38 protein-coding genes and 1 pseudogene (1 of these 39 cut by a window edge) are annotated in these 49,818 nt (G+C 62.6%); 24 read left to right on the plus strand and 15 right to left on the minus strand.

Features of this window, described 5'->3' with window-relative positions:
• On the minus strand, positions 1-473 hold the 5' end (the start) of the coding sequence (locus ASG86_RS12975; RefSeq protein WP_235565172.1) for a hypothetical protein. It extends 1,039 nt beyond the left edge of the window; 473 of the gene's 1,512 nt are visible here — the first part of the coding sequence; the start codon lies at positions 471-473; its stop codon lies beyond the left edge, outside the window.
• Positions 474-652: 179 nt separating this feature from the next.
• On the opposite strand from ASG86_RS12975, the gene mtrA reads away from it, so the two are divergent.
• From mtrA to secA, 7 genes are all read left to right on the plus strand, one after another.
• Positions 653-1,327, plus strand: a complete 675-nt coding sequence (gene mtrA, locus ASG86_RS12980; protein ID WP_056334824.1) for an MtrAB system response regulator MtrA — start codon at positions 653-655, stop codon at positions 1,325-1,327.
• 127 nt (positions 1,328-1,454) lie between these two features.
• Positions 1,455-3,227, plus strand: a complete 1,773-nt coding sequence (mtrB, locus tag ASG86_RS12985) for an MtrAB system histidine kinase MtrB (protein WP_442854305.1) — start codon at positions 1,455-1,457, stop codon at positions 3,225-3,227.
• The gene (locus ASG86_RS12990; RefSeq protein ID WP_056334830.1) at positions 3,224-4,939 is read left to right on the plus strand and encodes an LpqB family beta-propeller domain-containing protein; all 1,716 of its coding nucleotides are present in this window, start codon (positions 3,224-3,226) and stop codon (positions 4,937-4,939) included. The genes mtrB and ASG86_RS12990 overlap by 4 nt, the downstream gene beginning before the upstream one ends.
• Before the next feature lie 113 nt (positions 4,940-5,052).
• The gene (locus ASG86_RS12995) at positions 5,053-6,021 is read left to right on the plus strand and encodes a ComF family protein (protein ID WP_056334833.1); all 969 of its coding nucleotides are present in this window, start codon (positions 5,053-5,055) and stop codon (positions 6,019-6,021) included.
• A gap of 144 nt (positions 6,022-6,165) precedes the next feature.
• Positions 6,166-6,891 (plus strand): ribosome hibernation-promoting factor, HPF/YfiA family, encoded by a 726-nt coding sequence (gene hpf / locus ASG86_RS13000; RefSeq protein WP_026265659.1) that lies wholly within the window; start codon positions 6,166-6,168, stop codon positions 6,889-6,891.
• Positions 6,892-6,923: 32 nt separating this feature from the next.
• A complete protein-coding gene (locus ASG86_RS13005; protein WP_056334835.1) occupies positions 6,924-8,135 on the plus strand; it encodes a winged helix-turn-helix domain-containing protein in 1,212 nt (403 codons plus the stop codon).
• A 100-nt stretch (positions 8,136-8,235) separates the two neighbouring features.
• Complete coding sequence (gene secA, locus ASG86_RS13010; protein WP_056334838.1) at positions 8,236-10,977, plus strand: preprotein translocase subunit SecA; 2,742 nt, start codon at positions 8,236-8,238, stop codon at positions 10,975-10,977.
• A gap of 156 nt (positions 10,978-11,133) precedes the next feature.
• On the opposite strand, the gene ASG86_RS21020 is transcribed toward secA, so the two are convergent.
• Positions 11,134-11,637, minus strand: a complete 504-nt coding sequence (locus ASG86_RS21020; RefSeq protein WP_235565174.1) for an Rv3235 family protein — start codon at positions 11,635-11,637, stop codon at positions 11,134-11,136.
• 207 nt (positions 11,638-11,844) lie between these two features.
• Positions 11,845-12,753 carry a LysM peptidoglycan-binding domain-containing protein gene (locus ASG86_RS20550; protein ID WP_156386182.1) on the minus strand — a complete coding sequence of 303 codons (909 nt, stop codon included), beginning with the start codon at positions 12,751-12,753 and terminating at the stop codon, positions 11,845-11,847.
• Between the two features lie 138 nt (positions 12,754-12,891).
• Here ASG86_RS20550 and ASG86_RS13025 point away from each other — a divergent pair, with 138 nt between their 5' ends.
• Complete coding sequence (locus ASG86_RS13025; protein WP_056335518.1) at positions 12,892-13,470, plus strand: hypothetical protein; 579 nt, start codon at positions 12,892-12,894, stop codon at positions 13,468-13,470.
• On the opposite strand, the gene ASG86_RS13030 is transcribed toward ASG86_RS13025, so the two are convergent.
• Complete coding sequence (locus tag ASG86_RS13030) at positions 13,467-13,682, minus strand: helix-turn-helix domain-containing protein (protein ID WP_018768505.1); 216 nt, start codon at positions 13,680-13,682, stop codon at positions 13,467-13,469. The two genes, ASG86_RS13025 and ASG86_RS13030, sit on opposite strands and share 4 nt — an antisense overlap.
• A 153-nt stretch (positions 13,683-13,835) precedes the next feature.
• On the opposite strand from ASG86_RS13030, the gene ASG86_RS13035 reads away from it, so the two are divergent.
• From ASG86_RS13035 to ASG86_RS13050, 4 genes are read left to right on the plus strand one after another with little or no spacing between them, the layout of a single operon-like run.
• Positions 13,836-14,477 carry a hypothetical protein gene (locus ASG86_RS13035; protein WP_056334846.1) on the plus strand — a complete coding sequence of 214 codons (642 nt, stop codon included), beginning with the start codon at positions 13,836-13,838 and terminating at the stop codon, positions 14,475-14,477.
• Positions 14,474-15,778, plus strand: a complete 1,305-nt coding sequence (locus ASG86_RS13040; RefSeq protein WP_056334848.1) for an AAA family ATPase — start codon at positions 14,474-14,476, stop codon at positions 15,776-15,778. Before ASG86_RS13035 ends, ASG86_RS13040 begins: the two co-directional genes overlap by 4 nt.
• A gap of 55 nt (positions 15,779-15,833) precedes the next feature.
• The gene (locus ASG86_RS13045) at positions 15,834-20,687 is read left to right on the plus strand and encodes an NAD-glutamate dehydrogenase (RefSeq protein ID WP_056334853.1); all 4,854 of its coding nucleotides are present in this window, start codon (positions 15,834-15,836) and stop codon (positions 20,685-20,687) included.
• Positions 20,688-20,714: 27 nt separating this feature from the next.
• Positions 20,715-22,181 carry a sensor histidine kinase gene (locus ASG86_RS13050; protein ID WP_056334857.1) on the plus strand — a complete coding sequence of 489 codons (1,467 nt, stop codon included), beginning with the start codon at positions 20,715-20,717 and terminating at the stop codon, positions 22,179-22,181.
• A gap of 146 nt (positions 22,182-22,327) precedes the next feature.
• Here ASG86_RS13050 and ASG86_RS13055 read toward each other — a convergent pair whose 3' ends face one another.
• Entirely contained in the window at positions 22,328-22,576 is a 249-nt protein-coding gene (locus ASG86_RS13055; RefSeq protein ID WP_015937605.1) for a WhiB family transcriptional regulator, read from the minus strand.
• 230 nt (positions 22,577-22,806) lie between these two features.
• Between ASG86_RS13055 and ASG86_RS13060 the strand changes: the two genes are divergently transcribed.
• A complete protein-coding gene (locus ASG86_RS13060; protein WP_056334860.1) occupies positions 22,807-23,298 on the plus strand; it encodes a hypothetical protein in 492 nt (163 codons plus the stop codon).
• Between the two features lie 55 nt (positions 23,299-23,353).
• Here the strand turns inward: ASG86_RS13060 and ASG86_RS13065 are convergent, their stop codons facing one another.
• A complete protein-coding gene (locus ASG86_RS13065; protein WP_056334862.1) occupies positions 23,354-27,439 on the minus strand; it encodes an FtsK/SpoIIIE domain-containing protein in 4,086 nt (1,361 codons plus the stop codon).
• Positions 27,440-27,656: 217 nt separating this feature from the next.
• Here ASG86_RS13065 and glf point away from each other — a divergent pair, with 217 nt between their 5' ends.
• From glf to ASG86_RS13095, 6 genes are read left to right on the plus strand one after another with little or no spacing between them, the layout of a single operon-like run.
• Positions 27,657-28,844, plus strand: a complete 1,188-nt coding sequence (gene glf / locus ASG86_RS13070; protein ID WP_056334865.1) for a UDP-galactopyranose mutase — start codon at positions 27,657-27,659, stop codon at positions 28,842-28,844.
• The gene (locus ASG86_RS13075; protein WP_056334867.1) at positions 28,841-30,832 is read left to right on the plus strand and encodes a glycosyltransferase; all 1,992 of its coding nucleotides are present in this window, start codon (positions 28,841-28,843) and stop codon (positions 30,830-30,832) included. The genes glf and ASG86_RS13075 overlap by 4 nt, the downstream gene beginning before the upstream one ends.
• Complete coding sequence (locus tag ASG86_RS13080; protein ID WP_056334871.1) at positions 30,833-31,702, plus strand: ABC transporter permease; 870 nt, start codon at positions 30,833-30,835, stop codon at positions 31,700-31,702. It abuts the gene before it with no gap.
• 1 nt (position 31,703) lies between these two features.
• On the plus strand, positions 31,704-32,456 hold the full coding sequence (locus ASG86_RS13085) for an ABC transporter ATP-binding protein (protein ID WP_056334874.1): 753 nt from the start codon (positions 31,704-31,706) through the stop codon (positions 32,454-32,456).
• A gap of 25 nt (positions 32,457-32,481) precedes the next feature.
• Positions 32,482-34,521, plus strand: a complete 2,040-nt coding sequence (locus ASG86_RS13090; protein WP_056334876.1) for a DUF6541 family protein — start codon at positions 32,482-32,484, stop codon at positions 34,519-34,521.
• Positions 34,522-34,525: 4 nt separating this feature from the next.
• The gene (locus tag ASG86_RS13095; RefSeq protein WP_156386184.1) at positions 34,526-36,430 is read left to right on the plus strand and encodes a DUF6541 family protein; all 1,905 of its coding nucleotides are present in this window, start codon (positions 34,526-34,528) and stop codon (positions 36,428-36,430) included.
• Between the two features lie 268 nt (positions 36,431-36,698).
• Here the strand turns inward: ASG86_RS13095 and ASG86_RS13100 are convergent, their stop codons facing one another.
• Positions 36,699-37,727 (minus strand): hypothetical protein, encoded by a 1,029-nt coding sequence (locus ASG86_RS13100; protein ID WP_156386185.1) that lies wholly within the window; start codon positions 37,725-37,727, stop codon positions 36,699-36,701.
• 320 nt (positions 37,728-38,047) lie between these two features.
• Between ASG86_RS13100 and ASG86_RS13105 the strand changes: the two genes are divergently transcribed.
• On the plus strand, positions 38,048-38,974 hold the full coding sequence (locus tag ASG86_RS13105) for a glycosyltransferase family 2 protein (RefSeq protein ID WP_056334882.1): 927 nt from the start codon (positions 38,048-38,050) through the stop codon (positions 38,972-38,974).
• Positions 38,975-39,105: 131 nt separating this feature from the next.
• On the opposite strand, the gene ASG86_RS13110 is transcribed toward ASG86_RS13105, so the two are convergent.
• Positions 39,106-40,026 (minus strand): glycosyltransferase, encoded by a 921-nt coding sequence (locus ASG86_RS13110; RefSeq protein ID WP_056334885.1) that lies wholly within the window; start codon positions 40,024-40,026, stop codon positions 39,106-39,108.
• A 128-nt stretch (positions 40,027-40,154) separates the two neighbouring features.
• Between ASG86_RS13110 and ASG86_RS13115 the strand changes: the two genes are divergently transcribed.
• On the plus strand, positions 40,155-41,039 hold the full coding sequence (locus tag ASG86_RS13115; protein ID WP_056334887.1) for a glycosyltransferase family 2 protein: 885 nt from the start codon (positions 40,155-40,157) through the stop codon (positions 41,037-41,039).
• Between the two features lie 229 nt (positions 41,040-41,268).
• Here ASG86_RS13115 and ASG86_RS13120 read toward each other — a convergent pair whose 3' ends face one another.
• On the minus strand, positions 41,269-42,012 hold the full coding sequence (locus tag ASG86_RS13120; RefSeq protein WP_440151316.1) for a glycosyltransferase: 744 nt from the start codon (positions 42,010-42,012) through the stop codon (positions 41,269-41,271).
• Between the two features lie 110 nt (positions 42,013-42,122).
• Here ASG86_RS13120 and galE point away from each other — a divergent pair, with 110 nt between their 5' ends.
• Entirely contained in the window at positions 42,123-43,145 is a 1,023-nt protein-coding gene (gene galE, locus ASG86_RS13125) for a UDP-glucose 4-epimerase GalE (RefSeq protein ID WP_056334893.1), read from the plus strand.
• 164 nt (positions 43,146-43,309) lie between these two features.
• Here the strand turns inward: galE and ASG86_RS13130 are convergent, their stop codons facing one another.
• From ASG86_RS13130 to rfbB, 4 genes are read right to left on the minus strand one after another with little or no spacing between them, the layout of a single operon-like run.
• On the minus strand, positions 43,310-43,723 hold the full coding sequence (locus ASG86_RS13130; protein WP_056334896.1) for a DUF2304 domain-containing protein: 414 nt from the start codon (positions 43,721-43,723) through the stop codon (positions 43,310-43,312).
• 12 nt (positions 43,724-43,735) lie between these two features.
• A complete protein-coding gene (locus tag ASG86_RS13135) occupies positions 43,736-44,401 on the minus strand; it encodes a glycosyltransferase family 2 protein (protein ID WP_235565175.1) in 666 nt (221 codons plus the stop codon).
• A 43-nt stretch (positions 44,402-44,444) separates the two neighbouring features.
• Entirely contained in the window at positions 44,445-45,872 is a 1,428-nt protein-coding gene (locus ASG86_RS13140; RefSeq protein WP_056334899.1) for a sugar nucleotide-binding protein, read from the minus strand.
• 3 nt (positions 45,873-45,875) lie between these two features.
• Complete coding sequence (gene rfbB, locus ASG86_RS13145; RefSeq protein WP_056334904.1) at positions 45,876-46,874, minus strand: dTDP-glucose 4,6-dehydratase; 999 nt, start codon at positions 46,872-46,874, stop codon at positions 45,876-45,878.
• Between the two features lie 210 nt (positions 46,875-47,084).
• On the opposite strand from rfbB, the gene ASG86_RS13150 reads away from it, so the two are divergent.
• Positions 47,085-48,377: a hypothetical protein gene (locus tag ASG86_RS13150; protein ID WP_056334906.1), complete on the plus strand. Its 1,293-nt coding sequence runs from the start codon at positions 47,085-47,087 to the stop codon at positions 48,375-48,377.
• A gap of 2 nt (positions 48,378-48,379) precedes the next feature.
• Positions 48,380-49,249: a glucose-1-phosphate thymidylyltransferase RfbA gene (rfbA, locus tag ASG86_RS13155; protein ID WP_056334909.1), complete on the plus strand. Its 870-nt coding sequence runs from the start codon at positions 48,380-48,382 to the stop codon at positions 49,247-49,249.
• 77 nt (positions 49,250-49,326) lie between these two features.
• On the opposite strand, the gene ASG86_RS21025 is transcribed toward rfbA, so the two are convergent.
• Both ASG86_RS21025 and ASG86_RS21030 read right to left on the minus strand, forming a co-directional pair.
• Positions 49,327-49,551: LGFP repeat-containing protein (locus ASG86_RS21025; RefSeq protein WP_442854302.1), on the minus strand; the 225-nt coding region annotated here is incomplete at its 5' end.
• Position 49,552: 1 nt separating this feature from the next.
• Positions 49,553-49,803, minus strand: a pseudogene (locus tag ASG86_RS21030) (LGFP repeat-containing protein); the annotation flags it as partial.
• Positions 49,804-49,818 lie beyond the last annotated feature (15 nt).

A 49,818-nucleotide genomic window follows, 5' to 3' on the forward strand; every position in this document is an offset into this window, starting at 1 on the left:
GGCGGAGCTGAATACCGGGGCCGCTGGGATGGCCAGGCTCCGTAGGAACCGCCGGGATACGGGGAGCCGTTGTAGCGCGGCCCGTCATAGGGGGACCCGCCGTTGGGCTGGCCGCTGTATCCCGGGCTGCCATGGTACTGAAGGCCGGAGGGGGCACCACCGTAATACTGGCCGCCATCAGCTTGCCCGCCGGCCGCCTGCCCGCCGTAGGGGGATGAGCCGGGGTACGGGTTTCCCGGGTATGGACCACTCACATTTGGGTGCTGTCCGGACTGCTGCCACCCGGGTGGTTGCTGCCTGGCCTGTGGTTCCTGCCCCGGGATTGCCTGCCGCCCTGCGGGCGGCACCCACGGCTGTTCCCGGGCGGACGGTGCCGGCGGCGGGCCGCCCGCAGCGGCCGGCCCGCCGTCGTCGTTTCCAGTTCCTGCCGGTTCCTGCCCCGGCTCCTGGGGCTGCGACTCCTGTGGTGACACTGATTCCTCCCCCAATACCAGTCCGCCTGCCCGTGCCTGGCCGGCGGCCCCAAAGGGGCGCACCGGCCACTCGGAGCATGACCCCAAGACTATAGTTCCGGCGTCGGACGGCCTAGTGTCCCGCCATGCCGGAAGCCGCTCAACAGGACAAACCCATCCCGATAAGGGAATATATAGCTATGAAGGCACGCATTCTGGTGGTAGATGATGACGAAGCGCTGGCCGAGATGATTGGAATTGTCCTCCGTAATGACGGCTTCGAGCCGGTCTTTTGCGCTGACGGCGCCCAGGCACTGGACGTCTTCCGGTCCTCGCGGCCGGACCTGGTCCTGCTCGACCTCATGCTTCCCGGTATGGATGGCATCGAGGTCTGCCGCCAGATCCGCGCTGAGTCGGACGTGCCCATCGTCATGCTGACCGCCAAGTCCGATACCTCCGACGTCGTCCGCGGACTGGAATCCGGTGCCGATGACTACGTGCCAAAACCCTTCAAGCCCGCCGAGTTGGTGGCACGCGTGCGGGCACGCCTTCGCCCGGGGGACCAGAAGGCCCCCGAAACGCTTCGCATCGCGGACATCACCATCGACGTTGCCGGGCACACCGTCAGCCGGGGCAATGAGCGGATCTCCCTGACGCCGCTGGAGTTCGACCTCCTGGTGGCGCTGGCCCGCAAGCCCTGGCAGGTGTTCACCCGCGAACTGCTGCTGGAGCAGGTCTGGGGCTACCGCCACGCCGCCGACACCCGCTTGGTCAACGTCCATGTCCAGCGCCTGCGGTCCAAGATCGAGCAGGACCCGGAAGCCCCGGAAGTCGTATTGACGGTGCGTGGTGTCGGCTACAAAGCAGGGGTCTGACCCCGCCGCGCAGGACGGGCAACCGGATCAGCGCGCAACCCCGGAGTCCCCGGATGCCGTGCAGCAGGACGGTGCCGCCCAGGGCGCGCCGGAAGCCGCTGAGGCTGCTGCCCCCGGACTCCGGCATGTGGCCTTCCGGGCAAGGATCTGGCAGCGGCGCGCCCTCATCGTGGCGCTGCGGGTGGCGAGGCTCGTCCGGACGGGAGTCCGTCGCTTCCTCCCCGGGCTGAGGTACCTTGGGCGGGCCCTGCAGCGGCGCTGGCGCCGTTCACTGCAGTTCCGCACGGTCCTCACCACACTGATGCTGGCCGTGCTTTCCTTCGCCGTGGTGGGCGCCTATCTGTCCAACCAGATCGCCAACAACCTGTTCCAGGAGCGGCTGACGCAGGCGGAGTCCGAGACACGTTACAACGTCAAGCAGGTCCAGGAGACGTTCGACGGCGCCCAGGTCACCGACCAGTCCAGCGTCATCACCCTGGTCTACGACACCCTGAACGCGGTGGAAGGCCGGGGCTCCGTAATCCAGCGCCGGTATGTATTTGAGGCGATGCCGGAGCAGACCAAGCCCCGGAACCGTTGGGTTGAGTCGCGGGCTTCGGACCAATTGACGGTCAGCGTGATTCCGCCGGAGCTGCGCAAGGCCGTCCAGCAGTCGGGGAAGGACCAGTACTGGGCTTCCACTGTCATCCCCGTGGGCACCGAGGACCGGCCGGGGATTGCAGTGGGAAACAAGGTGACCTTTAACGGCACCGTTTACGAGCTTTACCTGATTTACGACCTGAACACAGCGCAGCAGACGCTCAACGAAATCCAAAGCGTCCTCTGGGCCGGCGGCGCGGTACTGGTCCTCCTGATCGGCGCCGTCGCCTGGTACGTCACCCGGAATGTGGTGAGCCCTGTCAGCCATGCCGCCATGGTGTCGGAGAAGCTTGCGGCCGGGCAGCTGCAGGAGCGCATGGTGGTCAGGGGCGAGGACGAGGTGGCCCGTCTTGGCGCCTCCTTCAACCACATGGCCGCCAGCCTCCAGGAGCAGATCACCCAGCTGGCAACGCTCTCGCAGATGCAGCAGCGTTTTGTGTCTGATGTTTCACACGAGCTGCGGACGCCGCTGACCACTGTCCGCATGGCGGCAGAGGTCCTGTATGACGCCCGTGACGACTTCGACCCCATCAACAAGCGGTCCGCCGAGCTGCTGTACAACCAGGTGGAGCGTTTCCAGTCCCTCCTCTCCGACCTCCTGGAAATCAGCCGCTTCGACGCCGGCGTGGCCGTTCTGGATGCTGAACCTGAAGACCTCCTCCAGGTCATTGCGCACGTCATTGAAGGCGCTGCACCGGTGGCGGCGGAATACGGGTCTGAGATCATCTACTCCGCTCCGGGGGACGCCGTGATTGTGGAAATGGACGCCCGGCGGATCGACAGGATTTTGCGCAACCTGATCCTGAACGCAGTAGAGCACGGTGAGGGCAAACCGGTGACCGTCACCGTCGCGGTGAACGAAACGGCCGTGGGCGTCGCGGTAAGGGACCACGGCATCGGAATGGACCCGGCACAGGCTGCGCGGGTTTTCGACAGGTTCTGGCGCGCCGATCCTGCCCGGGCACGCACCACAGGAGGAAGCGGGTTGGGTTTGTCCATCGCCATGGAGGACACGAAGCTGCACCACGGCTGGCTGCAGGCCTGGGGAAGGAAGGGCGACGGCGCCAACTTCCGCCTGACCCTTCCCCTGCGGCAGGACGAAGTCGTCACCGAGTCGCCACTGCAGCTGGAACCAAAGGACGTCACCAATCCGGGTGCGCCGGGAAGCGTTCCCGTGGAACAGGGCCACAAGAACATGCTGGTGCTGCAGGCGGGAGCGGCCCGGCCCGCTCCCTCGCCGGCACCTGAGGAGGCACCATGAGGTCCAGCGGACGCCAGGCGAAGTACCCGGCGGCACTGCTTGCCCTGCTCATCGTCCTCCTGTCAGGATGTGCACGGATCCCCACCTCCGGTCCAGTGGGAAAAAGCAGCGAAAGCAGCGCCGGCAACGTCAGCGCCCCCGTGTTCCTTCCGGCAGCGCCCCAGCCGGGCGCGTCGCCGGAGACCATCATCGACTATTTCTACCGGGCCGGCAGCGGCTACGAGGACGACTATGCGGTGGCCCGCCAGTACCTGACCCAGGCGTCGGCCGTGTCCTGGAAACCGGACAAACGCGCGCTGGTATACCGGGAGGCGCGCGTTGTCCCCACCGGGACTGAAAACGTCTTCAACTATGAACTTGATGTCTCCTACACGGTGGACGCCGACGGCATCGCCACCCAATCTCCGCCGGGAACCGTGGAACGCATCCCGGTGACGGTGACCCAGGTGGACGGAGAATGGCGGATCTCTGGCATTCCGGACGGGACTGCCATTGCCGAAGAAACGTTCAAGGTGATCTACGGCGCCTACCCCATCTACTTCTACGACCCCACCTTCACCTACGCCATTCCCGACGTCCGCTGGTTCCTGAAGAACAAGACCGTCAAAGCCATGACCAGCGCACTGCTGGCCGGGCCCGCTCCATACCTCCGCGGCGCCGTCGCCAGTGCCTTCCCCTCAGGGATCAAGCTGGCCCGCGAATCGGTGCCGGTGGTGTCCGGGGCGGCCCAGGTGGACCTGACGGCGAAGGAACTGACGGAAACCTCCGCGGAGGACCGCCTTCGCATGCAGATGCAGCTGACCCTGACATTCCGCAGCCAGCCCGACGTTGTCAACGTTGAGCTGCGGGCTAACCAGGACCTGGTGCGCGTCGAGGACAACGGGTCCGTTCTTCCACCGGTGCTGGACAAGACCGTGCCGTCACGCCAGATCGCCATCAGCGGCAACGAACTGGTGCGGTACGAAAACAACCGCGTCTCGCCGCTGCCCGACATGCAGCCGGTGTCCGCGCTCAACCCCCGCTATCCCGCGGAATCCCCGGTGTCTCAGACGGCCGCCTTCCTCAATGACGGCCGCACCACGCTGTACAGCATCAGCCCGGGCCAGCCCGCCCGAGCCCTGACCACCCGGAGTACTCTCAGCCGGCCGACCTTCAGTATCAACGACTGGGTGTGGACGGCTGGACCCGGTGCCACAGGAGCCACGGAAGTCGTGGCTTTCCATCCCGCCGGCGTCGCAGAGGGTGCCGCCGTCCCGACCGTGACGCTGGCACCTTCCTGGCTTGCCGGCCGGACAGTCAAGGAATTCCGCGTCTCGCGCGACGGCGTACGCGCCCTGGTCATCTCCGAACAAAACGGGAAGTCCAAGGTGCAGGTAACGGGTGTAATCCGCGCCGTCGACGGCACGCCGCGGGAACTGACCGCCCCCATAACCCTGGTAGCCGCCACCGACCCCGACCAAGGGGTCTGGGTCAATGGCACTACCGTTGCCGTCATGAAGGGGGCTGCCGGCTCCAATGTCACCCCTGAGCTGTTGTCGCTCACGTCCGGACAGCCGCAACAGCTTGCTCCGTGGCCAGGGCTGGTAGCCATCAGCGCGGGAAATGGCGTCGACGACATTTACGTCCAGTCAGGGGAGGGGATTTTCCAGCGCCTGGGAAATGGCTGGTCCCCGCAAATCAAGGGCCCCACCGACCCGGCGTTCCCTGGCTGACGCTCTGCCTAGGCTGCGGCGGACGGTGCTTCCGCTGTCTGCGTGGCCCCGCTTTATCCACATAGCCGCGCCCTGGCCTCCTCCTGGGACCGGTACGGGACGACAGTGGGACAGTGAATAATCTATTCGGCAGGACCGGCGAAGCCGCTTCCGGGCATCAGGAGACCCGGGGGACGGATCCGGACCTTGAACCACCCCCGCCCTGGGCAGCGCTGCACCGGGGTGAACACGAGGCCCGCCTCCTGCGCCTCAACGATTGGCTGGCGGTCGCCCTGGTGGACCTGCTCGCTTTGGCTGTCCCGGTGGACTGTGTGTGTTGCGGGGCCGAGGACAGCACCTTGTGCCCACCCTGTGCCGGCCGCATCCGCCGGCTGACCAGGCAGCCGTTCCGGGCGGAAAGCGGAGCTCCCGCCCTCATGGATGTCGCCGGGACCATTATGCTTCCCGTTGTGGCAGCGGGCGTGTATCGGGACGAGCTGGCGCAGGGACTTCTGTCGTTCAAGCGGCACGGCCAGAAGCAGCTTGGCAGGAGCCTTGGCCGGGCGCTCGCGGGGGGAGTCAGGGCGGCAGTCCCGGATGGCAATGGCTTCCTGCTGATCCCCGTCCCCACCAGCACGGCGGCCTACGTCAAGCGGGGGTTCAGCCCGGTCCACCTGCTCCTGAAAGAGGCGGTTCGGCAGCTTCCAGGCGTCGGCGTCGCGGACGTGCTGGCCAAAACAGCCGCGCCGGGCCCCTTGCTGCCGGGCAGTCATGGATCGGGCGGCAGGAATGGTGCTTCCGGCCAAAAGGGATTGGGGAGGGGAGCCCGCTCGCAGCGCGTCCGGGGGTCGATGCGGGTCAAGCGCGGGGCGCGCGCACGGGTCGCAGGGCGCGCGTGCATCATCGTCGACGACGTCCTGACAACCGGTGCCACGGTCGGTGAAGCAGCCCGGGCACTGCACTTTGCCGGCGCCAAGGTGAGGGGCGCCGTCGTGCTGGCCGCGACACGCCCACCGGACACCAAGGACCCGGGCGCCATGGCCGCCGGCCCGCCCGGGAGCCACCATGACTTAGAAAAAAATAAACCGGGAAAGGATGAATAACAGGTGGCTATGAACTAACGTCGGTGGTGGGTACCAAGAACAGAATGTACCTTTCGATGGCGGCTCGGAGAGGGGCTCGACTGTCAGACAGCCCGGCCCAGGGAAGCGCCGCCGTCGTGTCACCGAAGTCATTTGGAGGGCACCATGGAGTTTATGATCAGCGGACGAAATCTGACAGTTTCAGACCGGTTCCGCGAATATGCCGGGGAAAAGATCGCGAAAATCGAGTCGCTGGGTGACAAGGTCCAGCGGGTCGACGCGAAAGTCTCCAAGGAGACCAATGCCCGGCAGACCGGCGACCAGCTGACAGTTGAAGTGACAGTCCTGGGCCGCGGACCCGTAATCCGTGCCGAAGCGAGCGCCGCAGACAAGTTTGCCGCCTTTGACCTCGCGTACAACAAACTGCTTGAGCGGCTCCGGCGGGCCAAGGACCGCAAGAAGGTCCACCATGGCCGCCACACTCCCAAGGCCGTCCGCGAGGCCACCGCCTCACTTGAGCCCGCCAGCGCCCATGAACCGCTGTATCTTGAGGCCAACCACCGGAATGAAGCGGTGGCAGCCCCGGAAGACAAATCCCCGTACGATGTCGACAACGACATCCCGGCTGGAAACTCGCCGGTACTGATCCGGCGCAAGGTCTTTCCCGCTGCGTCCCTCTCACTTGACGATGCAGTAGACAACATGGAGCTTGTCGGCCACGACTTCTACCTCTTCGTGGACAAGGCGACCAACACGCCCTCCGTCGTATACCGCCGGCGCGGCTGGACCTATGGGGTCATCACGCTGGACCATGAATGCGAGCCGGGAGACACCGTGGTGGAGGAAAAGATCCTCGCCTACCGTTCGGATGACGCCGCCGCCAACGCCTAGGATGGATAAAACCAACATCAGAGAGGACTGAATTGTCGGCAACGCTGAGCCTTGACCAGGCACGGCGGATCGCACTGGCAGCGCAGGGACTCCATAAAGGACGGCCCACCGGCCCCGTGACAGCACGGGCGGTGGGCCGTACTTTTGCCCGCCTCCAACTCGTCCAGATCGATTCCGTGAACGTCCTGGTCCGCAGCCACTTCCTGCCCTTCTACTCCCGCCTTGGCAATTACGACCGGGACATATTGCAGCGCATGTCCGCCAAACATCCCCGGCGCATGCTGGAGTACTGGGCACACGAGGCGAGCTACATCCGGCCGGAGCATTACCCGGACCTGCTTTTATGGCAGAAGCGGTCCTGGGTGGGCGCCTCGCGGCTGGACCCGGGGCTCCGCAACGACGTCGCAGCCCGGATCCTTGCAGTCCTGGCCAGGTCCCGACCCATGACGGCCTCCGAATTGACCGCCCATATCGGCCATGTCGAGGAAAAACAGACCACCAACTGGGGGTGGAACTGGAACGCAGTGAAACGGGTCCTGGAACACCTCTTCGAAGAGGGGCTGGTATCGGCTGCCTCCAGGACCGGGCAATTCGAGCGCAGGTACACGCTGACCTCCAAAGTCCTCCCTTATCCAGCCCCGTCGGCGGGGGAAGCGGATCCAACAACTGCGCTGCAGCGGCTGACTGAAGCGGCTGCCCGGGCGCACGGAATCGGAAGCATCCGGTGCTTCGCCGACTACTTCCGAACTCCCGTCAAGGCAACGGCGCTGGCCGTGGCTCACCTCGTTGAGCAAGGCACGCTGGAACCGGTCAACGTCGCGGGCTGGAAGCGGGAGGTCTACCGGCATGCGGAGGCAGCCCTGCCCCGGCGGGCCACCGGCCGCGCGCTGCTGAGCCCGTTCGATTCCCTGGTCTTTGAACGCCGGCGCCTCCTGGAACTGTTCGGCTTCCATTACCGGATCGAGATCTACACCCCGGAGCCGAAACGGCGGTTCGGCTACTACGTCCTGCCTTTCCTGCTGCGCGACCGGATCGTGGCCCGGGTTGACTTGAAAGCGGACCGCGCGGGCGGCCGGCTGCTCGTGAGATCCGCCTTTGCCGAGCCGGACGCACCGGCGGACACCGCCGTCGAACTCGCTGCCGAACTGAAGCTGATGGGCCAGTGGCTTGGCCTGCCTGACGTGGAAGTGGGACCGGAGGGAGACCTCGCTGCCCGGCTGGCACAGGAACTGGCGCGCCCGTAAGGAGTATCCGCTCTCAGGGAAAAGGGGGCACCGGCCGCGCGTCTCTCCCGTAGACTGAACACGCCAGAATTCGGCGGCATCAGACTGGGAGCATCTTCACGTGGCATCACTTATCGAAAAAATTCTCCGCACGGGTGACAAGAAAACACTCCGGCAGCTGAGGAACTATGCCGATTCCATCAACGCCCTCGAAGACTCGTTCAAGACCTTTACAGACGCCGAGCTGCGCGAGGAGACTGACCGTCTCCGCGAACGCCACCGGGATGGGGAAAAACTCGACGACCTGCTTCCGGAGGCGTTTGCCGCTGTACGGGAAGCCTCTTCCCGGACACTGGGGATGCGTCACTTCGATGTTCAGCTGATGGGTGGCGCTGCCCTGCATCTGGGGAACATCGCTGAAATGAAGACCGGTGAAGGCAAGACCCTGGTGGCGACCGCTCCCGCCTACCTGAACGCCCTCACCGGCAAGGGCGTCCACGTGGTCACCGTCAACGATTACCTGGCCGAATACCAGTCCGAACTCATGGGCCGCGTGTACCGCTTCCTCGGCCTGACCAGCGGCGTCATCCTCGCCAACCAGGACCCCGCAGTGCGCCGCCAGCAGTACGCAGCCGACATCACGTATGGAACCAACAACGAGTTCGGGTTCGATTACCTGCGCGACAACATGGCGTGGGACCGGAACGAACTGGTCCAGCGCGGCCACAACTTCGCCATCGTCGACGAAGTGGACTCCATCCTGATCGATGAGGCGCGTACGCCGCTGATCATCTCCGGCCCTGCCCAGGGCGACACCAACCGCTGGTACAGCGAATTCGCCAAAGTGGTGCTCAGGCTGCAGCCCGAGAAGGACTACGAAGTCGACGAAAAGAAGCGCACCGTTGGCGTACTGGAGAGCGGAATCGAAAAGGTCGAGGACTACCTCGGCATCTCCAACCTGTACGAATCCGCAAACACCCCGCTGATCGGGTTCCTGAACAACGCCATCAAGGCCAAGGAGCTGTTCAAGCGGGACAAGGACTACGTCATCCTGGACGGCGAAGTCCTGATCGTTGACGAGCACACCGGCCGCATCCTTGCCGGGCGCCGCTACAACGAAGGCATGCACCAGGCGATCGAGGCCAAGGAAGGCGTCGAGATCAAGGCGGAAAACCAGACCCTGGCCACCGTCACCCTGCAGAACTACTTCCGCATGTACGACAAGCTTTCCGGCATGACCGGCACCGCCGAGACTGAGGCAGCCGAGTTCATGAGCACCTACAAGCTGGGCGTGGTGGCCATCCCCACCAACCGTGATATGCAGCGGATCGACCAGCCGGACCTTGTGTTCAAGAACGAGGTTGTAAAGTTCGACGCCGTGGTGCGGGACATCGCCGAACGGCATGAAAAGGGCCAGCCCGTCCTGGTGGGTACCACCAGCGTGGAGAAGAGCGAGTACCTGTCCAAGCTGCTGGCCAAGGAAGGCATCCGGCACGAGGTCCTGAACGCCAAGAACCACGCCCGGGAAGCTGCGATTGTTGCCCAGGCCGGCCGGAAGGGCGCAGTCACCGTGGCCACCAACATGGCCGGCCGCGGCACGGACATCATGTTGGGTGGCAACGCCGAGTTCACCGCAGTCGCCGAGCTCGCCAGGCGTGGGCTGGACCCTGAGGAGAACTCGGAAGAATACGAGGCAGCCTGGCCTGCGGCGTTTGAAGCTGCCAAGCAGTCCGTAAAGGATGAACACGAGGAAGTTCTGGACCTCGGAGGCCTCTATGTCCTGGGCACGGAACGGCACGAATCACGCCGTATCGACAACCAGCTCCGCGGGCGTTCCGGCCGACAGGGCGACCCCGGCGAGTCCCGGTTCTACCTCTCGCTCACCGATGACCTCATGCGGCTCTTCAACTCGGGGGCTGCCGAACGGCTGATGAACAGCTCGGTTCCCGATGACGTCGCACTGGAATCCAAACTTGTCTCCCGTGCCATTGCCTCCGCACAGGGACAGGTGGAAGGCCGGAACGCCGAGCAGCGCAAGAACGTGCTGAAGTACGACGACGTCCTCAACCGCCAGCGCGAAGCGATCTACAGCGACCGCCGTCGCATCCTGGAGGGTGACGACCTGCACGAGAAGGTGCAGTTCTTCATCGAAGACACCATAACGGCACTGATCGACGCTGCAACCGTGGAAGGCAACGGCGATGACTGGGACTTCCACCAGCTGTGGACGAACCTCAAGACCCTCTACCCGGTCAGCGTCACGCCGGAAGACATCATCGAGGAAGCCGGCGGCAAGTCCAGGGTCACGGTTGAGCTGCTGAAGGAAGAGATTCTCTCTGACGCGCGCCTGGTGTACGAGGCCCGCGAGGAGGTCATCGGTTCCGAGAGCATGCGGGAGCTCGAGCGCAGGGTGGTCCTTTCCGTCATTGGCCGCAAATGGCAGGAACACCTTTACGAAATGGACTACCTGAAGGAAGGCATCGGCCTGCGCGCCATGGCACAGCGCGATCCGCTGGTGGAGTACCAGCGCGAGGGTTTCGCCATGTTCCAGAGCATGATGGAAGCCATCCGTGAGGAAAGCGTAGGGTTCCTCTACAACCTCGAGGTGGAAGTCACCCCTGCACAGGATGTCGTAGTACAGGATGCTGCGGGCGGACACACCGAGCACGTTGACCCTCAGGTCCACGCCGCGGGCCTTGAAGCCCCGGAGAAGCCGGCGCAGCTGCAGTACACGGCTCCCAGTGAAAGCGGCGGAACCCAGACCCGGGTGGAAACCCGGGCAGGAGGCGGACGCTCCGGCAACCCTGCCAAGGCAGCTGCCCAGGATGCGGCCAAACGCCCCGCGAAAAAGAAGAAGCGCTAGCAGAACAGCTGTAGGTAACCCGCCGGCAGCGGCAAACAAGGCAGGGGCGCACGCGTCCCTGCCTTGTTTGCATTTCGCTGCCTGTCTGCATAGTGCCCGCTCCGCATCTGGCCTGCCACGGCTACTAATCCGTCCGGTCTTTTTCCAAGGGGAGCGTCAGCCGATGACAAGTTCGACGATCCGCCACACCTGCTTGCTGCGTTCAAGGCGGACAGCGACGGCGCGGGCCCGCACATCATCCACCACCACGGCGCTGGCCTCATAGATTCCGTCGGCTACCTCGCAGACACGTACGGAGCGGACTGTTGAATTCCTATGCAGCCTGGCCAGTGAGGGATTGCCGGTCCTGGTGAGTTCGCGCCTGATCAGGGCCGCCCGGTGCTGCAGCGATGCAAGGCAGCGCGGATCCAGGCGCCGCGCCAACTGGTGGATGGGACGTATTCCGGCCAGGACTTCCATGGATGCCTGGACCGTCCCCCGGATAATGGCCCTCACTTCCGCGGCTTCACTCACGGGCCGGAGGGATGGCGGGTTTGCCCCGTGAGGCTGGGCCGCAGGGGGTGCCGCCGGTACTGGCCGGGGCTTGATGGGGCTGCTCTTTGCTTGCCTGGCCTTTGCGGCCAGCCCTTCAAAGGCGCGGACGGGTGTCACTGCTGTCATGGTGTTCCCCCTGGTTGGATTCGCTTGTAACTCGGCCGGCCGTTGCTTCGACTGACTTTTGTTGGATTGGTTGGATTGGTTCGATTGGTTCGATTGCTTTGGCGGGTGCCGGGGCCTCGCCGGCCGGGCAGGGTGGGCGATGTCAGGTGGCATCGGCTGCTGGTCCGGCCTTCGGAGCGGCTGCTGGCCGGCGGGGAGGGGCAGCGGCTACGGAACTGCCGGCGCGTGGAGTATCTGGCCCGGCAGCAGGACGTCCGGGCTCCCGCCGATCACTGCACGGTTCGCTGCATACCACCGTGGCCATTCAAGGGCGACGTCGACGTCCGATGCCTCCGGTCCCAGATGGGCACCGACGATGTCCCACAGGGTGTCGCCCGCGAGTACGGTCACTTCTATCGTCTGGCCGCCCCTGTCGATGGCTGCGGTGTCACTGCGACCCAACCTGGGGCCGGCCGCGGTCCTGGCATCCGGTGCGGCCAGCAGGCCCGGTTCCACCACTGGGGGAGCCGGCTGCCATCCGGGGCTGGGCCCGGTAAGGGCTGGTGGGGTGCCCGGTTCCCACCCCGGCGAAAGGCCTACGCTGCCTGCTGGCGGTACTTCATGCGGAAGTCGCTGGTTTTGGACCTGTTCGCCACCGGGGCTGTTTCTGGCGGTGGGCTGCGGAACATTGGGGCGGGCAACCGCGCTTGACGGGGCGGAGGACGCCGTTTGTGCCTGTGTTGGTGTCCACTCGGGCCCAGGCGTGCTTATTACCCCCGCATTGGCGGCGACACCTGTCACGAGGTGCAGTGAGAGTGCGGCAACCACTGCCCGCTGCATAAAAGCCGGTGAAAGGCTTCGCGCGGCCGCCGCGGCCCGGCGTCGTCCCAGGCGCTCCAACAAAACGGAAGCAGAGGCACTCAGGATTGAGACAGCCCACCAGAGCAGAAGGGCAATGCCTGCAACGGCTGTTGCCCCGCCCAGGAGGACATCCACCGATCCGCCTTGGTGCCGCGCACTGGATTGCTGCCACTGGGACAGCAGGCCCGCCGCGAAGACGCAGAGCAGGATGCCGAGCATCAGCAGGGCCAGCGCCATACCTGCATCCCACCACCTGATCTTGGCCGAACGAGCCATTACTACCCCTTTGACGTCGTTTGATGTTGTTTGATAACGCTTGCATCAGTCTGAACCGCTTCCAAGGGATTTGTCCATACGCTGGAATGAAAAAGAATGCGCATTGACGGGCGTGGCCAAGAACCCTACTCTGGCGGAATGCGCTGGGATGCACTCTTCAATGACATGGAAAGCCAGCTTGCGGAGGCAGACCGGCTGGCGCTCGAGACCGAGGTCAACGAGCGGACGCGGGTTGAGATGGTGAGCCTGCCCCTTGAGGACAGGCTGCGCGCGGCGGTGGGTTGCCGGATCAGCGTCCAGCTCAGCTGCGGCGATATGGTGCGTGGTGAACTGACGCATGCGGGAGCGGATGCGCTGGTACTGGATGACGATCAGAACCAGGTGCTCATTCCGTATGCGGCCGCAATGCGCTACGTGGGCCTGGGCAGGCAGGCGCGGGCCGAGAACTCACAGGTGCGTCGCTCAATAGGCCTCGCGCACGCCCTGCGGGGCCTGGCCCGCGACCGGGCGGAGGTCTCGGTAACGATCTGTGGCGCTGCCGGATCCGTGCGGCTGGCCGGCGTCATTGACCGGGTGGGCAGGGACTACATCGACTTGGCCGCGGTGGTTCCCGGCGAGCCGCGGCGGAACCGCAGCGTGGCCCAGGTTTCAGCCATACCCTTCACGGCGCTGTCAATGATCAGGTCCCAGAAAACCGATGCGGGCCAGATGGGTTAGACGCTTTTGGAGCGCGACTCCTGGATCATGCGGCTGGCCTCGGCGTAGCGCTCCTCGATGTACTGCTCCAACATCTTCTCTTCGACCCGCCATTGCCCGCGCCCGCCCACCTGGATGGCCTTCAGTTCACCACTGCGAACCAGGGCATAGGCGGCAGGGGAGTTGATCTGGAGCTGTTCCGCGACGTCCGCGAGTGTGAGGAACCTGGGCATGCATTCATTTTGCCATCAAGTGGTTCAGTTTGTTGCTCTTATCCACAGATTGACGGCATTTAAACAAATGACTTTTGTTCCCCGGGGCTTGCAGTAACAATGAGGAAGTCCGGCCGGCGTGGGCAGGTCCGGTGTACCCAGGGGGAGAACGGTATGGTTCCTGATTCAAGTGCCACTGCAGCACGGCTAAAGCGTCCATCGTGGAAGGACCCCCGGCTGCTGGTGGGAGTGCTCCTGGTCCTGGTATCGGTTGCCGGAGTCATCTTCCTTGTGGGCAGTGCAGACCGGACCACAGAGGTGTTCGCCGCGCGCGACGGTATTGGAGTGGGCGAGCGCCTGACGCCAGAGAATGTTGTCCGTGCCAAGGTCCGGCTGGGCGACACTGAACAGCAGTACATCACCGCCGAGGCCGGCTTGCCCCAGGACGTTGTCGCCGTGCAAAGGATTGGGAAGGACCAACTGGTCCCCAGGGCAAGCCTTGGGCAGGTGGATCGGCTGGACCGGAAGCCTGTAGCCCTCAACCTCGAGCAGACTTTGCCCTCACAGGCAGTTGCCGGTGCCCGGGTTGATGTCTGGGTGGCACAGCCGGATGCGAAGAATGGATTCAGCGAGCCCAGGTTGATCCTTCCCGGGGCGGAAATTGCGGAGGTCACCACCGGATCCACAGCCCTTGGATCGTCGAAGACCATCGTGTTGATGGTGCTGGTGGAGGACAAGCAGATGCCTGCTTTGCTCGGCGCGCAGGCAAACGAGGCGAAAATATCCGTGGTGTGGAACCCGGGTGGCGCCCGATGAGCATCCCCGTTGTCACCGTAGGCCAGAGCCGTGAGGACCTGGTAGGTGGCCTTGAACGACTCCACGGCCCGGTCACCGTGGTTCGACGGTGTGCGGAACTTCCCGAGCTGCTTGCCGCCTGCCAGAGTGGGCTGGCAAGGGCAGCTGTCGTGGCCGAGGGGTCCGAGGGGCTGAGCGCTTCCCTGGTCGACCGTTTGGGAGCTGTTGGCGTGGCAATCGTCGCCCTGACTGATAATGCGGAGGAGGCAGCCCGGCTCCACAGGATCGGTGTCGTCCCGGCGCTGACAGGGGTTGAGTCGGCTGAGCTTTCGGACAGGATCGCCGACGCCGTCGCCCAGTTGACGGGCAGGCTTCGTCCGGCCAGCCTCAGCTCGCCGGCCGATACCGGGGCTGCGCTGGCAACAGATCCCGTTGTGCCTGAACTGGATACGGAGGGGTCCGGAGCCGGGGAGCTGATCGTTGTCTGGGGTCCCGCCGGATCCCCGGGACGGACAACCGTTGCGGTGAACATTGCCGGTGAGATGGCAGCTGACGGCCGGGGGGTCCTGTTGGTCGACGCCGACACGTACGGCGCCAGTGTGGCGGCAGTGTTGGGTCTCCTGGACGAGTCAGCAGGGCTTGCCCAGGCGTGCAGGCTTGCTGACCAGGGGCTGCTGGACGCGGACGCTCTGCGTAAGGTGGCCGCCACGGTCGCCACCACAGCCGGGACATTCCGGGTGCTGACTGGCATAACCCGCGCCGATCGGTGGACTGAGCTCCGTGCGCCTGCCTTGGCGCTGGTGCTTGAGCGGGCGCGGCAGATCGCGGACGTTGTGGTGGTGGATGCCGGCTTTTGTCTTGAGGCGGATGAGGAACTGAGCTTTGACACCATGGCGCCGCGGCGGAATGCGGCCACATTGCGCCCGCTGGAACTGGCTGACACCGTCTATGCCGTGGGAGCTGCTGATCCTGTGGGCGTACCGCGGATGGTCCGTGCACTTGCCGAACTGGAAGGAGTGGTCCCGCAGGCGTCGCCCACCGTCATCATGAACAAGGTGCGTTCCTCCTCGGTTGGAAGGGAGCCGGAGCGTCAACTGCGGGATGCCTGGGAAAGGTATGGCCCCGCCTCCGGACTTAAGGCGTTCCTGCCGTACGACCCCGCAGCCGCAGACGCAGCCCTCCTGGCAGGATCATTGCTGCTCGAAGCGTCCCCCGGCTCGACCCTTCGGCATGCCATCCGGGAGCTCGTTTGTGCACCCGACCAGCGAAAAGGGAAATCATCTGTATTTTCTTCCACACCGAGGCGAAGAGCAAAGGACTAGGCTCGCCATAAGAGCTGCAAAGGTGCGGCGAATATCTCTGATGGAGGCGTTGTTGATGTCGTCTGGATCCAGTGTGGAGGACCAGCCCCTTTCCATTGAAGGCCTTGAAGGTTTCATGGGGGACTACTACCAGCACCTGGCTGAGGAGGATGCCCGGAGCTACTCCCGGGACGTATTGGAGTCCCGGGCCGGTGAGCACAGGCGGACAGCGTCCGTCCGGCAGCCCGGGCAGGCAAAGATCTCGATCGTCGATGAAGAGGACAGCAGCGTCATTTTCGTCGTCACCGACGACATGCCGTTCCTCGTCGACTCCGTGAATGCAGAACTTGTCCGGCAGCACGCGGCCATTAAGCTTGTGGTGCACCCTCTTTTCGTAGCAACCCGGAACCGGGAAACAGGCGAACTGGTCAAGGTCAACAGGGTCCCCGCGCACTTGGGCATCTCAAGCGGCGACACAGCGGCAATGCCAAACCTTTCCCATCTCATTGCCCAGGGCGAAAACGCCTCGCACATGGAGTCGTGGATCGCCGTCGAAATCCAACGCGTCCCGGACGACGTCAAAGCGTCGCTGCTTGAGGGACTTACCCGCGTCCTGAAAGACGTGCGGGCAGCCGTCGAGGACTGGCCCAAGATGCGCCAAAAGGCCCGCGAAATTGCGGAAAGCCTGGACCAGGTGGCCCATCCGGCGCAGATTGCCGAACTGCGGCAGGCCAAGGACCTGCTGCGGTGGCTCGACGACGGGAACTTCACGTTCCTGGGCTACCGCGAATACGACCTGCTCAACGTTGACGGTGAAGACGTCCTCGAACTGCGTGAAGACAGCGGCCTCGGGCTTTTGCGCGCCGCCGCCGACTCCCCCCACATCCAGCACCTCACCGACACCGGCCGGAAAAAGGCGCGGGAAAAGCGCGCCCTTGTCATCACCAAGGCCAACTCACGGTCCACGGTGCACCGCTCGGCCTACCTGGACTACATCGGCGTCAAAAGCTTCGACGCCGCGGGTAATGTCAATGGCGAGCGCCGCTTCATTGGACTCTTTGCCACCAGTGCCTATGCCGGCTCCGTCCTGGATATTCCCATCGTCCGCGAGAAGGTGGACGCCGTGCTGCAGAGCGCAGGGTTTCCGCCGGACTCGCACTCGGGCAAGGATCTCCTGGGAATCCTGGAAACCTACCCCCGTGACGAGCTCTTCCAGATCGAAATTCCCGACCTCGCCGCCACCGCGCTGGGAATCCAGAAGCTGCAGGAACGGCGGCGCACGCGCCTGTTCCTGAGGCCGGACATCTACGGCCGGTTCATGTCCGCCGTCGTCTACCTGCCCCGCGACCGCTACACCACCAACGTCAGGCTGCGGATCGAACAGGAACTGAGGGAAACGTTCCAGGCGGTCTCAATCGACTACGAAGCCCGCATGACGGAGTCGGCGCTCGCCCGGCTGTTCTTCCGCATCCGGCTGCCTAAGGACGCCGACGTCAGCCATGTCAACACCGACGAGCTGGAAAAGCGGCTGGTCCGGGCCGCACGGTCATGGAGTGAGGGTATTGCCCAAGTCCTCCGGGAAGGGCGGGATCCCGCCGAAACAAAGGAACTGGCCGCTACCTGGGCCGAGGCGTTCCCTGCCAGCTACCGGGTGGACTACGAAGTAGAGGACGCGCTTGAGGATATAGCGCGTTTTGAAAAGTACGGGGCGGCCGCCGAGCGGAAGTCCGGGGAGCGGCAGGACCGTCCCGGTGTGCACGTGTACCTTCCGGAAGGCGCCGGCGCTACCCTCGAGGAGGATGCCCGGGTCAAGCTCTACATGCTGGAGCCCAAGAGCCTGAGCCAGATTTTGCCGTATTTCCACAACCTCGGACTCGAGGTCCTGGATGAACGGCCCTTTGAAATCGAAACAGCAGACCGCCGCGACTTCTTCCTTTACGATCTTGGACTGAAGTACCCGGCCGGGGTGGACCCCGTCTCCACGGGAGAGCTCCTTGCCGAATCCTTCGGCGCGGCTGTCACGGGCGCTGCAGAATCGGACAGCTTTGACCGGCTGGTGCTGAGGGAGGGCCTGCAGTGGCGGCAGATCACTGTCCTGCGAGCCTACGCGCGCTACATGCGCCAGATGGGCAACAGCAGCTCGTTCGGCTTCATGGCGGACACGCTCCTTGCAAACGCCGACGTGACACGAGGTCTCACGGCACTCTTTGCCGCCCGCTTTGATCCGGCCCTGAGCGATGAAGACCGGTCCGAGGCCCAGGAGTCCGTGCGTCAGGAGCTGGCAGTGTCCATCGAGAAGGTGGCAACGCTGGATGCCGACCGCGTGCTGCGCACTTTCGTCAACCTCATTGAGGCCACCCTTCGCACCAACTTCTACCAGGACAAGTCGCACCTGAGCTTCAAGCTGAACCCCGCGCAGATCGAAGGCCTTCCCTTCCCGCGGCCCATGTTCGAAATCTGGGTCTACTCCCCGCGCGTTGAGGGTGTGCACCTCCGGTTCGGCAAGGTGGCCCGTGGCGGGCTGCGCTGGTCCGACCGGCGGGAGGATTTCCGGACAGAGGTCCTGGGCCTGGTAAAGGCGCAGACGGTCAAGAACGCCGTCATCGTGCCCACCGGCGCCAAGGGCGGGTTCTTCGCCAAGCAGCTTCCCGATCCCACCATGGACCGCGCGGCCTGGATGGCTGAAGGCGTGGAAAGTTACAAGACATTCATTCGCGGACTGCTGGACCTTACTGACAACCTCCTCACTGAAGGCGACGGCGAGCGGCTCGTGCCGCCGTCGAACGTTGTCAGGCATGACGACGACGACTCCTACCTTGTGGTCGCGGCGGACAAGGGAACGGCTACTTTTTCCGACATTGCCAACGGCATCTCCGCGGAGTACGGCTTCTGGCTTGGCGACGCCTTCGCCTCCGGCGGCTCCGTGGGTTACGACCACAAGGCCATGGGCATCACGGCACGCGGAGCCTGGGAATCCGTCAAACGCCACTTCAGTGAACTGGACCTGGATACCCAGACCGAGCCGTTCACCGTGGTGGGCGTGGGGGACATGTCCGGCGACGTATTCGGCAACGGGATGCTCCTGTCCCGGCACATCCGGCTGGTCGCAGCATTCGACCACCGGCACATCTTCCTGGACCCCAACCCCGACGAGGAATCCTCGTTTGCGGAGCGGCAGAGACTGTTCGAGCTGCCCAGGTCTTCCTGGGACGATTACGACAAGTCCCTGATCAGCGAAGGCGGCGGAGTCTTCGTGCGGCAGGCAAAATCCATCCCCGTGTCCCCCCAGGTGCAGGCCGCACTGGGGCTCCCGGCGGAGACTACTGAACTCAGCCCTCCGGATCTGCTGCGTGCCATCCTGCTGGCACCTGCAGACCTGCTCTACAACGGCGGGATCGGGACCTACGTCAAAGCGAGCTCCGAGTCCAACGCGTCCGTGGGCGACAAGGCCAACGACGCGATCCGCGTCAACGGCCGGGACCTGCGCGTCAAGGTGGTGGGCGAGGGCGGAAACCTGGGCATGACCCAGCGCGGCCGCATCGAGGCAGCTTTGCAGGGAGTCATTCTCAATACCGACGCCATCGACAACTCCGCCGGCGTCGACTGCTCCGACCACGAAGTGAACATCAAGATCTTCGTTGACCGGATGGTCGCTGCGGGCAAGCTGCCGGCTGCGGATCGGGCTGACTTCCTCGCCTCCATGACCGATGAGGTGGGCCGACTGGTCCTCGAAGACAACATCGACCAGAACATTTTGCTGCTCAACGACCGGACCCGGGTGGCGGAGTGGAGCCCGAGCTACGAGCGGCTCATGGACTGGCTGGAGAAGAGCGCCGATTTGAACCGGGACCTGGAGGCGTTGCCCACCACGGCGATGCTGCGGGACCGGCTGCAGCAGGGGCAGGGCCTGACGTCACCGGAGCTTTCGGTGCTGGCCGCCTATGCCAAGATCGAGCTGGCAACGGCGCTGCGCGACAGCGACCTTGCCGATGACCCATGGTTCCGGCAGACGCTCCGTTCATACTTCCCGCACCAGCTTCGCGAACGCTTTGACGCGGAGCTGGACACCCACCCGCTGCGCCGCGAGATCATCGCCACGGTGGTGGCGAACGACATGATCAACCTCGGGGGAATCACCTTCGCCTTCCGCGTCATGGAGGAGACGTCGGCCAGCGAAGTGGCCGTCGCCAAGGCGTTCGTGGCCCTCCGCGAGGTATATGAACTGGACGCGATGGTGGGCGAGTTGAACAGCCTGCCTGCCTCGTTCCCCACCGAGCACTGGAGCACGGTCCACCTGGACATCCGCCGGCTTTTGGACCGGGCCGTCCGCTGGTTGCTGAGCCAGGAGAGCGTTTCACGTCCCATCGCCGATGTGGTGGCCGAGTTCAAGCCGCTCATGGATCCGATGCGGGCCCGGCTGCTGGGCTACCTGCGCGGCGACGACCGGGAACGGGTGGCGGAGTGGCTGGCGAAGGGCCGCGAGTGGCAACTCCCCGAAGGCCTTGCCCTGCGCTGGGCCGAGTTGTTCGAAAGCTTTGTCCTGCTGGATATTGCCAAGATTGCCCGGACCCGAAAAGACCCGGTGGAGCAGATTGCCGCGGTCTACTACACGGTGTTCAACCGTTTCCACGCCGACTCGTTGCTGGAGCGGATCAGCAGCCTGCCGCGCCAGGACCGGTGGCAGGCACTGGCCCGGGCCGCCTTGCGCGACGATCTGTACTCGACCGTGTCGGACATGACGACGGCGGTGCTGGACGCTACGGCCGCCGCCGACTCGCCGGATGCACGGCTCAAGGACTGGGAAGCACAAAATGCCGAGCAGTTGGGCAGGGCAAAGAGCATGTTCGACGAGGTGAACGCACTGGAGGCCGACGACATGGCCTCACTGTCGGTAGCATTGAGGCTCTTGAGGTCAATCGTCCGACGCTAGCAATCCGGCGTCGCAAATGGAGGTGCAGTGGCAATCTTTACGGACCCCATCAGGGAACATGCTGATTTCGGGCCGGGCGATGCCGAATGGCTGCACCTCCTGGTGGGGGACTGGCAGATGGTCGCGGACTTGGCGTTCGCCGACTTGGCGCTCTGGTTCCCCCACCCGGAGCTTGGCTATATTGCATTGGCCCACGTCCGGCCTTCCACCACGCACACCGCGTTCCACAGCGACTTTGTGGGAGAGGGAATCCGCTCCGACCTGCAGCCGCTCGTGGAAAAGGCATGGAACTCGCGGTCCATCGAGCGGTCCAGTGAGACGAACTGGAACAGCGAGATGGCGTTGCGGGTGGAGGCGGTTCCAATGGTCCGCAATGGCCGGACCCTTGCGGTGGTCACCACCCACATGGACCTCTCCAGCTCCCGGATGCCGTCGCGGCTGGAGTTGACCTACCGCCAGTGCGCCTATGACCTCCTGCGGATGGGCACGTTGGGGTTGTGGCCGGACTTCGCCTCACCCACCGGGTCCCGCCGCGGTGCCCCCCGTGTGGGCGACGGCCTGATCAGGCTGGATGCCGATGGCGTGGTGCAGTATGCCAGTCCCAATGGGGTTTCGGCCTTCCGGCGACTGGGTGACGGCGAATCCCTGGAAGGCCGCTCCCTGGCCGAGGTGACCGCCGGCCTGCTCAAGGACCGGCGCATGGTCGATGAGACCCTGCCGCTCGTGGTCACCGGACGCATGCCATGGCGCAGCGAGATCGAGTCCCGCGGGGTCAGCCTGTCCCTGCGGGCCATACCGCTGCGGGACGAGCAGCAGCGGTTCGGGGCCCTGGTTCTTTGCCGCGACGTCTCCGAGCTGCGCCGGCGCGAGATGGAACTGGTGACCAAGGACGCCACTATCCGGGAGATCCACCACCGGGTCAAGAACAATCTCCAGACCGTAGCTGCCCTCCTGCGGATGCAGTCCAGGCGCATGGTCAGCGACGAAGCGAAGCAGGGCCTGGAGCAGGCGATGCGGCGTGTGGCCACGATCGCGCTGGTCCACGAAACCTTGTCTCAGGGCCTAACGCAGAGCGTTGATTTCGACGAACTGATCGGGCGCCAGTTCCGGCTTTCTGCCGAAGTGGCTTCCCCCTCCCAGCAAGTCAGGACGGAACGCTCCGGTACATTCGGCGAGCTGCCCAGTGATCTGGCCACCCCGCTGGCCCTCGTCATAAATGAACTGGTCACCAACGCGGTGGAGCATGGACTTGAGGGGCGGGCGGGAACAGTCTGGCTTGTTGCCGACCGGTCTGAGGGGGATGACGGCGAAGAGCTGACAGTGACCATTGCCGACGACGGAGTGGGGCTTCCACATACTCCGCACGTTGAGGGCCTCGGACTTCAGATTGTGCGGACACTCGTCACCAGCGAGCTTGGGGGGACCATCACCTGGGAGCGCCGCGAGGGCGGCGGGACCGACGTTAAGATCCGGCTCAGCCTGGCGGGCAAGTAGGCGGTACCGGTGGGCCTGAGGGCCGGCCGGCCTGGGGAGTACAACAACAAACAGAGGCCCCTGGACGATCCAACGTGGATCGTCCAGGGGCCTCTGTCATGGGGTTGCTTGGACCCGGGCTTGCGGCCGGGCGGTGCGGGGCCTATCTAGGAGGCGCGGCGTGCCCGGGCGGCGCGCCGCTTGAGTGCGCGGCGCTCGTCTTCGCTCATGCCGCCCCAGACGCCGGCATCCTGGCCGGACTCAAGGGCCCACTGCAGGCAGGTGTCCACTACGGGGCACCGGCGGCAGACACTCTTGGCTTCCTCGATCTGCAGGAGGGCCGGTCCCGTATTCCCGACGGGGAAGAACAGTTCCGGGTCCTTCTCGAGGCACGCTGCGCGGTTACGCCAATCCATGCTGATCAGTTGCTCCATTTCTGGGAAAAGCCCTTTGTGAAATTATTCACTAGTGGCTACAAAGGAAAAGGGCCCTCTGGGCCCCCTTGGTCATCTTCATCAAGCCTGTCATGTTAACGCGGTGTAAACAAGGGGTAATAACGCTTGATATCCGTCGAAACCTGAGCGATGCATCACAGTGGCAGCTCCCGCCCTCACCAGTGTCCGACTATGTCGGGTAGGGTGCCAGTGTGTCAAGACCCCCGGTAAACCCAGCAGGTGCCCCAGCCTCTCCTGACGAGCCGGGGAACGGTCCTGGAGAACGTTCCCCTGACGGGGGCTCGGAGACCGTTCCGGCGGCGGCCAAGGTGGTGGCGCTTATCGCTGCTGCGGAGGCGGCTGCCCTCCTGGTTGCGGCCGGCTGGTACGCCTATGAGCTGCTCAGCGGGAGCCCTGTGCTGTCGTTCTGGGGTGCCGTCTTCACCCTGGGCCTCCTGCTGGCGTTTTCCGCCTGGCTGTTTGCAGTGTCAGTCTTTCTCTACCGGGGCTATCGATGGACCCGGGCGGCTGCGCTGGTGGCCCAGTTATTCCTTCTGAGCGTGGGAGTACCTGCCATCACCAGCGGACTGATGCTTGCCGGGCTTGCCATGGTGGTCCCCGCCGTCATTGCCATTGTTCTCCTGTTCTCCAACAGGGTGATCAACCATGCCTCGCGGACAGGAAGTGCACCCCCTGCTCTTTGACCTGCCCGATGCCTTGCCGGCCAGCCCGTGTACGTTCGACGCGGTCGAGGCGTGCTTACACTGAGGCCCCCGACCACGCCACCTGAAGGGGACAGGAGCGCCCGCCTGAGATGAGGACGCCACGTCCCGGCGGGGGTTGGGCCTCAACGTCAAACCTGACCCCAAACAGGTCGCCGTCAGCCATTGAACGTGGACCCAGCAGAAGCCCGGCTCCGGCAGCCCGTGCGTTCATGACCAGCGGAACGCGCTGGAAGAGCAACGGGCTGTAAGCAGCGGTGACCACCAGGGAATGGCCCAAGGCGTTCAACTGCTCCAGAGCGTTCAGCGCAGGCGGGGCAAGCTGGTCGACGTCGTCCACCAGCAGCACGGTCTTCGGCGACAGTCTGCCGCCCTCCGCCTGCACCAGCAGGTCCTTCCAAAAATCTCCCGTGGCCTCTGCCGGCATGGGAGAGGTGCACCACTGTTGCGCCGGGTTGAGTGCCGCCAGTGCGAGCAGGGTATTGCTTTTGCCGCTTCCCGGGTTGCCAAGAATTACGGCGACGCCGCGGCCGGGCAACCGCAGGGACGCTGGAGCGGGCTCATCGCCGGCAACTCCCAGGAAGGCGTCGCTCTGCCAGCGGTGCGGTTCCGGGATTTCGGAACGCCCTGCCCCATCCGCTCCATCCTTCCCGGGAAAGCGTTGCACCGCCGGGTGCTGCAGCCCTGCCTCCTCCATGAACGCTGCCACCTGCCCCACGGTGATTTTCGCGGGGAGCGGTTCAACACGGAAGGGCGGCGATGCGGCCGGCGGATATTGGGACCCGCTTCCAGCTGCGGCAGGGCGCCGGATCGGGTTGCGGTAGAACTGGCAAGCAACCGGGCCGCCACCCGCCACAGGACCGAAGGCTGCCGCCCTGCCGCGGACGGCCGGCATGGCAGGCACCCGGGGCCACATCGCCCGGCTTTCCTCACTGGAACCGGCGGGAAAGAAGAATCGGTTGGGAATGGCGCCAAAGAACCTGGCCGTTACAAGCTCGCGCTCCCCATGGACCACAACCGTAATACCTGCCCTGGCGCCGTCCCTGACGAGGTCCTGAACCAGATCCTCCGCCCAGGCCAGCGGTCCGGACCGGAAAGCCGACACCCAGGAGCCCCAGCCGACGATCACGAGAATGAGTGGTACCTGCCCGGAGGCGGGCTGGCCCAGCCGCTGCCCCAGATCACGGACAAGCCGCTCCAGAATACGGACTCCGCGCCGCAGGTCGTGGAGTCCGGCATGCGCGCCCACCCGGGCCTCACCTGCAACCGGGCAAAAACTCCCGGCGGAGTCCAGGAAATAGAAGTGGGCCTGGTCGGGGCCGGCCATCAGTTTAAGGACGGCCACTTCCAGGGCCGATCCGGCTCCGGATGCGGGGCTGCCAATGAATGCTGCGTGGCCGTGGCTGGCAGGGCTCCAAACAAGGGGCTCAAGCTTTTGTTTCTCGGGCACGTCCATCAGGCCAAGACGCACCTGCCCCGCCGGCGTTTCGGGTTCCAGGGACAGGGGCGGCGGGCTTCCTGAATTCATGGTTTGCCCGTCCCGTGAGGGCTCTTCCAGTGCGTCCGGCAGGGGAGGAGCCACGGGCCTTCTCGGCACGGCCTGTTGCTGCGCAGTGCACAGGCTTTTCACCAGTGCAGCCAGCGGTTCCACTGCCTGCGCAGGGGTGGGTATGGAGGCCCGGCCACCGCGGGGGCCGCCTCCCTGGAGGGCAAGGTAATCCGTTGTCCGGTGGACGGTAACGGCGATTGGCTGTATGCCTCCGGCAGCGGACGACAGGGACGCCGTCTGGAACTCGCCGGCCGCTTCCGTTCCGCGTGCCAGGAAGGCGCGGCCGGGAGTAGCAACACTGATGGCCGCGGCGTCTTTGGAGTTGACGATGTCCACGGATTCCATGTCGGACTGCACTCGGAGGGCGATGCTTGAAGTGACGTTTGCGCGGATGTCAGCTGTTAAAGCTCCCTGCGGTCTCTGCGTGGCCATGATCAAGTGGATGCCCAGCGACCTGCCGATTGACGCTATCCGCAGCAGCTCGCGGAGAACTTCCGGCGCATCGTCAACCAGCATCCTGAACTCATCAATGACGATGACCAAGTGGGGGAGTACGAAATCTCTGGCCGCCGCAGTGGAGCGGTATGTGGAGAGATCAGGGACGCGGGCCGCGGCGAGGCACCGCTCCCGGAGCCGCACTTCTGCCCGAAGCGACCTCAGTGTTCGATCCAGTTCGTCGGCGGCAAGATCTGTTTGCAGTCCCACGCAATGAACCAGGCTGCTCAGCGGATCAAGACCTGAACCGCCCTTGAAGTCGATGAAGTAGAAGTTGACCCGGTCCGGCGGGTAGGTCAGGGCGAGCGCGAGGGCCAGGCTCCGGAGCAGTTCCGACTTCCCTGAGCCTGTTGTGCCCGCCACCAGCAGATGGGGGCCGTCGGCGAGTAGGTCCAGGACCTTCGTTCCGGAGGTGCTCACCCCCACGGGTACGGGCAGCCCCTCAATCCTGGCGCTGGAGTTCCAGCGGTCAGCGGTGGCGGCGAGCGTCAGGGGCAGGACTTCGTCCAGGCTGCATGCAGCGGGAAGGCCGCTTCGCTGTTCTTTGTCCTGGTGCCGGCAGTCTGCCAGGCGTCGGCAGAAAGCGGTGAACACCTCGGCCGGCACCAGGTCCGGGACAAACACAATCTCCCGGTGGTTCTGCACCAGCGTTGACCTGCGCTCGGACAGGAAGATATCCGGTGCGGGTGATTCCCTGTCCTCAGGCAGGAAATGAAGAACCTGCCACCCCCTCTGCAGCGCTGCTTCACGCACCGCCTGTTCAGCCGCAGCTGCGACGCTGTCCCCCCGAATCAACAGGACGCCGCGCTCGCAGCCCTGTTGATGGCAGCTGTTCAGGACATGAAGGACGGCATTCAGCGTGGCAGCCAGCGTTACTTTGGGTAAATACCGGGCTGCGAGGGGGAGGGCTCCCGGCGGGCCATAGACGAGGACCTGCACATTGTCCGAGCGCGGGTAGCCCGCCAGTTGCATGAGACAGCAACGGAGGCTGCCATCGATGGCAAACCTGGGGCCGCCGATTATGGTGAGCGCGCGGGCAGGGTCGAGCACGACAGGGACGGTTCCCGCCGTTGGGACTGTCCCGGCCGGGCCAGCCGGTTCCACTTTGATATTGGCTGGCTGTTCTCCCTGGCCCAGCCGCAACCATACTTGCTGGCCCGGGGAGCCCGCACTCGGCATCCCGTTGGCCTTCTGGGCTGCCAAGGCGACGATGGACAGCGGAGGGGCGCACCGCCGTCGGCGTTCCCTGTCTTCCGCAACAGCTGAGGTCACAGCGGCTGACAGTGCCCGCCTCTGCCGCCGCCCGCTGACAGCGGGCACCAGGGCCGCAAATACCGAAGCCGCGGAAAAGGCAAGGAACATCCACGTTCCTGTGAGAACGGCCAGCAGCACTCCCAGGGCCAGCGGGAGGACTGCGGTCAGAAGGATCAGCGTTCGACTTCCTGTGTCAGGATGACCGGGAACCACGATCGGTTCAGCCACCGGTTTTCCGGCATCCGCCAGGAGTTTCCCCGGCACATCTGCAAATACCAGAGACAGGCTTGACTGACCGCATCTTAGGGTCGAGTCCGTCGAAACGATGGCGCTCCGTATCTTTTGACCGTCCACGTACGTGCCGTTGGCACTGTCCAGGTCAACCAACATGATTTTCGTGTCAGTAACAACGAGACGCGCATGTTCGCGGGACAGCTCCTGGTCGGAGATGACAATCCGCGTGCCGCTTCGGCCGATGGTGTAAGTGCCACGCCGTAACGGCACGACAGTTCCCGCTGCTGCCCCGCTGTCGATGGCGAGGACCAGGGGAGGGGACGCATCAGCACTGGGCTGGCGCCGCAGCCGTCGGCCCGAAGGGGCGGTGCCGCCGTCGACGAGGATCGCCGCCTCCACGAGCGGCGGCACACCGAGGACCAGAGACCGCAGATCCTTCCCATCCACCGTGACCGCGCCCACGTCGAACTTCCGGACCAACTGCTCATGAATGACGTGGCCCGCCGCGCCGGCGGGTGCATCAATGGACAGCTCCACGGGCGGCTGGGGACGTGACCCGGGGCCGCCAACCAGCGTGCAATTAAGCGTCATGACTTGTCGATTCCTTCGTGCATGTAGCTACACGCTAGACACCGGACGCAACGCTTGGCGTTGGCTTCTACGCCTATGTGGATAACGGCTGACGCCAGCATGTGGGCCGGGTCACAGGGGGCATGCGGATTCGACGGGTCGTACGCTCCCTCGGGTAGGGTAGAGCAGCAGACAAATGCGTAACATTGCGCTGCCCGCATTCGAACCAGGAGATTTTGTGACCGCTGACCTCGTCATCGTAGGGTCTGGCTTTTTCGGCCTGACAATCGCAGAACAGGCCGCCACTGAGCTCGGCTTGAAGGTCGTCGTCATCGACCGGCGCCACCACATCGGGGGCAACGCCTACAGCGAAAGGGAAGAGCAGACCGGGATCGAGATCCACCGGTACGGTGCCCACCTTTTCCATACCTCGAATGAGAGGGTGTGGGAGTACGTTAACAGGTTCACCACTTTCACGAACTATGTGCACAAGGTTTATGGCGTCCATAAGGGCGAGGTCTATTCGCTGCCGATTAACCTTGCCACCATCAACCAGTTCTTCCGGGCGAACCTCACACCTGGCCAGGCCAGGGAGCTCATCCAGGAGCAGGCGGGGGAACTGGCGGGAACGGACCCGCAGAACCTGAACGACAAGGGCATCCAGCTGATTGGCCGGCCACTGTACGAGGCTTTTATCAAGCATTACACCGGCAAGCAGTGGCAGACGGATCCCAAGGACCTGCCGGCCGGCATCATCTCCAGGCTTCCCGTGCGTTACAACTATGACAACCGGTACTTCAATGACAAGTACGAGGGCCTGCCCACCGACGGCTATACCGCGTGGATCGAAAAGATGGCGGAGCACCCGAATATCGAGGTCCGCCTGAATACAGACTTCTTTGACGAATCGCACGAGTACAGCAAGAACAAAGTTGTGGGCAACATTCCCGTGGTATACACGGGGCCCGTGGACCGGTACTTCGATTACACGGAGGGCGACCTTTCCTGGCGCACCATCGACTTTGAGGAAGAAGTCCTGGACATGGAGGACTTCCAGGGCACCTCTGTCGTCAACTACAACGACGAGGACGTCCCCTACACCCGTGTCATCGAACCGCGCCACTTCCACCCTGAGCGCGACTACCAGACCGAAAAGACGGTCATTATGCGCGAATTCTCACGCTTCGCGGAAAAGGGCGATGAACCTTACTACCCGGTTAACACCTCGACGGACCGGGAGCGGCTGCTCAAATACCGCGACCTCGCCGCGGCCGAAAAAGACGTTCTGTTCGGTGGCCGGTTGGGCACCTACAAGTACCTGGACATGCACATGGCGATCGGATCCGCGCTGAGCATGTTCGATAACAAGATCAAGCCGCATTTTGAAAGCGGAGTAAAGCTGGAAAGTGGAGGCGTGGACGCATGACTGCACCTGAAGAGTCATCCTCATGGAGCGCTCTTCAGAGAGTGATCCTCCCGTCCCCCGACCAGACGGACACCATCCCGCTGTACGTGGATGCAGGTCCCGCAAGCGGCATCCGTCTGCGTGAGAATGACGAACTCGCCCGTACACCGAAGCTGCCTGAAGAAAAGCTTCAGATGTTCAGTTCCGGAAGCCGCCAAGCACGGTTTGAGGATCTGCTTTCGAGGCAGTCCATGCGTGTCCGGTCCGGTGAACAGATTTCCTTCGGAACATACTTCAATGCGTTTCCGGCCAGCTATTGGCGGCGCTGGACCTCAGTGCGTGATATCCGGCTTGTGGTCAAGACGTCAGGGACCGGCGCCGTCACCGTCTACAAGTCGAATGCCCGCGGCTCAGTGCAGCGGGTCGATGGTCAGCACGTCGATGGAGAAGCAACCTCCGTCTTCGAACTCTCACTCAAGCCCTTCGGTGACGGTGGGTGGTACTGGTTCGATCTTGCGGCCAGTTCCACGGACCTGGTCCTGCAAAGCGGTCAGTGGGAGACCTTTGAGGCGCCCCGTGGCAGTGGCCAGGTGACATTGGAAATCACCACAATGAACAAGCCTGACTTTTGCCTGAATAATGCTCGAATCCTCGCGGAAAATCCGGAGGCCCTTGCAAACGTCAAGGAAATCCTGATCGTCGACCAGGGCACCAGCAAGGTGGAGGACCAGGAAGGATTTACCGAGGTTGAAGCCTCCCTGGGAGGCAGGCTGCGCATCATTAACCAGCCGAATCTCGGCGGTTCAGGCGGTTTCGCGCGTGGCATGTACGAGTCTGTGGAGAACGGCAGCGACTACGTCCTGCTCCTTGACGACGACATTCTCATGGAGCCCGAAAGCATCGGCCGAATGCTGACCTTCGCCGACCGGTGCCGCACTCCGGCGATCATCGGCGGGCATATGTTCGACCTCTACAACCGCAGCGTGCTGCATACCTTCGGAGAGGTCGTGGACCCGTTCCGTATCGTGCCCGCACAGCCGCATGCGGACATGGAGCTCCGCCACGACTTCGGCGTCGCCAACCTTCGGCAGACAGCGTGGCTGCACCGGCGAGTGGATGTCGATTACAACGGCTGGTGGATGTGCTTGATCCCTACAAAAGTGATCAAGGAAATTGGTCTGTCCCTGCCGCTCTTCATTAAGTGGGATGACGCCGAATATGGCCTTCGCGCCAAGGAAGCCGGCTACCCTACGGTTTCCCTTCCCGGTGCGGCTGTTTGGCACGTCTCGTGGGCAGACAAGGATGACATGGTCGGCTGGCAAGCCTACTTCCACGAACGCAACCGACTGGTCACAACCCTGATCCATAGTCCTTACCCAAAGGGCGGCCGCGTTCTTCGTGAATCAGTGCAGGCGGACGTAAAGCACCTCGTGTCAATGCAGTACTTTACGCAGCATGGCAGGATTGAAGCGCTCCGGGACATTTTCAAGGGACCCGCGGAACTGCACGGGGCGCTTGCTTCGAAGCTGCCGGAAATCAATGCGCTGAAAGCCCGCTACTCCGACGCCCAGCTCAAGGAAAATGTCGATGACTTTCCGGCTCCCAAGTTGGGCCGGGGCCCCATGAGCGGGGCTCCTATCGGCATGCCCGCCAAGAAGGAGCTGGTGTCGTGGGGGATCAAGACAGTGTCCCGGCAATTGGTTAAGAGCCCGGCACCGGAGAACGCAGAGCGGCCCCAAGGCTTCCTGGCACACCGCGACAACCGCTGGTTCAGGCTTGCCCACTACGACAGTGTCATCGTCTCGAATGCTGAGGGGACCGGTGCGTCCTGGTACAAACGGGACCCCAAGAAACTCAAGTCCATGTTGGCGGAGGCCAGTCGACTGCATTTGCGGCTGTTCCGCGATTGGGACAAGCTGGCTGAGCAGTACCGGACCGCCGTCCCGGAAATCACCTCAATCGAGGCCTGGAAGAAGACCTTTGGCCTGGATCTCAGGAACGGAAACTAGATGGCCGGGATGGGTGACGGGTTCGTCAGGCCCGGAAGTGGCCGCGGCCTGCTGGATGTATACGGTGACCGCTTCCTGTTGAAGCTGCTGGTGCGCAAGGAGATCAAGATCCGCTACCGCGGGTCGGTACTTGGGCTGCTGTGGTCGTATGTAAAGCCGCTCATGCAGTTCTTGATCTACTTCATCGCGCTTGGCATCTTCCTCAATCTCGAGCACGGAACGCCCAACTATGCGATTTACCTGTTCGCCGGCATAGTTCTCGTCAACTTCTTTACCGAGGCTTTGTCCAACTCGACGCGGTCCATCGTCGACAACCGGGACCTCATCAGGAAGATCTATCTGCCGAGGGAGCTTTTCCCCGTCGCAACCGTTTGGGTCTCTGCGGCCCATTTCCTGCCGCAATTGATCGTGCTGATTGCTGCGTGTCTCATCGTGGGCTGGGCTCCGTCAGTGCTGCAGCTGGCCGCAGTTGTTCTGATCTTCATCATGGTTTCCGTGCTCGCCACTGGGCTGGGGCTGATGTTCGGGGCCGTCAACGTTTACTTCCGTGACTCGGAGAACATCGTTGACATGATCGTCATGGTGGTCACTTGGGCATCACCGGTGTTATATGTCTGGTCGATGGTGGAGCGTGTGATGGGGCCCTGGTACTGGGTATACCAGCTGAACCCCATGACAACTGCCGTAGAGGTATTCCACTGGGCTTTTTGGGAGCCCACGCTCAAGGCCGACCAGGTTGTCAGCGGCACGCTTCCCCCTGATCTGTTTACCCTCTGGCTGCCGGTGTCGATGCTCGTGACCCTTGGGGTGCTTTTCCTGGGGCAGTTGACGTTCCGCCGGCTTTCCGTCCACTTTGCCCAGGAGCTCTGAGATGACTTCGCTCAGCCCCGTCGCCATCAGTTGTGTTGGCGTCCGTAAGCAATTCGTCCTGCGGCATACCCGCTCCCTCAAAGAGGCTTTGGTGTGGCTCGTGAAGGGCCGGAAAGGCGACCTGTCCAAAAAATTCCTGGCACTGAATGACGTGTCCCTTGAAGTGCGAAAAGGTGAAACCGTCGCACTCCTTGGGCTCAACGGCTCAGGCAAGTCCACACTGCTTAAACTGATCTCAGGGGTACTGCAGCCAGACGGCGGCAGCGTTCGAACCCGTGGAAGGGTAGCCGGGCTCATCGAAGTAGGAGCCGGCTTCCACCACGACCTCAGCGGCCGGGACAACGTCTACCTCAATGGTGCCATTCTGGGCATGTCCGAGAAGCAGATAGACGACATGTTTGACTCGATCGTGGAATTCTCCGAAATTGGAGAATTCATCGACACCGAGGTCAAATTCTACTCATCGGGTATGTACTTGCGGCTGGCCTTTTCCATCGCAGTCCATACCGATCCCGAAGTCTTCCTGATCGATGAAATTCTCGCCGTTGGTGATGAGCCGTTCCAGCGGAAGTGCATCGCCAAGATCAAAGAACTGGCTGAGAAGGGCAAGACCCTCTTCGTTGTGAGCCATGATCTCGACCTGGTGGCCACGATTTGTGAGCGCGGAGTCCTGCTCGAGCACGGCAAGGTGGTCATGGACGGCGAAGTGCACGAGGTCGTTGGGGAACTCCGCGGCCGGAGCCTGGAAGCATGACCCCATTCATGTGTGAGGAAGCCATATGTTGACGTGGCTTCCCGCAGTCCCGTCGCTCCTTGTTGCCTTCGCCATTGTTTTTGTCCCGGGTGCTCTCCTCGGATGGGGACTACGGCTTCGGGGGATTACGCTCTATGCGTTGGCACCGCTGTTCACGACTACGATAGTGGCCGTCGGTCCTATCCTTTTCCAGTTGCTTGGCCTTCGTTGGGACAAGAACGGCTTCATCATCACCGCACTGGTCTCCGCCGCTGCGGCGGCAGTGGTGGGCCGACTGGTCGGGAGCACGCCGTCAGACTTTCGCGGCGGCTACCAGAGGCGCATACGAACAGACATTATCGGTCTGGGTTTGGGAGCAGTCGTGGCTGCCATCCAATTCATGCGCATGTTTGGACAACCACAACATATCTCGCAGACTGCGGACAACATCTTCCACTTGAACGCCATCCGCTACATCGTGGAGACAGGCTCCGGCTCGTCCTTGCAGTTGGGTGGAATGACGGGAATTCCTTTCTACCCCGCAGCCTGGCACACACTGGGTGCCTTGATTGTTGAATTTGCTGGCGTATCCGTCCCGGTTGCAGTCTCCTCCCTATGCATTGTCACGGCGGCAGCAGTCTGGCCCGCAGCCGTACTCCTCCTTGCCAGACAGGTGTGCCCCAGATCGCCGAGGGTCGGTGTCCTGGCCGGCCTGGTCGCTGCCTCCTTCCCCGCCCAGCCGATTCTTCTGGCCATGTGGGGTGTTTTGTACCCCAATCTCTACTCAACAGCCTTGTTGCCGCTCGTCCTTGCCCTGCTCGTGCGGATGCTCGGTTTCTCGTCGGACCGCAAGGGCCAATTTGAGGGGATTGCTCTCCTCTGCCTCATCATCGGTGCACCCGGTATCGCGCTGGCGCATCCCGGTGCCGTTATGGCACTGATCGCCATGGGTTGGCCGCTGGTGATCATGGCACATCGACGTGCGGCCCAATGCTTTCTGGCCCGGATGCCCGAGCAGCGTGCGAGGGCCATCGTCGTGGTGGCCCTGGTTTTGGCCGGCGCGGCTACCGTTGCCTTATGGGGCGCGCTTCGGCCAGAGGCCGTGGACTCCATCGGCCCACCCGTTCAATCCCTGGCACAGGCTCTGGGGCAAATATTTCTTGGGGCACCCATGGGAGGTGCTGTCGGATTATTCATCGCGGCGGGCCTTCTTGGTGGGCTTGTTATCGTGACAAGGACGGCCCGGCTGCGTTGGCTCCTGGCCTTGTTTGGCATAACAGCGTTCCTGTTTATCGCTGTTTCCTCTTTTGATCGCGTGCCGTTCCGCGAGTACATCACAGGCGTTTGGTATAACGATGCGTTCCGCGTCGCCGCTCTCTTGCCTGTCGTCATGGCGCCGATTGTTCTCGTTGGATTCGACTGGTTCCTGGTGCGCGCAATGCGGTTGGTGGGTAAGGCCATGCACGGGGGAGCAGCCGAACGCCGACTCCTGCGCATTGCAGCACTGGCTGGCCGTCTTCAGTCCCCGCGGATGTCCCTCCAGTCCGTAGTTTTGATCGTTTTCGTATTCCTCTTCGCTGCCGAGAGCCAGCTGGGAAATATGAGGATGGCCGTATGGGATGCACAGAACGGATATAACCAGACCAACCAGTCCGAGCTCCTAAGTACCGACGAAGAACGCCTGCTCATGCGCGTTGCTGCGCACGTTCCGAAAGACGCCGTGATTGCGGCTAATCCATGGACAGGAGCTTCACTCGTCTACGCCTACACGGGTCGACGCACGCCAGAACTGCACACGTTGTCCACGGTGAACGACGACATGAGGACGGTAGACGCAAAGCTGCGTGAAGCCCGACGGGATCCACAGGTCTGCGGAGCAGTTGACCGCCTCAACGTGGGATACGTGCTCGATTTTGGAACCAGGGAGTTCCGTAATTTCAGGCACGAGAACTATGACGGTCTTCTGGGACTGGACAGAGCGGGCGTTGCGCACGTCATTGATCAGGAAGGCGGCGCGCGTCTACTGAAGCTTGACGTCTGCGGCGGCGCCGATTCGGCAATGGCGAATAAAGAACAGGGGCAGTGAGAAAGTGGAGTGGTTGTCCGCTTCGGCGGCCGCATTAGCGGCTCTTGCCGTGATATTTCTTCCGGGGCTCGTGATGGGCTGGACATGGAAGGTTCGCGGGCTAGGGCTGCTGGTGGCTGCTCCTTTGCTGAGCGTATCCGTCGTCGCAGTTTCAGCGGTGGCTCTCGGTCTCTGTGGAATTCCGTGGGGTGGCCCCCAATTTTTCGGCTCCGCGCTGATTGCTTGCGTCATCGTGAGTGTTGCCCGTGTCCTGGTGCCGTCCGGCGCACTCCAGGTCCAGGGAAACTGGCCGCGATATTCAACAGCCGGTATCGGACTAGGCGCCCTCCTGGTTGCTGCCACGCTGGTGGCAGCCTGGGGACATCCCGGAGCGTTTTCCCAGACAATTGACGACGTATTTCACCTGAATGCCCTGACATGGATAAAGGAAACAGGTTCAGCTTCCAGTCTCACGCTGGGGCAGTTGAACGGATCCGCCTTCTATCCAGCGGCTTGGCACGGCGTCGTCAGTCTCACCATGGCACTCAGCGGCCAGGCTGCGCCGATTGCCATCTTTGCCGTGTCCGCCGTTATCGCCACGGCAATTTGGGTTCCAGGCTGCATTTATCTCTGCCGCCATCTGCTCGGGGCATCCGGTCTTCTTCCTGTGGTCTCTGGTGTGGCTTCCGGTGCCTTCGCTGCCTTTCCGCTGCTCCTTTTGGATTTTGGCGTGTTGTACCCGAACCATCTGGCAGTAGCCATGCTGCCAGGGGCGCTGGGCCTCATGGTTCAACTGCTCCGGGTCTCCGCAGTTCCTGACTTGGTTCCCTCCTCGGCAGCCCTGTTGCTGTGCCTTGGCCTACCGGGACTGGCTCTCGCCCATCCAAGCGCGCTGCATTCCCTCGTTGCTTTCACATGGCCGGTGTTCCTGGTATTCCTGTGGAGGAAGTGGTTTGACGCGGCAGGACTGCGCGGCCGCGGTTATCTGGTCGTTGGTGCCGGGGCTGCCATGGCGTTCACGCTGGTGCTCTGGAGGTTCGTTCGTCCCGATCCGTCGTCATACTGGAACCCCGTTGAGATGCGCGCGCAGGCCATTGGGGAAGCCATCATGGTGGCACCACTTGGACAGGCGTCCACGCCAATCATCGCGGTGTTCATGCTGATGGGGCTTTTCTACCTCATTAGGACCCCGGAAAGGCGCTGGGTAGCAGGTTTGTTTGCAGTTGGGGCATACCTGTTTGTGAATGTGGCATCGATCGATGCGCTTCCATTCCGGAGAACGGTTGCAGGCCCTTGGTACGCGGACCCGTACAGGCTGGCCGCCCTGCTCCCGCTTGCAGCAGTGCCGGTAGTTTCCTGGGCGATCGTCGCGCTTACCAGCAGGCTGCAGCCGTTACTCGCGTGGAAGGGCAGACGCTTCCGCAGTGCTTCGGTTGCCGTGCTTCTTGTACTCGTCTTCCTGATAGGGCAGGCATCAAACATCCTGCATCAGGTTTACTCGGCCCAGGACAAGTACTCCCTCACGGAAGCGTCACCCCTCCTGAGCCGCGATGAAAAAGAGCTTTTGGACGAGTTGCCGTCTCTGGTTCCCGACGGCGAGGTCCTTGCGGGGAATCCTTGGACTGGGACTGCCCTCGCTTACACTTTTGGTGCACGGAAGACTCTGCAACTTCATATGTTGTCGGCTACCCCCGCCGACGTGGATATCGTCAACAGGAAGCTTGACGATGCGCGGTGGGACCCGAGAGTGTGCGGCGCCGTCAACAGGCTCGGCCTCCGGTATGTCCTGGACTTTGGCAAAGAAGAAATTGGCGGCGGAAGCCATCCATATGACGGCCTTTTGGGGCTGGATACGAAGGGTGTTGCAGAAGTAGTGCGGCAGTCCGGAGGGGCACGGCTGCTGCGTGTTACGGCTTGTGCTGATTCGTAGGCTTCCTGCCCAGGGCGTTACCGGCCTGCCGCCTGCGACAGGACCTGGGAAGCCCACGCTTCGGGTGCGGGGTGGAGAAAGCACGCGGATGCCAGCTTGTAAGCACAACCCCTGCGGCGAGCCCGCCGCCGACGCGCGGCCTCTTCGGTGCAGGACCAGAGTTCCCGGGTAGCAGTGGGGACCGGCAGCGACGGCGCCCGTCAGGTCAGATGGTCGCAAGCGTCCACTGCGTGCAGTTGAGCACCGAAGGGAACGATTCGTGCATCCATCACGCCGCACTGGGTGTCGTGATCTTCTGCCGGCCCAGCTGCCGGCGCAGGGCATCAGCCTGGTAAGCCAGGACGACCGACTCGGAAACAACAACTGCCCATGCCACGGTCCAGGCGTCGAGGAAGTATGCGGCTGCGAGAATGAGAGGAACTCCTGCCAGGGCGCCGAGAACAGTGGAACTGGCCAGGGCCCTTGACTGATTCATGGCGACCAAGCAGGCCAGGCCGATGATCTGCGTGCAGGCCACGACCGTGAACATGAGGCCGAATGGCAGCGCTTGGGTCATAGTCAGCTTGAGTTCGCCGTGTGAGAGCATGGCGGCTATGGTCGGCGTGGCAACCGTAATCACTGCACCGCCCAAGAGCCCAATCAAAGGCCCAACAAATGCTGCCCGCCGGGCACGATGGGCGACGGTGTCCGGTCCTCCTTCAGGGACCCAGCCTTGAATAACCTGCAGCACAGGAGAGAAGGCTACGAGGCCGAACCTGAACAGCTTGTCTCCCATGGCGTACAGAGGGGTGGCGGAGGGCGCCAGCGCAGAGACAGCGAGGAGAGGCAAGGTGACGTAGAGGCTGGTTGTCCCAGCGGTAATCACGCCATGACGCTGCGGAGCCAGGCGCGCCAACGCTGCCCTTAGCCCCAAAGGGACTTTAGTGTTGGCGGGAAGTCCCCGGAGGATTACTGCGCTGGAGAGGAGCACCCCCACGGCAGTGAGGACAGCCAATGCAATGAGGAAATGGGCGAGCTCCCCGGTGATGTTGAGCACCAGGAAACCAACCAGGACCCCGGTCATCTGGGGGAGGGCATCCAGCAGAAAGAGCCGGGCGGGACGAGCTTCGCCGATGAAGTACCAGGTTGCCCCGAGGAAGGGCAGCAGATAGGCAACAGATCCCGCGACCACCACGCCGACGCCGGCGGGTGAAATCAAGAGCATCACTACGATCATTATTGGAAGCGTGAAGATGAACAGGTAGGCCCTGGATACCAGCGATTCCAGGTACATGGCAGGCCTTGCATCCCGCGGCATGCTGGCAACTGTCGCCGCGCCAGTGGTTCCCCAACCGAAGGCAACGAGAACGCCAAAAAGGATGGCACCTGTCTGGATAACGGCTAGGCTGCCCCATGCTTGGGCGCTGGTCCGGCCGATAATCAGGGGTACAGTAACCAGGCTCACAACAGTTGACGCCCCAACCGTTGCGGCGAAGCTGATCAGGCGTCGAATGTGGGTAGATCCTGCTCTGATGGACACGGGGCTCCTGTTCGAGGGGGACCTTACGATTCTAGGCGACGGGCTGAAGGGCTCAGTCCGATAGACTGCTGGGACTGGCCCCGCACTTAGGAGATGCATTGACGTTTGCGGCCGTTGTCGTTTCTTACAACCGAATCAACCTTTTAGAAAAGTGCCTTGTCGCGCTTGAGTCCCAGACTGAACCGCTGGATGAGATCATAGTGATCGAGAACGGTTCAACTGATGGGAGTGCGGACTACGTCCGAAAAAACCATCCGAACGTGACCCTCTTCGAGACCGGCAAGAATCTGGGCGGCGCAGGCGGTTTCGCTTGGGGCCTCGACATTGCCATGGCCAAAGGCCACGAGGCGGCCTGGCTGATGGATGACGACGCCGAACCGGAGCTGGATGCCTTCGCTCCCTTGAAAGCGGCGTTCCGGGGAATTGAACCCAGCCCCTCAGTTCTCGCTTCCTTGGTGACGCACGGACGCGATGTCTTCAACACCCGCAACCCCCCGGTCATCACAGCTGATGCCAAGCGGCATATGGATGCGAACGCCGCCGGCGGCGTGGCCATCGACACCGCCACCTTTGTTGGAGTGCTGGTTAACCTGGACCTCGCGAGGGAGACGCATCTTCCCTTCGTCGACTTCTTCATCTGGATCGACGATTCCGAGTACACGCACCGACTGTCCCGTATGGGGCTTGCCATGACCGTGCCTGCGAGCATGGTCAACCATCCCGTTGCCAAGGGAACGACGGCCGATATGGGGCCCCGTCTCTACTACCACATCCGCAACAGCCTGTGGTACCTGCGCGAGAAGAACACCGACCGGAACTCGAAGATCGTCAACCTGGGAGGGTTGGCTATCCAAACTCTGGAACAGGCCGGCAAGGCCGAGCACAAGCTCGGATGGGCATCAGCGGCGGCCCGCGGCTGGTTCCACGGAGTTGCCCGGAGGCCCAGGCGAATTGCGCCGGGTGGCTTGGTGAAGACCCTCTCGCGCGACAGCCGGGAAGCCCTTGGAATCCACGCGCTCGACTAAGCGCGGTCCTTAACGCTGCCGCGAATGGTGCCCGTGGGCAGGTGGGCCCGGATTGTACGGATGAATAGCTATAGCTCCGCACAACCGGGCCTGTCTGCGCGGGACGAAGTCCGCCGGACTGCCCAGCGTTTTCAGGAGGGTGACAGATGATCCTGTATGTCGGCCGGGATCCGTCCCTGCCGGCCCAACAGGCCATCCCGGATCCCTAGAACAATGGCCTTGAGCAGGAGCATCCGGTTCGGCCCGTAAGTGATGCGTATCAGATGGAAGATGCTTTCAAGCGCCACACGCTTCAGGATCCACGCCGGCTGGCTTAGCAGGTATGTTCGCGTCAATCGAACGCTGTTGCGGGCCATGTAGTAAACGCGGAACGGGGCGTGATAGTAGACATTAAGCTCACGTCCGGCGATCTTGACGCGAAGACCAAGTACTTTCATTGGGCGCGCTTGCCCGAGGGTGTGCGAGAGGTCACAGCCGTCGCCCGTGATCAGGCTATAGCCGTGCTGGCGCAGACGGGCTGTGAACTCTGAGTCGACCGCGTCGATAAAGAGCGACTCGTCGAGGAGGCCCACGTGATCCAGCGCGCTGGTGGAGATGAGCGTGCCTGACTGCATTGGGTCGAAGCCCTGCCCGAATTCATCTTTGCCGGGAAGCATGTCTATGCGCGTCCCGTTATGCGTCTCTGGGGTGACTGCACCCACTTTGATGCCAGCCCGCTTGGCGCGTTCCTCGGTCTTCTGCGCATTGGCGATGAAGGCGTCGCCGATCTCCGAATCCTGGTCGAGCGTTAGCACCCAGGAGGGATCCCATAATGCCCGGGCACGCTGTATTCCAGCGTTGAGGGCGGCCGCAATTCCTTTGTTCTCCTCCAACCTTATGACCTGGGCCATGTCCTCCAGTAGTTCAAAGGTGGCCTCGTCTGGAGAGGGTGAGCCGTCGTCGACAACCACAACCTTGTCCACCTGCCGCCGGAGCCTCCGAACCCGCTCAATGACCTCAGGGGGAGGGTTGAAAAGTGACAGTACGGCGACGACGGAGTCCTGCTGCGACAATGAATTTCCTTCCGGGAGCCTTGATCTCTGGCTGTTCGCTTCAGTCTATCGAGGGATGCGGTCTCGCTCCGTCCGGTACCATGGTCAGGCGCCGTCTGGTGCAACAACGATGGTGGGAGGATCTCTCTATGGCCGTAGTCGACGTCATGCTGCCCTATTACGGGGACGTGGGACTTATGAAGAAAGCTGCCAACAGCGTCATGGCTCAGCAATTCCAGGACTGGCGGCTACGGGTCTTCGATGACGGCTATCCGAGCACGGAGCCAGAAGAGTTTTTCGCCGGCATTGATGATCCGCGGGTGTCCTACCAAAAAAACGGTGAAAATCTCGGCGCCAACGGAAACTACCGCAAGGCACTGGCGCAGGCCGACGCCCCAATTGTGGTCATTATGGGTGCAGACGACATCATGCTGCCGAACTACCTCGATGTCGTCGTTCGCTCTTTCGAGGCCCACCCTGAAGCTGCAATCGTCCAGCCGGGTGTTCAGGTCATCGATGAGAACGGTGCGGCCGTCAACCCGCTGGTTGACCGCGTGAAGAAGGTGTGCGCACCGCAGGCGACATCGCCACTGGTCCTCGCCAATGAGGACTTGGCTGCAAGCCTGCTGCGTGCCAACTGGACCTATTTTCCGTCTCTGGCATGGCGGTCTGAGGTTGTGCAGGAGATTGGGTTCACTGAGGGCCTGGATGTCGTCCAGGACCTGGCCATGCTCCTCGACGTCGCAGCCCGCGGAGGTGCGCTTGTCGTCGATCCGGAGCTCGCGTTCCTGTACCGTCGTCATTCCGCGTCCGACTCCTCGGTGAGGGCTCTTGACGGACGTCGGTTTGAAGAAGAGCGTCGCTTCTTTCAGGATCAGGCTGAACGATTCAGGGCCCGCGGCTGGTCCAAGGCTGCCCGCGCCGCCACTACCCACCTAATGAGCAGGCTCAACGCTGCATCCCTTGTGGGTAAGGGCATTGCGTCCGGCAATAGCACTGCGGTACAAAAGCTTCTCAAGCACGTTGTAGCTTGATCTTGTAGCAGCCAAGTATGTGGAGGGGTGGTGCCGGGAGGTACCGCCCCTCCACTTTTTCTTCGCGTGGCGGCTGGATTATGAAGCTCTGCGTACGGGCCAATCTGCGGAGGGTTGACAGGACCGCGGCTGAAACCTTCTTGAAGCAGATGGCGCACGCCGCCCGACACCAGTGCCGCCCTTAGAAGCCGCCACGGGCAGTGGGAACAGGGGCGTCAGTCGGGGATATCTAAACGGACTGCAGCGCTTTGCTCCGGCGGACTGCCTCAACAAATGCTTTGCTCAGCATCCAGCGGGACTTGAGAATGGTCGGGATGCCCCGGAAAGTCTTAGGCGTGGTGTTGTTTGCGTGGAGGCGGCGGCTGAGGGTTTCGCGTTCGAGGTGCGCCATTGTTCCTCTGACGTTGGCGAGCATAGCAAGCCATTGGTCGTGGGTTTCGTAGAGGAACGGGGGGAAGGGCAGGCTGCTTTGAATGAAGGTGCGGCGGAAGGCCATGGCGCAGCCGTAGTAGGGGATAACACCGATCCAGAGTCGGATGAGGTTCCGGATCCTATGGCCGCCCGTGCCCTCTTTGAGTCGGAGTTGCTCAAGTTTGCGGGGCGAACCTTCGAAATAGCTGAAATTTGAGGCCACTGCTTCGGCGTTCTCAAGTGCCCGGATGAGGGCTTCTACGCGTCCGGGGAGCCAGAGGTCGTCCTGGTCAGAGAGCATGACGACCTCTCCGGTGCTGAGTTGGAGGGCTTTTTCGAAGTTGCGGACGTATCCGAGGTTTTCTTCGTTGAAGTGCGCTTTGACGCGGGGGTCATGAAGGTTGGTAAGCCACTCCCGGGTGCCGTCGGTAGATCCGTCGTCGACGATGATCACTTCGTCATGGTCGGTTAGTTGCGCGAGGATGGAATCCAGTTGTTCGTGAATGTGCTGGGCGCCATTGTAGGCGGCCATGCAAACGGATACGACCGGTCGTGTGGGCATGCATATTCTCCGAACGGCTTGGATGCGGGGCGTCACCCATCATAGCAACGGCCCAGTCGGCGGTCGTGCCGGATTGAACGTGCGCGGCTTTGTGCCGATAGCCTGAAGGTATGAAGATTATGGTTACCGGCGGGGCGGGCTTCATCGGCTCGCATACTGTTTTGCAGTTACTTGAGCACGGGCACGAGGTCATGGTTTATGACAACTTGAGTAACGCCAGCCCGGTGTCCCTCGAAAGGGTGCAGGAGCTTGGCGGCGCACCAGTACAAATGCGCACAGCAGATCTTCTGGACGCGCGTGCGCTCGAAGCGGCTGTGGGGGAGTTCCGGCCTGACGCGGTAATCCATTTCGCTGGGTTGAAGGCCGTGGGGGAGTCCGCCCAGATGCCGTACGAGTACTACATGAACAATGTGGTGGGCACCCTTAATCTGGTGGCTGCCCTGAAGAAGCATGGTGTCGAACGGCTGGTGTTCAGTTCGTCGGCGACTGTCTACGACCCTCAGAACCCATTGCCGTTGCTCGAAGACATGCGCCGTTGCGCAACGAACCCCTACGGGCGCACGAAGCAGCAGATCGAAGAAATCCTGGAGGACATATCAGCTGCGGACCCATCGCTGCGCATCGCGGTCCTACGGTATTTTAATCCGGCTGGCGCACACGGTTCAGGACGGATTGGCGAGGATCCCGTGGGGACACCGAACAATCTCCTGCCATTCGTAGCGCAGGTCGCTGTGGGGATGCGGCCGGTGGTCCGAGTGTTCGGCGATGACTACGACACGCCGGATGGGACAGGGGTACGGGACTACATCCACGTGGTTGACCTTGCCGCTGGGCACCTGGCCGCGCTGCGGTATCTGGACAGCAACGCAGGGTTGTTCACCTGGAACCTGGGTACAGGCCAGGGGACATCCGTACTGGAGGTCATTGATGCCTTCTCCCAGGTCACAGGCCGTCCAGTGCCGTATGAGATCGTCGGCCGTCGGCCGGGCGATGTTGCGGTAAGCCTGGCCGACCCCTCCAAAGCCCTCCGGGATCTTGGGTGGAAGGCTGAACGGTCCTTTGAATCCATGTGTGCAGACCATTGGCGGTGGCAGGAATCCAATCCCTCCGGCTACACCGCCCGGTCCTTGTAGCCGGTCATGGGGTCCTTCCCCCAGTTGGGACGCCGTTTAGGGTTGGAGTCTGTGTGACTGCTTCCAAGGGCAACAACACCAGATAACCCAACTAAAGCCCGAGGGCCTGAGCCCGGTGCGATACCGTGCTCAGGCCCTCGGGGTGGGAAGGTCCTTGTTGGCCTTCAGCGCTCAGTGCTGGTGGCTCCGGTCGGCTGCTGATGAGTGACTGGCGCCTGCAGGCGCGGACGGTCGTCCTCCAGCCAAGGGCGCGCGGCTTCGTCAAGCGCCATGCGCCTCGCCAGCAGCGTCAGCGCGAACTCTGACTGCCGGAACCGCTGGTACGTCGTTGACATGAACACGAAGAAACAGAAAATCAAGGCATAGAGCACCAAGTCCGTGCCGCGACCAATCCCAAGGAACTGTGCCACGCGAGTGAGCAGGTCGGGGAGGAAGATCGAGATCGCGGCCGCGAACGCGAACACCACAAGCAATAGCCGCCGGATTGCCAGGTGCCGTGAGTTCGAGCCTCCCCGCATCAGGGCGAGCGACACAAAAATCACTGCGATAACCAGAACAAGCTGGACTATGAAGATCAAGGGTTTGGCCTCCTATTTAAAGAACAGGTCGGCGACAATATTCACCGAATTAAGCAGGGACTGGCCTTTCGCCTTGGAGTAGTCCGTGTAGATGATGTGTACGGGATGCTCTACGTATCGGACCTTGAACGCCGCCAACTGGTGGACCAGCTCTGACGCGTGGGCCATGCGGTTCTGTTTGAGACTGATACGGCTGGCCACATCCCGGCCCAGCACCCGCAGGCCGTTGTGGGCGTCGGTCAGGTCCAGCCCGGTTGAAAGCTTCATCTGCAACGCAGCCACCTTCAACACGATCCGCTTCATGGCAGTCAGCTTCGTCCTGGAGTCCAAGAACCTCGAACCAAGCACAACATCCAGCGATTCCGTGCGCAAACGCTCTACCATCGCAGCCGCATCTTCAACGCGGTGTTGCCCATCGGCGTCGAACGTGACGATGGAGTCGGTTTGAGGGTCCTGCAGGGCGTACTCGATACCTGTTTGAAGTGACGCACCCTGGCCAAGGTTCACAGGATGCTCCACCACTACAGCGCCCGCGTTCCGGGCCACAACCACAGAACCATCACGGCTGCCGTCGTCAACACACACTACGTTCGGGAATGTTCCCAAAAGACCTTCGATGACCTTGCCAACAACGGTTGCCTCGTTGTACATCGGAATGACAACCCACGTCTTACTCACCGCACTATCCTCTCACAATCAGACACACACGGACGCGCCACAGTCACCGGACACTTGATGAAGACAGCGGCAGCGAACGCAGCCGCTGTAGCTGGTCAGCCGGAGAGAAACCTGCTGATTTGATTCGTGAGAGGTCGAGGACACTGTTGAGGGGACGCGGCGCTGCAGCCTTACCTGAGAAGTATTCCTCTGTGCTCACACCGGTTATGGCGTCCCGCGGAGCACCGCAGGCTTCGTACACAGCGGCCGCAATGGCTGCCCAGGACATGGGTTCGCCATCGTTGGACAGGTTGTAGGTGCCGTACGGCGCGCCAGTGGCCAGGAGGTGCTTGATTCCTGCGGCGATGTCCTCAGTAAAGCTGAGCCGGCCGATCTGGTCGTTCACCACCGAAGGTTCTACGCCGCGCCCCGCGAGTGTTGCCATTGTGCGCACAAAGTTATTGCCCTCTCCGATCACCCAGCTGGTACGGACGATGTAGTGCCTCGGCACGACGCTCACGGCCGCGTCGCCTGCTGCCTTCGTCTGGCCATAGACACCGAGCGGGCAGACGGGATCTTCCTCGGTGTAGGCAGATGATTTTGTGCCGTCGAAAACGTAGTCCGAGGAGACGTGGACGAGAGTCAGATTATTTTCGACGGCGATACGCGCCAGGCGCCCCACTCCTGTGACGTTCGCGTCCCATGCCGCCTTGCGGCCCTCAGGTGTTTCCGCGCTGTCAACGGCGGTATACGCCGCAGCATTGATGATGGTGGAGTAGTTCTTCCAGTTGACTTGCGCGCCGGCGTCCTCGGAAGCGAGGTCAAACATGTCCCGGGTAGCGAACTCCACTGACGCGTCGCCATCGTAGGCTTCCTGCAGCGCCTTGCCGAGTTGGCCATTTGCACCGAGGACGAGGGTCTTCCTTTGCGGCATCGGCCTCACATCTGCCAGGCGGGGGTGTGCCTTGTCCTTGTCGGACAGCTCCGCCTGATCCAGCGGGACAGGCCACGGAATGGAAACAGTCTCGTCGGCAAGGTTCAGGAAGGTGTACTGCCCCTGCGCGTCAGCTGACCAGTGATCGTTGACGAGGTACGTATAGGCGGTGTTGTCCTCGAGGGTCTGAAAGGCGTTGCCGACGCCGCGGGGGATAAATATGGCTTGGCTGGCATCGAGTTCCGCCGTGAAGACCGCACCGAACGAGGGTCCTTCCCGAAGGTCAACCCAGGCGCCGAAGATCCGGCCTGTCGCCACCGAGATGAACTTGTCCCACGGCTCAGCGTGGATGCCGCGCGTAGTGCCTGCCTTCTCGTTGAACGAGATGTTGTTCTGGACGGGTCTAAAGTCCGGCAGGCCGAGGGCTGCCATCTTTTCGCGCTGCCAGTTTTCCTTGAACCACCCCCGGTTGTCGCCGTGGACCGGGAGGTCGTAAAGCACCACGCCCGGGATCGGGGTTTGTCGGGAGGACAGCGGCTTTGAGAACTGTATGGACATGTTCTACTGGCCCTGTTCCCTGTACTTTGCTTCCGTTAGTGCCTTTTGGGGCCTCCACCAGTCTTCGTTGTCCCGATACCAGGCAATGGTGTCCTCTATCCCGGCATCGAAGTTGGAGAACTGTGGTTCCCAGCCGAGTTCCTGGCGGAGCTTGGTGGAGTCGATGGCATACCGCAGGTCGTGGCCAGCCCGGTCCACTACGTGGTCGTACGCATCAGGCGACTGGCCCATGTGCTTGAGGATCAGTTCGACGACGTCCTTGTTGTTCTTCTCCCCGTCAGCACCGATCAGGTACGTCTCCCCAATCCTGCCCTTGGCAATAATGGCCAGGACGGCGGAGGAGTGGTCGTTTGCGTGGATCCAGTCGCGGACGTTCTCACCTTTGCCATAAAGCTTGGGGCGGATCCCGTCGATCACGTTGGTGATCTGGCGCGGGATGAATTTCTCGACGTGTTGGTACGGACCGTAATTGTTGGAGCAGTTGCTGATAGTGGCCTGCAGACCGAAGGACCGCACCCAGGCGCGGACCAACAGGTCAGAGCCGGCTTTCGTCGACGAGTAGGGGCTGGAGGGGTTGTACGGCGTCTGCTCGGTGAACCGTTCGGGGTCATCCAGCTCCAGATCGCCGTAGACCTCGTCGGTGGAGATGTGGTGGAAGCGCTTGTTGTGTTTCCGGGCTGCCTCAATCAGCGTATACGTGCCGATGATGTTGGTATCGAGGAACGGGCGCGGGTCATGCAGGGAGTTGTCGTTGTGGGATTCAGCTGCGTAGTGCACCACAACATCAGTGTCAGCTACCAGTCGGTCCACCAGGTCAGCGTCGGCGATATCGCCTTGGACAAAGTTGAAGCGCTCCTCCGGCAGCCCCTTGAGGGATTCAAGGTTTCCGGCGTAGGTCAGCTTGTCCAGAACGGTGACATTGTCATCAGTGTTTTCAAGAACGTAGTGGACAAAATTGGAACCAATGAAGCCGGCGCCGCCGGTAACGAGGAGTCGTTGCATGATTCAAGATCGTAGCCGATAGGGTTTGAACATTGTTTGAATGAAGGGATCTCCGACGTGAACTTGCCGGCTGGCCAACTGCGTCCACCGCGGATTGTCGATGACTCGGAGCCCCCCAGCGTGCCACGGACGCTCGTTCAATTACTCGCTTCATCCCGGAAAAGACTTTTCGCGTGCGCTGCAGCTGTTTTCGGAGCTGCAGCTCTGGCCTTGGCCGCCTGGATCAGGCTTCCCGGGCTCACCAACGGGACCCTCTGGGCCGAGGACGGCGGGATTTTCCTTCGTCAGGCGATGGACAGCCGCTTCCTGAATGGCGTCATGGACCCGTATGACGGATATCTCCACCTTCTTCCCAGGCTTCTGGCACATCTGGCACTGCGAACCGGACCCCTTGAAGCGTACGCCGAGCGGATCTCCTGGCTGTCCTGCGCTTGCGTCGGGCTTGTGGGTGTCGCGGTGTTTTTCCTCAGCCGGCCTTATGTGTCACGTCTTGGCGGACGCCTGCTGCTGGCCGTGATTCCGGCACTCTTGCCCATCGGACCGCTCGAGGTACTTGGTAACACAGCGAACCTGCATTGGTACATGCTGTGGCTGGTGCCGTGGCTTTTGATCCATCCTGCCCGCACCCTTGCCTTCAACGGAGGCCTTGCCGCTTTGGCCTTCGTGGCCGCGTCGACGGAGATCCAAACCGTTCTTTTCGTTCCGCTGGTCGTTCTGGCGGTTCGCACGCATCGTCAATGGGGCGGCTCCGTCGGACTGCTTCTCGGTTTGGCCATGCAGTTCATTACCTACGCAAGCTTCCCGCGGTCTGTCTCGAAAGATGCGGTGCCATGGGACCTTGGCATGGTCCTCATCGGCTGGCTCACGCAGGGAGGCATGTCGAATATCGAAAGTTCAGCATCCAGCGTAGGGGTGGCCTGGACCTACTTTGGCGGGGCCCTGCTGATAATTCCCGTCGCACTCTTGCTCACACCTGTGGTCGCTGGCGCCGCGAAAGGCCGCGAGACCCTGCTGGCCGTCGTGGCGTTCGTCGGGGTTTCCGCGGCTCTTTGGTTTGCCGCTCAAGTCTTTAACAACCGTCCGTTCATGGCATATTCGTCCTTTACGGATGAAGAGTGGCTGAAGTTTGATTTCCTGCGCTACGCCGCTGCGCCGGCCATGTTTGCTCTTGGAGCACTGGCCATCGCTATGGGCGGTTTTCGATGGAGCCAGGAGACGCAAGGTATCCCCGGCACGATTGCGTCCACGCGACGCGTCCTCCGCTGGGAGATCATCTGCTCAACTGTCCTTATCACAATTCTTGCTTTCGGCTACTTCCCACCCACCAGTGCCCGCGCTGACGGTCCGTCCTGGGAAGAACAGATCACGGGTGGCCGGGCGGCGTGCGCGGCCGACCCGCGGCTCGCTGAAGTACCGGCGTTCGTGGCACCTCGTGGCTGGGGATTGGGGCGAGTAGCGATATCGTGTAACCGGTTGCGAACCAACGACAACGAAAGAAGGTGAGCGTGCGAGGAATTATTCTCGCCGGCGGTACGGGATCGAGGCTCCACCCGATCACGCTTGGTGTCAGCAAACAACTTGTTCCGGTTTACGACAAGCCGATGATCTACTACCCGCTTTCGACCCTGATTCTTGCGGGTATCCGGGATATTCTGATAATTACCACTCCGCACGACGCCGAACAGTTCCAGCGCCTCTTGGGAGATGGTTCGCAGTTCGGTGTAAGCCTGAGTTACATCCAGCAGCCATCTCCTGATGGCTTGGCGCAGGCATTCATTCTGGGTGCGGAGCACATAGGAAGTGAGCCCGTTGCGCTGGTTCTCGGCGACAACATCTTTTATGGTCCGGGCATGGGTACCCAGCTGCGCCGCTTCGAAAACATCGACGGAGGGGCCGTCTTCGGCTACTGGGTCGCCGACCCCACGGCCTACGGCGTTGTCGAGTTCGACGCCGAGGGCAAGGCAATTTCCCTCGAGGAGAAGCCTGAAAGCCCGAAGAGCCACTACGCCGTTCCCGGCCTGTACTTCTACGACAACGATGTTGTCGACATCGCCAAGAATCTCAAGCCCTCACCGCGCGGGGAGCTCGAGATCACCGACGTTAACCGGACCTACCTGGAGCGAGGCAAGCTGCAGGTGGAAATCCTGCCCCGCGGCACTGCTTGGCTTGACACTGGAACGTTCAACGATCTTAACGACGCTTCGAATTTCGTTCGCACCACGGAAAACCGCCAGGGCCTGAAGATCGGCGCCCCGGAAGAAATTGCATGGAGATTGGGCTTTCTCACCGATGATGAGTTGCGCGAGCGCGCCACTCCGCTGATCAAGAGCGGCTATGGCCAGTATTTGATCGACTTGCTCGAGCACGGCGCGTAGGCACCTGTGCGCACAAGCCGACGGCGGGTCCGCTTCACTTGCGGGACCCGCCGTCGGCGTTTTCTTTCCCACTTGCCTTACTGACGAATGATCCTGGCGCCGGCAGCTGCGGTCCAGTCAATCCGACCTCCCTGGAAGGGCTGGGAGCAGCTCTGACGGTCCGCAGCGCAGGTAACGGGTCCGGTCGGGTAGCCGAGGATCCCGCCTTCGAAGCCGGTGGTTTTCCAGGCGTCGCGGATGGGTCCGTTGGGTGAGATCTGGGCGCCTGTGGCGGTGGACCAGAGGATGGCTCCGTTTTGGAANCCGCCTTCGAAGCCGGTGGTTTTCCAGGCGTCGCGGATGGGTCCGTTGGGTGAGATCTGGGCGCCTGTGGCGGTGGACCAGAGGATGGCTCCGTTTTGGAAGTTCTGGTAGCAGCCGCCGTTTTTCAGGCCGCAGGTGAGCGGTCCGGTCGGGTATGCGAGGGTGCCGCCTTCGAAGCCGGTGGTTTTCCAGGCGTCGCGGATGGGYCCGKTGGGTGAGAYSTGGGCGCCTGTGGCGGTGGACCAGAGGATGGCTCCGTTTTGGAA

The sequence above is a fragment of the Arthrobacter sp. Soil764 genome (assembly GCF_001428075.1).
Classification (GTDB): Bacteria; Actinomycetota; Actinomycetes; order Actinomycetales; family Micrococcaceae; genus Arthrobacter.

Bases quoted from the DNA above. Each gene is read 5' to 3' on its own strand.
- ASG86_RS13115 (WP_056334887.1), top strand. From the start codon at position 40,155: ATGGCCGTAGTCGACGTCATGCTGCCCTATTACGGGGACGTGGGACTT.
- ASG86_RS13030 (WP_018768505.1), bottom strand. From the start codon at position 13,682: ATGCCCAGGTTCCTCACACTCGCGGACGTCGCGGAACAGCTCCAGATC.
- ASG86_RS20550 (WP_156386182.1), bottom strand. From the start codon at position 12,753: ATGGCTCGTTCGGCCAAGATCAGGTGGTGGGATGCAGGTATGGCGCTG.
- ASG86_RS13075 (WP_056334867.1), top strand. From the start codon at position 28,841: ATGACTGCACCTGAAGAGTCATCCTCATGGAGCGCTCTTCAGAGAGTG.
- ASG86_RS13140 (WP_056334899.1), bottom strand. From the start codon at position 45,872: ATGTCCATACAGTTCTCAAAGCCGCTGTCCTCCCGACAAACCCCGATC.
- ASG86_RS13120 (WP_440151316.1), bottom strand. From the start codon at position 42,012: ATGCCCACACGACCGGTCGTATCCGTTTGCATGGCCGCCTACAATGGC.
- ASG86_RS13055 (WP_015937605.1), bottom strand. From the start codon at position 22,576: ATGGATTGGCGTAACCGCGCAGCGTGCCTCGAGAAGGACCCGGAACTG.
- ASG86_RS12990 (WP_056334830.1), top strand. From the start codon at position 3,224: ATGAGGTCCAGCGGACGCCAGGCGAAGTACCCGGCGGCACTGCTTGCC.
- hpf (WP_026265659.1), top strand. From the start codon at position 6,166: ATGGAGTTTATGATCAGCGGACGAAATCTGACAGTTTCAGACCGGTTC.
- mtrA (WP_056334824.1), top strand. From the start codon at position 653: ATGAAGGCACGCATTCTGGTGGTAGATGATGACGAAGCGCTGGCCGAG.
- ASG86_RS13085 (WP_056334874.1), top strand. From the start codon at position 31,704: ATGACTTCGCTCAGCCCCGTCGCCATCAGTTGTGTTGGCGTCCGTAAG.
- galE (WP_056334893.1), top strand. From the start codon at position 42,123: ATGAAGATTATGGTTACCGGCGGGGCGGGCTTCATCGGCTCGCATACT.
- ASG86_RS21020 (WP_235565174.1), bottom strand. From the start codon at position 11,637: ATGACAGCAGTGACACCCGTCCGCGCCTTTGAAGGGCTGGCCGCAAAG.
- ASG86_RS13080 (WP_056334871.1), top strand. From the start codon at position 30,833: ATGGCCGGGATGGGTGACGGGTTCGTCAGGCCCGGAAGTGGCCGCGGC.
- ASG86_RS13065 (WP_056334862.1), bottom strand. From the start codon at position 27,439: ATGACGCTTAATTGCACGCTGGTTGGCGGCCCCGGGTCACGTCCCCAG.
- ASG86_RS13035 (WP_056334846.1), top strand. From the start codon at position 13,836: ATGGTTCCTGATTCAAGTGCCACTGCAGCACGGCTAAAGCGTCCATCG.
- rfbB (WP_056334904.1), bottom strand. From the start codon at position 46,874: ATGCAACGACTCCTCGTTACCGGCGGCGCCGGCTTCATTGGTTCCAAT.
- ASG86_RS13100 (WP_156386185.1), bottom strand. From the start codon at position 37,727: ATGCCGCGGGATGCAAGGCCTGCCATGTACCTGGAATCGCTGGTATCC.
- ASG86_RS13040 (WP_056334848.1), top strand. From the start codon at position 14,474: ATGAGCATCCCCGTTGTCACCGTAGGCCAGAGCCGTGAGGACCTGGTA.
- ASG86_RS13090 (WP_056334876.1), top strand. From the start codon at position 32,482: ATGTTGACGTGGCTTCCCGCAGTCCCGTCGCTCCTTGTTGCCTTCGCC.
- ASG86_RS13025 (WP_056335518.1), top strand. From the start codon at position 12,892: ATGCGCTGGGATGCACTCTTCAATGACATGGAAAGCCAGCTTGCGGAG.
- ASG86_RS13045 (WP_056334853.1), top strand. From the start codon at position 15,834: ATGTCGTCTGGATCCAGTGTGGAGGACCAGCCCCTTTCCATTGAAGGC.